Here is a 56,877-nt window from a genome sequence, read left to right on the forward strand (position 1 = left end):
CGCGGCTCCAGCCAGCCGCCGACATAGACAGGCGTGGTCGACAGCGTCACCGCTTCCTGGCCGACGAAGTCGCCGCCGTCCCGTTCGATCCTGGCGACCAGTTCGGCCCGTTCCTCGACCGACAGCGCTGACCCGAGCTTGGTCGAGCCGTCGTCCTCGAAGGCAAGCCGCGTCGACAGCGCCGGGCCGATCACCATGCTATCGATATTGGCGAGCACATGTTCACGCTCCGTCTCCTGCCCGCACCACCATGTCGCGACCGTCGGCAGCAGCAGTTCCTCGTTGCGCAGGGCGCGCGAAATCTTGGGCAGGAAGGCGAGCAGCGCGCGCGTCTCCATCAGGCCGGAGCCCAGTGCATTGACGGCCGAAACCGCCCCTTGCCGAACCGCCTCGACCAGCCCCGGCGTGCCGATCTGCGAGTCCGGCCGCAATTCAAGCGGATCGGCGAAGGCGGCGTCGAGCCGCCGCCACAAGACGCTCACCGGCATCAGCCCCGAAACCGTGCGCACCATCAGCCTGCCGCCGGAGACGGTCAGGTCCTCGCCCTCGAGCAGCATGATGCCGAGATAGCGGGCGATATAGGCATGTTCGTAATAGGTTTCGTTTAGCGGTCCCGGCGTCAGGATGGCGACACGGCCGCCGGCTTGCCTGGCCATGCCGATCAGCGCGTCGCGGAAGCGACGGAAGAAGCCGGCCAGGCGGTGCACATGCATTTCGCCGTAGATGTCGGACAGCGCCCTTGTGGTGGCGACGCGGTTTTCCAGCGCAAAGCCGGCGCCCGACGGCGCCTGTGTGCGGTCGCCAAGCACCCACCAGCGGCCGTCCGGGCCACGACCGAGCTCGAAGGCGCAGAAATGCAGGAAATGGCCGCTGGCCGGCCTGGTGCCGACGACCGGCCGCAAATATTCGGGGCTGGCCGCGATCAATCCGGCCGGCAGAATGCCTTTCTCGACCAGCCGGTTCGGACCGTAAATGTCGGCGATGGTCTCCTCGAACAGATCGGCGCGCTGGACCAGGCCGGCGCTGATACCAGCCCATTCCTGCTCCTCGATCAGCAGCGGCACATGCGCCAGCGGCCATTCGCGCTCGTTGGCGCCGGCCTTGTCGTAGACGCGGTAGTAGACGCCGGCGTCGCGCAGGTACTGGTCGGCGCGGGCGAAGCGCTGGGCAAGCTTTTCCGGCCCCAGGTCCTCCAGCGCCTCGATGAAGTGCCGCCAGGCCGGCCGCGGATTGCCCGACGCATCGACCATCTCGTCGACGACGCCGTCGATCGGCTGATAGTGCTCCAGCAGACTGTGGGTCTGCGGCTTGCTGCGCAGCCTTTTGTGATTCCCCTTCGCCATGGCTGATCAGAGTCTTTGCGGCCGCCGAAGGTCAAGGGTCATCGGGAAATCTTCAGAGGCTTCTTCGTTGCGCAGCACATAGCTGGACGGCGTATGGCCACGCGGCTCGAAGCGAGCGAGCCGCCGCGCCTCCGCTTCGTTGCCATTGACCGGGAAGGTGTCATAGCTGCGCCCGCCGGGATGTGCGACATGGTAGACGCAGCCGCCGATTGCGCGGCCCGACCAGCGGTCATAGATGTCGAAGACCAGCGGGGTGTTGACCGGCAGCGCCGGATGCAGGCCGGACGCCGGCTGCCAGGCCTTGAAGCGCACGCCGGCCACCGCGATCTCGCGGTTGTCAGTCACCTTCATCGGCACGACGCGGCCGTTGCAGACGACGGCGTGACGCTCCGGGTTGAGCCCCTCGGTCTTCACCTGCAGCCTTTCGACGGAGGAATCGACAAAGCGCACGGTGCCGCCGATCGCGCCTTGCTCGCCCATCACGTGCCACGGCTCGAGCGCCTGCCTGAGCTCCAGCTTGACGCCGGCATGCTGGACCTCGCCGCAGAACGGGAAGCGGAATTCGAGCTGGGCATCGAACCATTCCGGACGGAATGCAAAGCCGTTCAGCTTGAGGTCGTCCAGCACATCGAGAAAATCCGCCCAGACATAATGCGGCAGCATGAAACGGTCGTGCAGCGAAGTGCCCCAGCGCACGAAGCGGCCGTCGAGCGGGTTCTTCCAGGCCCGGGCGATGATGGCGCGCACCAGCAATTGCTGCGCCAGGCTCATGCGCGCGTTGGGCGGCATCTCGAAGCCGCGGAATTCGACCAGCCCGAGCCGGCCGGTCGGCCCGTCCGGCGAAAACAACTTGTCGATGCAGATTTCCGATCTATGCGTATTGCCGGTCACGTCGGTCAGAAGGTTGCGGAACAGCCGGTCGACCAGCCACGGCAGGGGTGCCGCGCCCTTGTCCGGATGCGGCACCTGCGCCATCGCGATTTCGAGTTCGTAGAGCGTATCGTGGCGCGCCTCATCGAAGCGCGGCGCCTGGCTGGTGGGGCCGATGAACAGGCCGGAGAAAAGGTAGGACAGCGACGGATGCCGCTGCCATTGCAGCACCAGGCTCTTCAACAGGTCGGGGCGGCGCAGGAACGGACTGTCATTGGGCGTTGCGCCGCCGACGACGACATGGTTGCCGCCGCCGGTGCCGGTGTGGCGGCCGTCGATCATGAACTTGTCGGCGCCAAGCCGCGTCTGCCGCGCCTCTTCGTAGATCGCCGTGGTCGTCGCCACGCAATCCTGCCAATTCGCGGCGGGGTGGATGTTGACCTCGATGACGCCGGGATCGGGTGCGACACGGATGACGTTGAGGCGCGGATCGTGCGGCGGGCCGTAGCCCTCGATATGCACAGGCAGTCCGATCGCCTTGGCAGCGTTCTCCGCCGCCGCGACCAGTTCGAGATAGTCCTCCAGCGCTTCAACCGGCGGCATGAAAACGCAAAGCCGTCCGTCGCGCGGCTCGACCGAAAGCGCCGTGCGCACGGCGCCGCCGATCTCGGTGATCTCCTGTTCGACACGGTCCTGCTGGCCGGTGGCGGCCGTGAAGGAAACGGCCTGCTGGCGTCGCGCCATTTCGTCGGCGCCTTCCAGTTCGGCCGCAGCCGGCGAAGAAACAGAACCGGGCAAGATCGCCTCACGCGCCGGCAACGATCCGCGCGGCAGCGATGGATCGACGGGCACGATGTAGGGAAACTGTGCCGGCGGCACATACGGCAGCGTACCAAGCGGCAGGCGGTAGCCGACCGGCGAATCGCCGGGCACCAGGAACAGCCGGCCGCGCCGCGTCTTCCACTTCTCTGAGCGCCAGCGCGGTCCGGACGCCTGGCTGTTCCAGCGCTGGACAGGCAGCACATAGCCCGACGGCTTGGTCAGCCCGCGTTCGAACACCCGCGCCATGCGGCTGCGCTCCTCGGGGTCCTCCAGCTTCGAATTGGAAGGATCGACGTTGTCCGGCAGCTTGCCTTCCTTGAGCAGCCATTCGGCGGGATCCTCATAGGCTTCGCTGACCATCGTCTTCTCGATGCCGAGTTCGTCGGCAATCGCCGTCAGCAGGCTTTCGGCCTGCTTCGGTCCGACATCCGCCTCGCTCTTTTCATGTGCGATCAGCGACGGGTCGCTCCACACCGGCTCGCCGTCGGTGCGCCAGTAGAGCGAGAAGGTCCAGCGCGGCAGGCTTTCGCCGGGATACCATTTGCCCTGTCCGTAATGCAGGAAGCCGCCCGGCGCGAAGCGCTCGCGCAACCGGCGGATCAGGGCATCGGCCTTTTCCCGCTTGGTCGGCCCGACGGCTGCCGTGTTCCACTCGGCCGCCTCGAAATCGTCGATCGAGACAAAGGTCGGCTCGCCGCCCATGGTCAGCCGCACGTCGCCGGCCTGGAGTGCTGCATCGACCTCGACGCCCAGCGCGTCGAGCGCCTGCCAGCTCTCGTCGGAGAACGGCTTGGTGATGCGCGGATGCTCGGCGATGCGGTCGACCCGCATGTCGAAACCGAACTCGACATTGGCGAAGCTCGCCATGCCGGAAATCGGCGCGGCATTGCGGAAATGCGGCGTTGCCGCGAGCGGCACATGGCTTTCGCCGGTGAGCAGGCCGGAGGTCGGGTCGAAGCCGATCCAGCCGGCGCCCGGCAGATACACCTCGCACCAGGCATGGAGGTCAGTGAAATCGGTCGCCGTGCCGGGCGGCCCGTCAAGAGCGACGAGGTCGGGCTTCAGCTGGATCAGATAGCCGGAGACGAAGCGCGCAGCGATGCCGAGGTTCCTCAGTATCTGCACCAGGAGCCAGCTCGAATCCCGGCACGACCCCTTGCCGGCGGCCAGCGTTTCCTCGGGCGAGAAGACGCCGGTTTCCATGCGCACGATATACGCGATCTCGCGCTGCAGCCGCGCATTGAGGTCGACGACAAAATTGACGGTGTTGGTCGGGTGGCGCGCGATGGTTTTCAGGAATGCCTCCAACAGCGGCCCCGCCGGTTCCGGCGTTCGGTAGATGGTCAGATCGTCCCGGATCTCTTCGGGGTATTCGAATGGAAACGTCTCGGCCAACGGTTCGACGAAGAAATCGAACGGATTGTAGACCGTCATGTCGGCAACGAGATCGACCTCGATCTTCAGTTCCGTCACCGGCTCGGGAAAGACGAAGCGGGCCAGGAAATTGCCGTAGGGGTCCTGCTGCAGATTGACGAAGTGATTTGCCGGCCCGACCTTCAGCGAATGGCTGAGCACCTTGGTGCGGGAATGCGGCGCAGGCTGCAACCTTATGACTTGCGGGCCCAAGACGACCGGCCGGTCGTATTTGTAGTGGGTCAGGTGATAGACGGCTGCCAGAATTGCCATGGTGCCCCTGAAGTCGGCGTTTCAAAAGGAGTTCGCTGAACCCTGACACGAATGCTGACCATTCTCCAAGCAGAGATGTTGCGCTGCACCTAAATCAAGCAGCTTTCATAGCTCACGAAACGGAGCGCCGACCCCGGGATTCCGCAGTGTGGCGGCAAGACGTTGCAACGCTGCAGAGCCGAAGTCCGGCGGGTCAGCACCGGGCGCTTCCCGCCGATATCGATGATCGGCAGCACACGCGATGCTTCGTCGAAAAGAGCGGAAAAGAAAAACCCGCCTCGGCGGGCGGGTCGTTGGAGCCAATTAGCACCATATCCGAATTACTAGCATAGCTGCCGGCACAAAGCAAGAACAAAATGTGGCATGGTCGACGAAAGTGCCGATCTCCCGCTTTGCGAGGGGAGATACCAGGCACGGAAATCCTGGAAGCGGAGCCTGAACCCTAAAAGAATGCCTGCAACCCGGTCTGCGCCCGTCCGAGGATCAGCGCATGCACGTCATGCGTGCCCTCATAGGTGTTGACGGTTTCCAGGTTCTGGGCGTGGCGCATGACGTGGTAGCCGATCTGGATGCCATTGCCGCCATGCATGTCGCGGGCCTGGCGGGCGATGTCGAGCGCCTTGCCGCAATTGTTGCGCTTGACGAGCGAGATCATCTCCGGCGCCATCTTGCCTTCATCCATCAGCCGCCCGACGCGCAGGCTGCCCTGCAGGCCGAGCGCGATCTCGGTCTGCATGTCGGCGAGCTTCTTCTGGAAAAGCTGCGTACCGGCCAGCGGCTTGCCGAACTGCTTGCGGTCGAGGCCATACTGGCGGGCGCGGTGCCAGCAATCCTCGGCCGCGCCCATGGCGCCCCAGGAAATTCCGTAGCGTGCCCGGTTGAGGCAGCCAAACGGCCCTTTGAGACCCGAGACGTTGGGCAGCAACGCGTCGTCGCCGACCTCGACGCCTTCCATCACCACTTCGCCGGTGATCGAGGCTCGCAGCGACAGCTTGCCACCGATCTTCGGCGCCGACAGCCCGTTCATGCCCTTTTCCAGGACAAAGCCGCGAATCTGGTTGTCATGCGCGCCCCCACTTTCGTCGGACAACTTTGCCCAGACGACGAACACGTCGGCGATCGGCGCGTTGGAAATCCACATCTTCGAGCCGGAGATCCTGTAGCCGCTCGCAGTCTTCTCGGCCCGCGTCTTCATGCCGCCCGGGTCGGAACCGGCATCAGGTTCGGTCAAGCCAAAGCAGCCGATCACTTCGCCCGACGCCAGCTTCGGCAGGTATTTCTTGCGCTGTTCTTCCGAGCCATAGGCATGGATCGGATACATTACCAGCGACGACTGCACGCTCATCATCGAGCGATAGCCCGAGTCGATCCGCTCCACTTCCCGCGCGACCAGCCCGTAGGTGACGTAGTTGGCGCCGAGCCCGCCATATTCCTCGGGGATGGTGATGCCGAGCAGTCCGGCCTCGCCCATCTCGCGAAAGATCCCGGCGTCGGTCTTCTCCTCGAGATAGGCTTCCTCGATCTTCGGAGCGAGCTTGTCGGCGGCAAACGCCGCGGCGCCATCGCGCACCATGCGCTCGTCCTCCGAAAGCTGGTCCTCGATCAGGAAAGGATCATCCCAGACGAATGCGTTCTTGTCGGCGGCCATGGCTCTCGGTCTCCCAAACTCATCCATGTCGCCCAAAGCTTGCCCGCGGGCCTGACCCGAGGGTGTTCGGCAGCTTGGGGATAACGACATGCATCGAAACAGAAATCTTGAAACGCGCGGCTTATCGGCTCCCGTCCTGAAAAAATCAAACGAAATAGCTTCGCCAATCCATGAGCATTGGTGATGGATCATCAATGTCGAGCGCCGTCGTCTGACCTGCCACAGCCGGCTCGCGAAAATTATTTCCGCTTCAACGCATCGGCCAACGCGGCGCCGAACGCGCCCTGCTGCGCCGGCGGCTCCGGCTGGCGTTGGGGCGTCGGCGCGCGCGGCACCGGCCTACCGCCATTGTCGCGCGGCTTCGGTACGCCACCGTCACCATCCTTGCGCATCGACAGGCCGATGCGCTTGCGCTTGATATCGACGTCGACGACACGCACCTTGACCACGTCGCCGGCCTTGACCACCTCATGCGCGTCCTTGATGAACCGATCAGCCAGTTGCGAGACGTGCACCAGTCCGTCCTGGTGCACGCCGATATCGACGAAGGCGCCGAAAGCCGCGACATTGGTGACAGTGCCTTCAAGCTGCATGCCGGGCTTCAGATCCTTGATGTCGTCGATGCCATCGGCAAAGGTCGCGGTCTTGAAGCCGGGGCGCGGATCGCGGCCGGGCTTTTCCAGCTCCGCCAGGATGTCGCGCACCGTCGGCAGGCCGAAGCGCTCATCGACGAAGACGCGCGGATCGAGCGCCTTGAGTGCGGCGCTGTCGCCCATCAGCGAGCGGACGTCGCGCCCGCAGGCCGCGACGATCTTCTTGGCAACGCCATAGGCTTCCGGATGCACGGCCGAGGCATCGAGGGGTTCGCTGCCGTTTGGAATGCGCAGGAAGCCGGCGCATTGCTCGAACGCGCGGGGTCCAAGGCGGGAGACCTTCAACAGTTCGCGGCGGCTGGCGAACGGGCCGGAGGCATCGCGATGCGCAACGATCGCCTCGGCCAGCGATGCGCCGAGACCCGAAACCCGCGCCAGAAGCGGTGCGGACGCCGTGTTGAGATCGACGCCGACGGCGTTGACCGCATCCTCGACCACCGCTTCCAGCGAGCGGCCGAGGCGGTACTGATCGACGTCGTGCTGGTACTGGCCGACGCCGATCGACTTGGGCTCTATCTTGACCAGTTCGGCGAGCGGATCCTGCAGGCGCCGCGCGATTGACACCGCCCCGCGCAGCGACACGTCGAGGCCGGGAAATTCCGCCGCCGCCGTTGCCGAGGCGGAATAGACCGAGGCGCCGGCCTCGCTGACGATCACCTTGAGCGGCTTCGGCCCGGACCCGGCGGGCATATCAGCCAGCATGTCGGCCACCAGCCTTTCGGTCTCGCGGCTGCCGGTGCCGTTGCCGATCGAGATCAGCTCGACCTTGTGCAGCCGGATGAGCTTGGCCAGTTCGGCCTGCGTGCCGCGCACGTCGTTCTTCGGCGGGAACGGATAGACCGTTGTCGTCGCCAGCAGCTTGCCGGTGCCGTCCACCACCGCCACCTTGACGCCGGTGCGAATGCCCGGATCGAGCCCCATCGTCGGCCGTGAGCCGGCAGGGGCGGCAAGCAGCAAATCCTTGAGATTGCGGGCGAAGACATGGATGGCTCCTTCTTCGGCCCGCTCGCGCAGATCGCGCATCAGATCGAGCGTCAGGTGCAGCGACAGCTTTATACGCCAGGTCCAGCCGGCGACCTCCATCAGCCAGCGGTCTCCCGGCAACTGGCGGCCGATGGCGTAGGCGTCGGCGATCATCCGCTCGACCGGTTTCACTGGAGAGGCGTCATCGGCATCGACTTCGATGTCGAGCGACAGAACCTCCTCGTTGCGGCCGCGCAACATGGCCAGCGCGCGATGGCTCGGCACGTTGGCCCAGCGCTCGACATGATCGAAATAGTCGGAAAATTTCGCGCCGGCCTCCTGCTTGCCGTCGACGACGCGCGAGCGCAGAAAGGCGCGTTCCTTCATGTAGGTCCGCAATCTGCCGACCAGGTCGGCATTCTCGGCGAACTGTTCGGACAGGATGTCGCGCGCACCCTCGAGCGCCGCCTTGGCGTCGGCGACGTCCTCGCTGATGTAGGCTAGCGCCAGCTCGGCGGGTACAGCCGTACGGTCGGCGAGAATAGCTTCCGCCAGAGGCGCGAGCCCGCGCTCGCGTGCGATCTCGGCCTTGGTCCGGCGCTTCGGCTTGTAAGGCAGGTAGATGTCTTCGAGTTCGGCCTTGGTGCCGGCCGCAGCGATCTTTGCCTCGAGCTCCTCGGTCAGCTTGCCCTGCTCGCGGATCGAACCAAGGATGGTGTCGCGGCGCGCGTCGAGTTCGCGCAGATAGGCGAGCCGCTCGGCGAGGTCGCGCAGCTGCGTGTCGTCGAGGCCGCCGGTGACCTCCTTGCGGTAGCGCGCCACGAACGGCACGGTCGCACCGTCATCGAGCAAGCCGATCGCCGCCGCGGCCTGCTCGGGCCGCGCGGCGATCTCGGCGGCTATGATGGTTGCGATGCGCTTGATGTCGGCTGCCATGTCGTACCTGTCGCTAGTCGAAACGAGCAGCGACCATAGGCGCAGAGCACTGCCGCGCCAACCGCGCCATTTTCAACCCGGCGAGAGGTCCACAGGAAAGGTCGGGCTGTCTGGATGGATCAGACCATCCGGCTCAGCGCCTCGAAGAAGGAAATCATATCCAGATCGAGCGGATCGTCGACCGGTACCGGCTGCGACGACATCTTTGCGATTACCATTTCGGCCTTCGGATTGACGTAAAGCCACTGGCCGTGGATGCCGATGCCGCAGAAGGCGCCGCTTGCCGCGCCCGTCTGGTACCATTTGTTGCGATAGCGGCCACGCTGAAACAGGAACGCCATCGTGCCGCGCCGCCAGGCCTCGGCGTCACCGCCAGTTTCGGTCGTGTCACGCATCCAGGCTTCCGGGACGACGCGGCGGCCATTGGCCACGCCGCCTTGCCGCATCATCTCGCCGACGCGTGCAAGGTCGCGCGGCGTCACCGAAATGCCGCCGGCAGTGCGCGCCGTGCCTTCCGTGTCGACTGTCACCGAGGCGTCGCTGACGGCGCCGAGCGGCTCCCATAATTTTTCGCGCATCAGATCGGCGAAGCGCCGGCCCGACGCACGTTCGAGCAGGATGCCGAGCAGGTCGGAATTGGGCGAGCGGTAGCGGAACGTCCGGCCATGCGGCTCGGCCAGGCCCTGCAGCGTCATGAGGAAAGTGGCCAGGCTCTCGATGCCCCCGCCCGGATTCCACAGCATGGCGCGGCGGTAGCGGGCGAAGGCGCTTTCCGGATCGAGATAGGCCTCTTCGAAATCGAGGCTGACACTCATGTCGAGCACGTGCCGCACACGCGCATCGCCATAGGCCGAGCCGGCGGCTTCGGGCAGATAGCGGCTTACCGGTGCCTGCGGATCGAAAATCCCCTCGCCTTCCAATATGCCGGCAACAATGGCGGTCAGCGACTTGCTGATCGAAAAGACGATGTGGCGCGCCCCAAACTCCATATGCGGCGCGAACCAGTCGCCGACGAATTTGCCGCGTTTCATGATCGTCAGCGCGTCGGTATCGGAGCGCCTGAGAAAAGCCGCGACCGTCTCCGCGCCGCCTGCAAGAGCGACCTTTTCGCCAAGTAGCCCGCCGAAATCCTGCGCCGGCGCCTCGCTGCCGCCCGGCTGTGCCGCCACGGCAGCGCTCGGCACCAGCTCGCCGACATTCTGGAACGACCACCGGTTGAACGGGCTTTCCCGCCAATTGCCGAGCAGCACCTCCTTGCGGGCAAAGCCATACCTGGTCTCGAACGCGGTCTTGCCGGCCATGGGCGCTTCCTTGCGGGTCTTTGGCGTTCTAGGCGAGCGCCGCGGCGATGGCGTGCACGGCTTTCAGTGTCGCCACCGATAGGCGACGTTAAAAAAATGCGGACAAAATGGACCCGGGGGGCGCCTGCCGCCGGGTCCATCACGATGCGGTCACTTCTGCAGTTCGGTCCAGATCTTGCTGTAGATTGCCTGCACGTCCTCGGAACACAATTTTTGCAGCTCGCCATGCGCCTTGACGTCTTCCGGGATGATGACTTCCGGCGCATCCTTCATATCGGCCGGCATGTACTTGTCGGAACCGGCAATGCCGTTGGCGTAGCGGTGGAAGGCGGATAGGCCGGCGGCGTTTTCCGGATCCATGATGAAGTTCTGGAACAGCTTGGCGTTCTCGACATTCTTGGCTTCCTTCAGGACCATGACGTTGTCGCTCCAGAGGCCAAAACCTTCCTTGGGATAGAAATAGTGGATCTTGGGGTTCGCCAGCCGCTGGCGCAGGGCTGAGCCGTTCCAGTCGCTGGTCGCCTTGAAATCGCCGGCGCCCATTTTCTCGATGGTATTGTATTCCATCGCGATCCAGTTCGGCTTGGCAGCAACCAGCGTGTCACGCACCTTCTTCAGCGTTTCCTTATCGCTGGCGCATTGCGCGGCGCCGACATATTTGGTCGCCGCGAACATGACGTCGTTCATTTCCGGCACGACGTTGACCTTGCCCTTCAGTTCGTCGGGTGTGTTGAAGATAATGCCCCAACTGTCCGACGGCCCCTTGTAGACATCGGTGTTCACCACGATGCCCACCGTGCCCCAGGCCCATGGCACGGAATATTTGCGGCCGGGATCGAAATCGGGATTGGCCCATTCCGGCGCCACGTTCTTGAAGTTCTCCATCTTGCCGGGATCGGTCTCCTGAACGAGGCCTTCCTTGATCCAGATCGGCACGAAGGTTTGCGAAGGCACCGCGATGTCGAAGCCGGTGCCGCCCTGGCGAACCTTGGCCAGCGCCGTATCGTTCGAATCGTAATCGGTGATGGTCACCTTGATGTTGTATTTCTGCTCGAACTTCTTGATTACGTCGGGGCTGGTGTAGTTGCCCCAATTGTAGATGTTCAAAACGCCGTCCGCGAAAGCGCCGCTTGTCGAGGCGAGCAGCGCCAACCCGACGGCGGTCGCTGATGTCTTCCAGTTCATGTTTTAGCTCCCATTTTCGATTTTCAGTCCCGTTTCCTGCTGATGAAGAAAAACAACGTCACGATGGCGACCGACAAGAGCAGGAACACGGTCGATATCGCGTTGATCTCCGGCGTTATCCCTCGACGTATCTGGCCAAGCATGTAGGTCGGCAGCGTGTCCTGGCCGCCCGATTTCACGAACTCGGTGATGACGACATCATCGAGCGAGATAACGAAGGCCAGCATCAATCCGGCCAGAATGCCGGGCCAAAGCAGCGGCAAGGTGATGCGGCGGAACGTCTTCCACGGCGTCGCATAGAGATCGGCGGCGGCCCGTTCCAGCGTCAGGTCCATGTTCTCCAGCCGCGCCCGGATCGGCAGGTAGGCGAACGGAATGCAAAAGGCCGTATGCGCCGCGATCAGGTAGCCGAGCCCGGAATAGCCGGTGAATATCTTGATGCGCGAGAAAAAGATCAGCAGCGCCACGCCGGTGACGATCTCCGGCACCATCAGAGGCTGGTTGATCGCGGCATATTTGAAGGTCAGGCCGGGATAGGGCGGCGTGCGCGTGGTGGCGAGCGCCGCCATGGTGGCGAAGATCGTGGCCAGGATCGCCGCGATGGCGCCGATCTGGAAGGAGCGCACGGTGGCGTCGATGACTTGCGTGTTCTGCCACGCCGACTGGAACCATTTGAGCGAGAAGCCGCCCCATTCCGACGTCGAGGTCGCGGCGTTGAAGGCATAGACGACCAGCACGACGATGGGCAGATAGAGCACGACGAAGCAGGTCGCGGCGATCGCGGTGAATCCCGGCTGATGCTTGATTGCGAAGCTGCTAGCCATGACGCATTTCCGACCGGCCGGTGTTACGCACATAGGCGAGCAGCGCCACCATGACGATGACCATGACGGCGATCGACAGCGCCGAGCCGAGCGGCCAGTTGCGGCCTTGCCCGAACTGCAGCTCGATCAGGTTGGAAAGCATCATGGTCTTACCGCCGCCCAATAGGACCGGTGTGACATAGGCGCCGAGCGCCGGAATGAACACCAGGATGGAGCCGGCGATGACGCCCGGCTTGACCAGCGGGAAAATGATACGCCTGAGCACCTGGAAGCGTGTCGCATAAAGATCGTAGCCGGCTTCGACCAGCCGGAAATCGAGTTTTTCCATGCTGGCGTAGATCGGCAGCACCATCAGCGGCAGATAGACATAGGCCATGCCGATCAGGATCGCCGTATCGGTGAACAATATCTGGATCGGCGCCGAGATGATGCCGAGCTTGAGCAGCACCGTGTTGATCAGACCTTCGTTGCGGATGATCTGCAGCACCGCGAAGGTGCGGATCAGCAAGTTGGTCCAGAACGGTATGGTGATCAGGAACAGCCAGAGATCGCGCGTCTTCTCGCTGCGCGTCGCCATGAAATAGGCAGTAGGAAAACCAAGCGCCAAAGTAGCGATCGTGGTCACGATGGCAAGCTTGATCGAGCGCCAGAAGATAGTGACATGGGCGGCAGCAATGGAAAGCGTGTCGTCGAAGATGTCGCGTTCCATGAACACCGATGTCCAGGCCTCGGGCGAGAATTGCCACTTCACGTCGCCATAAGGGCCGGGCGTCAAAAACGAATAAACCAGCACGATCAGCAAGGGACCGGTTGCTGCAAGGAAGATGATCAGCAGGGCCGGCGCCGACAGCAGCCAGCGGCCGCGGATGTCGCGCCGTTCGGCCGCCTTGGCGACTTCTTCCGCGCTCGCCATCAATCCCTCAGCACTTGCGCGGCGTCGTTGCCGATCGAGACGCCGACCTTGTCGCCCCGCTCGAAACCGCAGCCTGCGCTGCGCGTGTTCTGCTGGCGCACGGTGAAGGCTTCGCCGCTGTCCAGTTGGACATGAATATGCGTGTCGGTGCCGAAATAGACGATGTTTTCGACGGTTCCGGAAAGATCGCCCTTGCCGCCGGTCAGCTTGGCGTGTTCCGGCCTGACCACCAGCGTCGCATTCTCCTTCGGCTGGAAGCCCTCAGCCACCGTCGCGTCGATCGTCGCGCCGGATTTTAGTGTCGCGCGCGCCTTGCCGTTGCCGATGCCGGTGATGGCCGCGGTCAGGAAATTGGTTTCGCCGATGAAGTCGGCGACGAAGCGCTCGGCCGGCTTGTCATAGATGTCCCAGGGCGTGCCGACCTGCAGGATCTTGCCGGCCGACATCACGGCGATACGGTCGGACATGGTCAGCGCTTCTTCCTGGTCATGGGTGACGAAGATGAAGGTGATGCCGGTCTGGTGCTGCAGCCGTTTCAGTTCGATCTGCATTTCCTTGCGCAGCTTGTAGTCGAGTGCCGACAGCGGCTCGTCGAGCAACAGCACTTTCGGCTGCGGCGCCAGCGCGCGGGCCAGTGCGACGCGCTGCTGCTGGCCGCCGGAGATCTGGCTGGTGCGGCGGCCGCTCAGCGCCTCCATCTTGACCAGCTTCAGCATCTCGGCGACGCGTGCCTTGATTTCGGCTTTCGGCTTGCCCAGCATCTCCAGGCCGAAGCCGATATTCTCGGCCACTGTCATGTGCGGGAACAGCGCATAGGACTGGAAGACGGTGTTGACCGGCCGCTTGAACGGCGGCAGCGGCGCGATGTCGTGGCCGTGCAGCAGGATTTCGCCTTCGCTGGGAAAATCGAAGCCGGCGATCAGCCTGAGCAGCGTCGTCTTTCCGCAGCCCGACGGCCCCAGCAGCGTGAAGAACTCGTTCTCGCGGATCGACACCGAAACCGTGTCGAGAGCGGCGACTTGTGCGTCCCCGGTACCGAACACCTTGCGGACGCTGCGGACCTCGATTGCACTCTTACCCGGTTGATCCGGCACGCATTACCCCATTTTCATGTCCGCTCTTGATGGCGGATCCAGTTCCCATTCGATTGTCAGCATATGCCGGTCGGCTTGGCAACCATGCATCTGGATCTCGGTTCAGAACGCAAGCCCCATGCCATAGTCAGCGCCATCATCAACCCCGGTAAGTGATCTTGCCGCCGCAGATGGTGCTGACCGGACGCACCTTGTGCAAGGAAGCCGGTTCAGTTGCCTCGATATCGGCCGACAGCACCACCAGATCGGCCAGGTAGCCTGGTTTCAGCCGGCCCTTACGGTGTTCCATGAATTCGGCATAGGCGCCTTCGACCGTATAGCCCGCAAGCGCTTCCAGCAGCGAGAAGCTCTGGTCGGGATCGCCCTCTGCCCAAGGTTTGCGCAGCACCGCCGCCTGAATGCCCAGGATCGGGTCGACCCGCGACACCGGCCAGTCGGAAGCGAAAACGACATGCGCGCCCGCCTGCTTCAGCGTCCGCCAGGCATAGCTGAGCGGCCATCTTTCGCGGCCGATGCGCGAGAGCGTCGGCTCCAGCGGGAAGTCCATGGCGCCGGGCGGGTGCGGCGGCTGCATCGAGGCGATGACGCCGAGTTCGGCAAAGCGCGGCACGTCGGCGGCAGTGGTGACCTCGATGTGCTCGACCCGGTGCCGGCTGTCGCGCCTGCCGTTCTTCCGCCGCGCCGCCTCGTAACCGTCGAGGACCGCGCGCACAGCGCCGTCGCCTATCGAATGCACGGCGATCTGCAGGCCGCGCCGGTCGGCCTCCACTGCCACCTCGGCGAAATGCTCTGGCGTGAACAGCGGCTCACCGCGCCAGCCCGGCCGGTCGGCATAGTCGTCGACCATGACCGCGGTCCAGCCTTCCAGCACGCCGTCGTAAAACATCTTGACCATGCCGGACGACAGCCATTCCGATCGATAGGAGTTGGCCATGCTCGATGCCTTTTCCAGCTTGTCGAGCGTCATGAAGTTCTTGAAATGAAAAGGTATCTTGGTGCGGCAGAGCAGCCGCCCTTCCTGCTCCAAACCGGCAAGCAGTTCGAGCTGGTAGAGATTGCCGTCCATGTTCTGGATCGAGGTGATGCCGTGGCGGGCGCACCATTCCAGACCGCGATGCATCAGGTCGCGATCGGCCGCGACTTCGGCTGCGGAAGGGTACGGTTCGGGCTCGTCGCCTGTCGCAAGGCCGAGCCGCACGCGGTTCTGCCCGGAAAGCTCGAGGATCGGCCCAAACGCCTCGCCCTCACGCAATTCGCCGGCCGCAAGGCCGTCGGCACCCATGACGATCTCGTTGCCGGGGCCGAGTTGCTTGCCGTGCAGGATGCCAGCCAGCTTCAGCGCCTTGGTGTTGGCCCACATCGTGTGGTGATCGGAAGCCGACATGGCGAACGGCCGGTCGGCGATGATGCGGTCGAGATGATGGCGGGTGACCGGCTCTTCCTTGGAAAGGATGGTATAGTCGACGCCGGCCCCAAGCAGCAATTTGGCGTTCGGCCGTGCCGCAGCGTAGGCGCGGATCGCGTCGCTCAGCGCATCGAAGCCATGCACGCCCTGAAAGTGCAGATTGTCCAGTTCGGCGGCGCCGCCGAAAAGGTGCATATGTGCTTCGATGAAGCCCGGCACCACCGAACCGCCTTGCGCATCGATGATCTTCGTGGCCGGCCCTTTCAGCGCCTCGATCGTCCGGCGATCGCCAACCGCCAGGATGTTGCCGTCCTTTATCGCCACCGCTTCGGCTGTCGGATTGCCTTCGTCCATGGTCAGCACACGGGCATTGGTGACGATCAGGTCGGCATTTGAACTCATGATTACCCGCAGGTCGGTTGCGCTGCCGGCAGGCTAGACGACCGGCTGCCGGGCCAGCAAGCCATGGCTGGTTGGCCCAGCGCCTTGTGAAAGGCAGTGCAGGACGGTTAGGGTCGCCGCGTCTCACCACGGAACAATTTCATGAAGACTGTTTTTTCGCCTTTCCATGCCGGCCATTCCGGCAATGTCGAATTGATCGCCGGCGCCATCGTGCCGGCCTTTGAAAAGCCGTCGCGCGCCGAGTTCATCAGGGCGCGGGTGGAGAGCGAGAAGCTCGGTCCGATCCTGCCGCCGGAAAGCCACGACCTCGCCGCCGCCAGGAAGGTGCATGCCAGCGACTACATCGATTTCCTGCCGACCGTGTGGCCGCTCTGGGAAGCATCGGGCCGCAGCGGTTCGGCCATTCCCTTCACCTGGCCGACGCGCGGCCTGCGCGGCGACGTGCGCCCGAAAGGCATCGATGCGCTGCTCGGCTTCTACTCCTTCGACGGTGGCGCGACGTTCGTCAAAGGCACATGGGATGCGATCAAGTCGTCCTATGACGTCGCGTTGACCGCCGCCGCGCTGGTCAAGGCCGGTGAGCCTTCCGCCTTCGCGCTGTGTCGCCCGCCAGGGCACCATGCGGGGGCGGCCTTCATGGGCGGCTATTGCTTCATCAACAACGCCGCCGTCGCCGCGCAATGGTTCCGCGACCATGGCGCCGGGCGCGTTTCGATCCTCGACGTCGATTATCACCACGGCAACGGCACCCAGGAGATATTCTATCGCCGCGGTGACGTTCAGGTGCTGAACCTGCATGGCGATCCGATGACCGAATATCCCTTCTTCCTCGGCCATGCCGACGAGCGCGGCGAGGGCGACGGCGAAGGCTTCAACGACAATTACCCGATGCCCTTCGGCACCGGCTGGGAGGTGTGGAACGCCTCACTCGAGGACGCTTGCACGAGGCTTTCGGCTTATGCTCCTGATGTTGTCGTGGTTTCACTCGGTGTCGACACCTTCGAGAAGGACCCGATCAGCCAGTTCAAGCTGAAGACCCCCGACTATCCCAGGATCGGCCGCCGCATCGCCAGGCTCGGCCTGCCGACGCTGTTCGTCATGGAAGGCGGCTACGCCGTCGAGGAGATCGGCATCAACGCCGTCGGCGTGCTGACCGGCTTCGAGGACCGCTAGAAGTGCCGCCGGTGCCTGCCAATCACATGGCAGCGCTCGCGGTACCGCCTGCCTGACCGATCGTTCAGCCTGCGGCGGCACGCGCTGACCCGCCCGCTATCTTGTTGTTGGACCATGATGTTTTTCCAGAATGCGTTCGCCCTTTGCGAAATGATGTTCTATTTTTTGAACCCACGGCTTGCGGGGCCGATTGATCGGAAGAACAAACGCATTTGAGCCCGGGAAGGCATTTATGAACGACGACACACCGGAAAGCGAAAGCGCCTCGGCGCTGGCGCCGTTCCGGCACGGCATCTTCCGGGCGGTGTGGTCCGCCAGCCTCGTCTCCAATTTCGGCGGCCTCATCCAGGGCGTTGGCGCCGCCTGGATGATGACGACGATCGCCACCTCGTCCTATCAGGTGGCATTGGTCCAGGCCTCGACCACCTTGCCGATCATGCTCTTCGCGCTGCTGGCCGGCGCCATCGCCGACAGCTTCAACCGGCGCAAGATCATGCTGATCGCGCAGATCTTCATGCTCGTCGTCTCGGCTCTTCTGACCGTCTTCACCTATCTCGACCTGATAACGCCGTGGACGCTGCTCGCCTTCACCTTCCTGATCGACAGCGGCACCGCGCTCAACAGCCCGTCCTGGCAGGCTTCGGTCGGCGACATGGTGCCTCGCACCAAGGTGCCGGCGGCGATCGCGCTCAACTCGATGGGCTTCAACCTGACGCGCAGCGTCGGCCCGGCGATCGGCGGCATCATCGTTGCCGCGGCAGGTGCCGCCGCGGCCTTCGCCGCCAACACGCTGAGCTATGTCGGCCTCATCGTCGTGCTGGCCCGCTGGAAGCCGGAACTGCCGGCATCGACCTTGCCGCGCGAGACGCTGGGCGCCGCCATGGGTGCCGGCCTGCGCTATGTCGCCATGTCGCCCAATATCGGCAAGGTGCTGGTCAGGAGCTCGGCTTTCGGCTTCAGCGCCGGCGCCGTCCTGGCGCTGCTGCCGCTGGTCGCGCGCGACGTCGTCAAGGGCGATGCCTTGAGCTACGGCATCATGCTCGGCGCCTTCGGCATCGGCGCCGTCGGCGGCGCGCTGACCAGCGTCAGGCTGCGGCAGCTGCTGTCCAGCGAAACCATGGTGCGCATGGCATTCGCCGGTTTCGCCGTCTGCGCCTTCAACGCCGCCGTCAGCAATCATGCCTGGCAGACGTCGCTCGGCCTGCTGCTCGGCGGCGCCTGCTGGGTGACGGCGCTTTCGCATTTCAACGTCACCGTGCAGATGTCGACGCCGCGCTGGGTGGTCGGCCGCGTGCTTTCGGTCTACCAGACCGCGACCTTCGGCGGCATCGCGCTCGGCAGCTGGGTCTGGGGTGTCGTTGCCGACGCGCATGGCGCCGAAGCCGCCCTGATGGCGGCCAGCGTCGCCATGCTGGCGGGAGGCGCCGTCGGCCTGCTGCTGCCGCTGCCGCAGCAGGCTGTGCTCAACCTCGATCCGCTCAACCGTTTTCAGGAGCCGCATCTGGCGCTTGATCTCAAGCCGCGCAGCGGTCCCATCGCCATCATGATCGAATATGTCATCCGCAACGAGGACGTACCGGAATTCCTCGCCACCATGGCCGAGCGCGGCCGCATCCGCCGCCGTGACGGCGCCCGCAACTGGACCTTGGCGCGCGATCTCGAAAATCCGTCGATTTGGATCGAGCACTACCACACGCCGACCTGGGTCGAATATATCCGCCACAATCGGCGCGCCACCTACGCCGACGCCGTCATCGGCGAGCGCATAAGGGCGCTGCACAGCGGCAACGAGCCACCGCGCGTCCGCCGCATGATCGAGCGCCCGACGACAGCAGGCACGGCGCTGGTGATGCCGAAGGGTCCGATCGAGCATTAGCGGCTGGCGGTGCGTCCAGTTGGACGAGCAAAATGAAATTGCGGCGCCTGGCCCAATCCGCGAATGCACGAACAGGATGGCCATTGTGGAGAGACGGTTATATCAGTTGGTGTGACTATGACCACTAAGGGGAGACGATGCGTTACATACGTCCGCTTTCAATTGAAGACGCCGCCGGCCTGTTGGCCGGTTCAGCCGGCACGGCCGCCATCCTCGCCGGAGGCAGCGACCTCTTGGTGCGAATGAAAGGCGGCTTTATCGAACCCGACCTGATCGTCGACATCAAGGCGATCGACGGGCTTGGCGAGATCAGGGAAACAGCCGAGGGCTTCAGCATCGGCGCGGCGGTCCCCTGCGCCGTGCTGGGCGAGAACACGGCCCTGCAGAAGGCATGGCCCGGCGTCGTCGAAGCGGCCAAGCTGATCGGCTCGAAGCAGGTGCAGGGACGCTGCACCATCGTCGGCAATCTGTGCAACGCCTCGCCGGCCGCCGACAGCGTGCCGGCGCTGGTCGCCGCTGGCGCCAAGGCTGTGGTCGTCGGCCCGGGAACCAGGCGCACGATTGCCGTGCAAGCGGTGCCGACTGGGCCGGGCAAGACGTCGCTGGCCAAGGGCGAGATCATCGAGGCAATCCTGCTCGACAGCCGTCTGCCGCGTTCGGGCGATGCCTATCTGCGTTTCATTCCGCGCACGGAGATGGACATAGCGGTGGTAAGCGCCGGCGTGAACTTGACGCTCGATGAGCAAGGTCGCGTCAAATCCGCCCGTCTGGCGTTGGGCGCCGTGGCGCCGACGGTGATTCTGGTCGAGGAGGCCGCCGAGGTTCTCATCGGCTCCAAGCTGGACGAAGCCACGCTGGAGAGGCTCGCCAAGGTCTGCTCGGGCGCCTGCCGGCCGATCGACGACAAGCGCGGCACCATCGAATTCAGACGGAAAGTCGCGGGTGTGCTGGCCAAGCGGGCCGCCACGACCGCCTATGCACGCGCAGGAGGCAAATGATGGCTGGTGTGGCAGTATCAACGACAATCAACGGCGACAATGTCGAGTTCCTTTGCCAGCCGGACGAGACGCTGCTTGATGTCCTGCGCGATCGCCTGGGGCTGACGGGCGCCAAGGAAGGCTGCGGCACCGGCGACTGCGGGGCCTGCAGCATCATCCTCGACGATCGGCTGGTGTGCTCGTGCCTGGTGCTCGGCGCGGAGGCCGAGGGCCGGCACGTCGAGACCATCGAGGGCATGGCGCACGGCGACAGGCTGCATCCGCTGCAGCAGAAATTCCTGGAGCACGCCGCACTTCAATGCGGCGTCTGCACGCCGGGCTTTTTGATAGCGGCGAAGGACCTTTTGGCCAAGAACCCCGACCCGACCGAGGAGGAGATCCGCTTCGGCCTCGCCGGGAACCTCTGCCGCTGCACCGGCTATGACAAGATCGTGCGTGCCGTTCAGGACGCGGCCAGCGTGATGAAGGGAGCATGACGATGAATTTCGATCCGCGTTACTCCGGACGCAATTTCACCTCTGTCGGCACGCGTCCCATTCGTCCCGACGGCGTCGACAAGGTGACGGGCCGCGCACGCTATGGCGCCGACTTCAACATGGCCGGGCAACTGGTCGGGCGCGTTCTCAGAAGCCCCCATGCCCATGCCACGATCAGGAAGATCGACACGTCGAAGGCGGAGAAGCTCGCCGGCGTCAAGGCCGTGATCACCGCGGCCGACCTGCCCGACCTCACCGACGGCGATGCCGCCATGTACGACATCCTCGACAACTGCATGGCGCGCAAGAAAGCGCTCTATGACGGCCATGCCGTGGCCGCGGTGGCTGCGGTCGATGCCCGCACGGCGAGGCAGGCACTGAAGCTGATCGAGGTCGACTACGAGGTGCTGCCGCATGTCACCGACGTCGACGAGGCGATGAAGCACTCCGCACCTCTGGTCAACGACGCCATCTTCACCGAGGGCCTCGAGCAAAAGCCCCTCAAGCCTTCCAATGTCACCAAGCGCACCCAGTACGGCCATGGCGACATCCATGTAGGTTTCGGCCAGGCCGACTTCGTTGTCGAACGCTCCTTCAAGACCGAGCAGACGCACCAGGGTTATATCGAGCCGCATGCCTGCGTGGCCAATGTCAGCTCCGACGGCACCGCCGACCTGTGGGTCTGTACGCAAGGCCATTTTGTCTACCGCCAACACTGCGCCCAACTGCTTGGCATGGAAGCCTCGAAGCTGCGCGTCACCTCCTCGGAGATCGGCGGCGGTTTCGGCGGCAAGACCCATGTCTGGGCCGAGCCGGTGGCACTGGCGCTGTCACGCAAGGCCGGGCGGCCGGTCAAGCTGGTCATGACGCGCGACGAGGTGTTCCGCGCCTCCGGCCCGACCAGCGCCACCTCGATCGATGTTCGGATCGGCGCCCGCAAGGACGGCACGATCACGGCGGCCGAGGCGACGCTGCGCTATAGCTGCGGCCCCTATGCCGGCACGTGGGCCGAGATCGGCGCCATGACGGCCTTTGCCTGCTACAAGCTCGAGAACGTCAGGACGGTCGGCTACGAAGTGCTGGTCAACCGGCCCAAGACCGCGGCCTATCGCGCGCCGTCGGCTCCGATGGCGGCGTTTGCGGTGGAAAGTGCGGTCGACGAGCTGGCCAAGGAGATCGGCATGGACCCCGTCGAGTTCCGGATCAGGAACGCGGCGCAGGAAGGCACCAGATCGTCCTATGGACCGGTATACGGCCCGATCGGCATCGGGCCGACGCTGGAGGCGGTGAAGAACCATCCGCACATGAAGGCGCCGCTCGGCAAGAACCAGGGCCGCGGAATGGCCTGCGGCTTCTGGTTCAATTTCGGTGGCCAGACCTGCACCGACCTCAACATCGGCATGGACGGCTCGGTCTCGCTTGCCGTCGGCACGGTCGATGTGGGTGGTTCCCGCGCGTCGCTTTCGCTGGTCGCGGCGGAGGAGCTCGGCATCCCCTATGAGCAGGTCAAGGCGGTGGTCGCCGATACCTCCAGCCTCGGCTACAACGACATGACGGACGGCAGCCGCGGCACCTTCTCCTCCTCCATGGCGACGATCTCGGCCGCCCGCAACGCCATCAAGGTGTTGCGGGAACGCGCCGCACAGATGTGGGACATTCCCGTCGACGATGTGGTCTGGGAAAAAGGTCACGCGATTGCCAAGGGCGAGAAATACGGCAACCTTGCAGCATTGTCGCTGAAGGAGATCGCAGCCGCGTCAGGGAAGACGGGGGGACCGATTGCAGGCCATAGCGAGCTCGTCGCCGACGGCGCCGGCGTCTCCTTCGCCACCCATATCTGCGATATCGAGGTCGATCCCGAGACCGGCTCCACCAGGGTGCTGCGCTATACCGTCGTTCAGGACGCCGGCAAGGCGGTGCATCCGACCTATGTCGAGGGGCAATACCAGGGCGGTGCCGCACAAGGCATCGGCTGGGCGCTCAACGAGGAGTATATCTACGGCAAGGACGGGCGGCTGCAGAACCCTGGCTTCCTCGATTACCGCATCCCGGTCTGCTCGGACCTGCCGATGATCGACACGCAGATCCTCGAGATCCCCAATCCCAACCATCCCTACGGGGTACGCGGCGTCGGCGAGACCTCGATCGTGCCGCCGCTGGCGGCGATCGCCAATGCGGTGTCGAACGCCGCGGGCGTGCGCATGACCCATATCCCGATGTCGCCGCCGCGCATTCTGGCGGCGATCGAGGCGGAACGGGGAGGCTGATGGTCGAAGTAACGCTCTGGGGGTCGCTCGGCGCGATCGCCGGAGGCAAGAGCAAGGTCGAAATCGAGGCGAAGGATATTCGGGAGCTGTTCAGGAAACTGGCTGAACAGTATCCCGGCCTCGAGCCATACATCGATCGCGGCATCGCCGTCGCCATCGACGGGACGATCTATCGCGACACCTGGTCGAAGGAACTGCCGGAAGGGGCGGAGATTTTCCTGCTGCCGCGCCTTGCCGGGGGATGATTTGGGCTCGAGCTCAAGCCGCGCTCCGTGCGGCCAATGCTCGTTTATGAATTCGCGGCCCAGCAGGTCTATCGTAACCCGAACACTACAGTGGAATTGCGGTCACTTCTTTGGCCGTTCGGATCACGAACATCGTGTGGTATCGCGCGACGTTGCTTCGGTCTCGGAACAGTCGCTCGCACAGTGCATCGAACTCTTCCATATCCGTCAGGCGGAGCATGAGGACGGCGTCGGTTTCGCCGCTTACACTGTAGGCCTGAGTGACGGCCGGTTCCTGGGCGGCCAACTCGAGAAAGTCCCGCATATACTGCTCACCATGACGCTCCAGTTCGACGGTGACGATCGCCTTCAAGCCCCGGCCAGCCTTTGCCGGTGCGAGAAGCGCGACAACGCGGCTGATGACACCGCTTTTCTTCAGTCGTCGTATGCGGCGCAGGCAGCTCGAAGGGGAAAGCCCGATTAACCCCGCCAGTTTGGCGTTAGTTCGTGAGGCATCATCCTGGAGCAGGTTGAGAAGCCTTCTGTCGATCTTGTCCATGTCGGTCGCGCTCAGCGTCGGTGCGTTGCAATTTTATTGCACGGAATCGCAAACTTTGACCACAAATGCGAAGCGTCTCACGCTACTCAGACGGCTCCAGGGATGATGGAGCAGCATGATGGCAATTTGCGCCGCCTTCTATCGCAAGACATTGGAGACGCTTGGAATCTATTGGGAACTGGTTCGCGTGATCGTTCCGGTTGCGATTGCCACGCGGCTGCTGCAGGACCTTGGTGTCATCCAGGCGATTTCTCCGTTCTTCTCCCCGCTCATGTTGCAGGTGGGGTTGCCACCTGAACTCGCCTTTGCCTGGCTGACGGGATTGCTGGTCGGGATCTGGGGCGCGCTTGTGATCGTATTCACCTTGGTTCCGGTTTCGGCGCTCAGCACTGCCGACATGACGGTTCTTTCGGCTCTCTTGCTGTTTGCACATGCCATTCCGATCGAGCAACGGATCATTCAGAGGGCCGGACCGAGCTTCCTAGTCACCACGGCGCTTCGTATTGGCGGGGGTTTGGTCTTTGCTGTCCTTCTGCATCAGATATTCGCCGTGACCGGATGGCTGTCAGGACCGGTGAAGCCGGCGTGGATGCCGACGAATGAAAGCACCGACTGGGGCGGCTTTTTCCTGGGTACGCTCAAAACCCTGGGCATCATGCTCGTTGTTCTGCTTGCGCTGAGCTGGGTGATCGAGCTTCTAAAGATGTCGGGCATTTTGGATTGGATGAACAGAGGGCTTGCACCGCTCTTTCGGCTCGCCGGCATCGAAAAGCAGACGGTACCTTTCGCCGCTGTCGGCCTGTTTCTCGGGATTTCCTATGGCGCAGGACTGCTGATCCGCGAGGCGCGCACGCCTAGCGCGGAGCCGCGTCAGATATTCCTTGCCTGCGTGTTCATGGGTTTTGCCCATAGCCTCATTGAGGATACATTGGTCGTCGTCACGCTTGGCGCTGATGTTACGAGCGTGCTTCTCGGTCGCCTAGCGTTTGCCGTGCTCGCGACCGCCGTGATCGCAAAAGTAATCAAGGCGGTTCCCGACGCTTTTTTCTTCAAGACACTCTTCCACAAGGAAGAAGACAGTTCGCGCAATCGGATTTCGGAGCCGGCGATTAGCGGGCCGTTGACGTGAGCCCACCTTACGCAGCAGCCGACATGTGTGTCGCATCGCTATCGGGACAGGACGCGGCTACCCCTCGCCCGACAGATCCCGCCGCGCCTTGTCGAGTTCCTCGGCATAGCGCCGCATCAGGTGGCCTTCGGTCAGCAGCCCGACCACCTTGCGATCGGTGAAATCCTCGACCACCGCCAATTCCTCGGCGCCGGCGCGCTGGAAGGTCTCGGCCGCCGATTGCACGTTCATGCTCGGCACCAGCACCGCATCCTTTGGCGAAGGACAGCACCGGCAACCATGCCCGCGTGATGCTGCGGCGATAAAGCCCATCTTCACCTCGGGGAACTGCGTTGACGTAAACGTCAACCCGAAGCTATATGCGCCGGCGGCCGTGGCTGTAAAACCAGGCAAGCGGCTTCGGCCAGGTCGAAGCGCCGGCGCGCGACAAACGCAAGCAGACGAGGAGAACCGCCATGAGCGTTCAGGAGATTGCCGACAACATCAGGTCGCGCGTGGCGAGTGCCGGGTTCGATCGCTCGGTGAAATTCGACACCGGCAGCGACGGCGTCATCGTCATCGACGGCGCCGATGTCTCGACTACCGATGCGCCGGCTGATTGCACCATAAAGCTGTCGCTCGACGATCTGGACTCGCTGATATCAGGCGACCTCAACCCGACCATGGCCTTCATGTCCGGCAAGATAAAGGTCGAAGGCGACATGAGCGTCGCCATGGCGCTCAGCCAGCTGATCGGCTGATCGGCCAAGCAAAGCGCCAATGGTCGACCTCGGCGCCGCCCCTCATCGCCCTGCCGGGCACTTCTCCCCGTATAGTGACGGGGAGAAGGGGCTGGCCGCAACGTCGATGCCGGCAGGCAGGTGAGGGGCAGCGCCGGCGTCCGGAACGGGCAATGGAGGCGAAACCGCCCTCCCACTCCGGCTCGGTCCTCTGAGCATCACGCCCCCTCTAGGCAGCGAGCGGCAGCCGCTGTGCCTTCAGCTTGCGCACGGCCGCCTTCAGCGTGCCTTGCGCGCCGTCGAGCGCGCCGACAACCAGTTCCCGCGCCAGCAGGCGGTGCCGCTCGTAAGGCCCCGGCATGGCCAGCGAGCCGGTCTTTGCGGCCGAAAACCCGAAGCGCTTGTAATAGGGCGTGTCGCCGACCAGCAGGATCGCCGCATGGCCAAGCCGCTCGGCCTCAGTGACCGCATGGCGCATCAGCGCCGAGCCGATGCCGGCATTTTTCAGCGCCGGGTCGACGGCAAGCGGGCCGAGCAGCAGCGCTGCCTTGCCGCCCTCGCCCAGCACCACGTCCCACAGCCGCACCGTGCCGGCAACAGTGCCCGACGCGTCGCGCGCGACAAAGGCCAGGCCCTCCGAAGGCCGGCGGCCGCGCCGCAGCTTTTCCGACGACTTCTTCCGGCGCTTCGGCCCCATGGCGCGATCGAGCAAAGCCTCGCGAGCGCCAACGTCGGCGGTGGTTTCGGCGACGACCGCAATCTCCCCCCTCGAGAGGGAGATGTCGCCGAAGGCGACAGAGGGGGTTGTCGCGCGTGAAGCGCCGGCCTCCATCTGCGGCAGGAGGCCGAGTCCAGTCGAACCGACCCCCTCTGGCCGCTTCGCGGCCATCTCCCCCTCGAGGGGGGAGATTCCCACGCCTTCAACGATGAGATCTGCAACGTTCATTTCCGCGATCCTTCACAAGCGGATTGTTCCACAGGCGAGCCCGGGCGGGCGACAGGCGCCCATCTCCGGATGATCTGATCGGTTCTTTCGAACCGTCAGATCACGTAGGATCGGAGAGGCTCGAAGCCGTTGAAGGCGACCGATGCATAGGTCGTCGTATAGGCGCCGGTGCCCTCGATCAGCACCTCGTCGCCGATGGTCAGCGACAAGGGCAGCGGGTACGGCGTCTTTTCGTACATCACGTCGGCCGAATCGCAGGTCGGGCCGGCGAGCACGCAAGGCGCGGTCTCGCTGCCGTCATGCGCGGTGACGATCGGGTAGCGGATCGCCTCGTCCATCGTCTCGGCGAGACCGCCGAACTTGCCGATGTCGAGGAACACCCAGCGCACATTGTCGTTATCGGCTTTCTTCGAGATCAGCACGACTTCCGACTTGATGACGCCGGCATTGCCGACCATGCCGCGGCCCGGCTCGATGATCGTCTCGGGGATCGCGTTGCCGAAATGCTTCCTGAGCGCCGAGAAGATCGCCTGGCCGTAGGCCTGCGCCACCGGCACATCCCTGAGATAGCGGGTCGGGAAGCCGCCGCCCATATTGACCATCTTCAGCACGATGCCTTCGTCGGCCAGCGTCGCGAACACCTTCTTGGCGTCGCTGAGCGCACGGTCCCAGGCGGTCAGGTCGGTCTGCTGCGAGCCGACATGGAACGACACGCCATGGGCGTCGAGGCCGAGCGCCCTGGCATGGCGCAGCACGTCGACCGCCATCGCCGGCACACAGCCGAACTTGCGCGACAGCGGCCATTCGGCGCCCTCGCCGTCGGTCAGGACGCGGCAGAACACACGGGCGCCGGGAGCGACGCGGGCGATCTTCTCGACCTCTTCGACGCAGTCCACCGCAAACAGCTTGATGCCGAGCTGGTAGGCGCGCTGGATGTCGCGCTCCTTCTTGATGGTGTTGCCGAAGGAGATGCGGTCCGCCGGCGCACCGGCGTCCATCGCCATCTCGACTTCGGCAACGGAAGCGGTGTCGAAGGACGAGCCCATCGCAGCAAGCAGGCGCAGGATTTCCGGCGCCGGATTTGCTTTCACCGCATAGTAGATCTTGGAATCGGGAAGCGCCTTCTCGAAGGCGCGGAAATTGTCGCGCACGACATCGAGATCGACGACGAGGCACGGGCCGTTCGGACGTCGGGTGGCGAGAAAGTCAAGGATGCGCTGGGTAGCCATCGGGTCTCTCCATCAGCGCCTTGCGGCGCGCACAAGGGCTTGCGGACGCGGGCTCTCGGCCTCGCGAACACGCGGTGGACAAAGGCGGGACGGAAATCCATGGAACCAGCCGGTGGAGACCCCGGAACCATGAAGCGCCGTCTCGCGGCGGTGAACCTTGGCCTTGCCCGGCCTCGGTTCGCTTTGTCTGCCTTGGCTTGGATGGGAGACCCGTCCGCACTGCCGGCAATGAAGGTGTGCCTCTTCAGTAACCCCGGTCTTTGGACGACCGGCAGAACACCAGAAAGGCCCGCACCGTCGTTGCTTCAAGGTGTCCTCGGTTGGCGGTTGGCCGCTAAACCGACTGGAGGGGTTGGCTCCAGTTACCTTACCGATTGCCCTCACCATTCGAGGATCGACGGACACCCACAGGCACGTGCGACTTTGGGCAAGCGCGATATAAGATCGAAAGATTTCACAATCAATAAAAATCGTATGGCAGGTTGTAAAATTTGTGGCATCGAACAATGCTGCGGCAACCAGAACAACAATGCTGCGGCAAGCACATCCGGATATCGAACGCATGACAGGCACTCGCGGCCCGCTGAACGCTTTTCTCGACCTTGATCAAACCCCTGTAGCCAATGCGAAATCCGGCCCGCTTGCCGGCTTGCGGCTTGCCGTAAAGGACATCTTCGACGTCGCCGGCTACCGCACCGGCTGCGGCAATCCGCAGAAATACCGGGACGCTTCACCGGCCATGGCGACCGCGCCGGCCGTCCAGGCGCTGCTTGATTCGGGCGCCCGCTTCGTCGGCAAGACGCAGACCGACGAACTCGCATTTTCCCTGCTGGGGCTGAACGCGCATTTCCCGTCGCCCATCAACCCGGCAGCACCCGACCGCGTCACCGGCGGCTCGTCCTCCGGTTCTGCCGCGGCAGTCGCCGGCGGGCTGGCCGACATTGCAACCGGATCGGACACCGGCGGCTCGATCCGAGCGCCGGCAAGCTTCTGCGGCCTGATCGGCCTCAGGACGACGCATGGCCGTATCCCGCTCGACGGCGCCATGCCGCTGGCGCCTTCGCTGGACACATTCGGTTGGTTCGCAAGCGACATCGTCATCTACGAAAAGGTCGGCACGGTGCTGCTCGGCGACGATCCGCATTCCCATGAACTGAGACGCCCCGTCACTCTCGCTGAGCTGGACGGCCTCGTGCTCGGCCCGCACGAGGCCGACGAATATCTCGCCATGCTCCGCAGTGTCGCTTCGGTGCTGGGCGCACCGCGCAGCGTCGGCCCGCTGTCGCATTCGACCGACGATCTCTATTGGTGCTTCCGCAAGCTGCAAGGCTATGAAGCCTGGCAAAGTCACGGCGCCTGGATCGCCGGCGGCGACCGCATGCTGGGACCCGGTGTCAAGGAGCGTTTCGAGCACGGCGCGACAATCGACGCGGCAACCGCGCAATGTGAAACGGAACGTCGCGTTTCGTTTCGCCTCGAACTGGCCGGCCTGCTTGGCGACGACGGCGTTCTTGTGCTTCCGACCGCTCCTGGTGCCGCGCCGCTCAAGGCCGCGTCATTCGACGATTTGCAGACCTATCGCGAGCGGGCGCTGAGACTGCTCTGCCTTTCCGGCCTGTCCGGCTTTCCGCAAATCACGCTGCCGCTCGGCAAGACCGGCGGGGCGCCGTTCGGCCTTTCGCTGCTCGGTCCGAAGAACAGCGACCGGCAGTTGATTGCGCTGGCCGCCCGCATCCTTTCGGCCCACCAAGGAGGCGCATGACATGGATACGCTGACCCGCATGCGCGCCTTCATCGACGTGGTCGAGGCCGAAGGATTTTCGGCGGCGGCGCGCAAGATCGGCCGCTCGAAGGCGCTATTGTCGAAATATGTGCGCGAGCTGGAGGACGAGCTCGGCGCGCTGCTGCTCAACCGCACCACCAGGCAGTTTTCCCTGACCGAGGCCGGCCACACCTATTACCGGCGCGCCTCGGAGATCGTGCGCGAGGTCGACAGCCTTGCCGATGCGGTGCGCGAATCCTCCGGCGACGTGCGCGGCAGGATCAAGCTGTCGGCGCCGCGCACCTTTGCCGACGCGCCGATCGGCCAGTCGCTGATCGACTTCGCCAAGCAGCACCCCGACATCGTGCTCGACATCCATCTCGACGACCGTTTCGTCGATCTGGTCGAGGAGGGCTTCGATCTGGCGGTGCGCATTTCGCGGCTGGAAAATTCCTCGTTGATCGCCAGGCGCCTGGCGCCATTTTCGGTACGGCTTTGCGCGTCTCCTGAACTGATCGCCAGGCACGGCATGCCGGTCAGGCCGCAAGACCTTGCCCGCGTGCCTTGCATCATCGACACCAATGGGCGCTGGCTCACCAACTGGCCGTTCAAAGGCGACAGCGGCGATACGGTGAGCGTTTCGGTTTCCGGCCCGATCGAGGTCAACAGCCCGATGGCGGCAAGGGCCGCTGCCGTGGCTGGATTGGGATTTTCCGTCCTGCCGGATTTCATCGCCGCGCCCGACATCGAAAGCGGCAAGCTGCTGACTGCGCTGGATGACCGCATTCTGCCCGGCGGCGGCATTTTTGCCGTCTATCCGCACCGGCGCTATCTGCCTGCAAAAGTTCGCGTTTTCGTCGACTTCCTGGTGCAGTGGTTCAAGACGCTGGACAACGCATGAGCTTTCAGCCGCGTTGCGGTCCCATTTTCGCCCGCTTTCTGGTAACTGTCGGCAATTCACCGAAGCCGATTGAATCGCGACCGAGAATGCACCTGAAACGGCAAGCAATCATGCTGGCTTCGGCCTTGACCGCGACGTTTGCCGCCGTCGGACCGGCTGAGGTGCATCCCCACGTCTTCGCCGAAGCCCGCCTCGAAGTGGTCCTCGGCCCGGATCACCAAACTGTGAAGGCATTGCGTCATGTCTGGCGCTTCGACGATTTGTTTTCGAGCACGGTGATGATGGAGTTCGACAAGAATTCCGACCTGAAACTCGACGACAAGGAGCTGAAGGATGTCGCCGACACCGTCCATGCCTCGCTTGCCGAATTCAACTATTTCCAGCTCGTCACCGTCGACGGCAAGGACGTGGCAATGACCCCGCCGCCGCATTTGATGGCCAATTTCGACAATGACCAGTTGATCATCCTGTTTGAATCTGAACCGAAGGTACCGATCAAACTGAGCGGCAAGATAGATATCGGCGTCTACGACCCGACCTTCTACACCGCGATCGATTTCACCGAGGATGCCAATCTGCAGGTCGATGGGTTGCCGCCGACCTGCACCAGCAAGGTTGTCCGCCCGAACCCGGACGAGGCGATCGCCCAGAACCAGAAGACCCTGACCGAGGCCTTCTTCAACGATCCGACAGGCACCGACATGAGCAAGATCTTTGCCACCAAGCTTGAACTGACCTGTCAGCCGGAAGGATAGATCCAGTGACCAAACCGTCCCTGCGTTTGGCATTCGGTCTTCTGGCCGCCGCCTTTGTGATGACGCACTTTCTCGGCTCCGCCCACGCCCAGAGTTCACTCGGCATCGGCACCAATGACGGCATGGCTCCAACCGCCACCGGCCCGTTCGCCCACATCCTGATGTGGATCAATCTGCGCCAGCAGGAATTCTATCATGCGCTTGCCGGCGCGATGAAGGCGATGCGCCAGGACGGCAGCAAGTTGTGGCTGCTCATCGGCCTGTCCTTTGCCTATGGCATTTTCCACGCCGCCGGCCCCGGTCACGGCAAGGCGGTGATCTCTTCCTACATGGTGGCCAATGAAGTGGCGCTCCGGCGCGGCATCATGCTGTCCTTCGTCTCGGCCCTGCTGCAGGCGCTGACCGCGATCGTGGTGATGCTGGTCGCCTATTTCTTGCTGCGCGGCACTGCCGTCTCGATGACAGACGCCGCATGGTTCCTTGAAATCATGAGCTATGTCTTCGTCACTCTGTTCGGCGCCTGGCTGCTGTGGCGCAAGGCCGGCCCGGCCATCCTTCGCCTGTTCGGCGCAAATCCGGGCTACAGCCTCTCGGCTGCCCATGCCGGCCATTCACATGCCGGCCATTCACATTCCGCGCATGCCCATGCGGCACATTCCCACGCGCTTGATGCGCATGACCACCACGATCATGCGCATGACCACGGCGCCCACGACCACGCCCATGCTGCGCACGATCACCACAGCCATGCGGCGGGCGAGGTCTGCGAGACGTGCGGACACTCGCATGCCCCCGACCCGGCGCTGCTTTCCGGTGATCGCTTCGATTGGCGCACGGCCTGGTCGGCGGTCGCTGCCGTCGGTATCCGCCCCTGTTCCGGCGCGCTGATCGTGCTGAGCTTCGCCTTGCTGAACGGGCTATGGTTCGGCGGCATCCTTTCGGTGCTGGCCATGGCGCTCGGCACCGCAATCACCGTCTCGGCCCTGGCGACGCTTGCGGTGACCGCCAAGAACTGGGCGGTGTATTTCGCCGGCGACGGCCGCATGGGCAACCGCATCCATTCCTTCGTCGAGATCGGCGGCGCCGCCTTCGTCTTCCTGTTCGGCCTGCTGCTGCTTTCGGCCAGCCTGACTGGCGCCTGACCTCGTTGCGTCCGATCGGGGCGCTTTAACTAGGGATATTGCCCCCCAACTCGTCTTCGATATGGACGCGGATGATCTCGTCGAAGCTCGTTTCGGCGGCAAAGCCAAGCTCCCTCGAGCGCCGCGCCTCGAAGCGCGTCGGCCAGCCCTTGACGATCGCCCAGATCGTCTCGTCGGGCTCCTCGCGGATCAGTTTCACCGCCTTGGCGCCGGCGACACGTTCCAGCGCTTCGATCTGTTCGCCGACGCTGACGGCGACGCCCGGCATCGCCAGGTTGCGGCGCGGGCCGACGGCACTGCCGTCGATCTGAGCCGCATGGATCAGGAAATTCACCGCCGAACGCGGGCTGGCGTGTGTGTGGACGACTGAGCGCGGCACCGGCAGGATCGCTTCATGGCCGCTCAGCGGCTCGCGGATGATACCGGAGAAGAACCCTGAGGCCGCCTTGTTCGGCTTTCCCGGCCTGACGCAGATGGTCGGCAGCCTGATGCCGATGCCGTCGAAGAAACCGCGGCGCGTATAGTCGGCAAGCAGCGCCTCGCCGATCAGCTTCTGCGTGCCGTAGGAGGTCAGCGGCGTCGGGTGGAACTCGTCCGGAATGATGTCGGGAAACGGTGCGCCGAACACGGCGATCGACGAGGTGAAGACGACGCGTGGCGTATAGGCGGCCAAGCGGATGGCATCGAACAGCGCCCTGGTGCCGTCGAGATTGACGCGATAGCCGAGATCGAAATTGGCCTCCGCCTCACCCGACACCACGCCGGCGAGATGGAAGATCACGTCGGGGCGCGGCGCGACCAGATTTGCGGTCGCTCCCGGTGCGGCAAGGTCGCCGGTGTGGAGGGTAATGCTGACACCTTCGAGCACCGGCGCTTGCGGCGGCACGATATCGTGAAGGTCGAGCGCGGCGATCTTGCGGCCGCCGAGCGTCCCGTCCTTGGCCAACCTGGCGATGAGTTTGCGGCCGACCATGCCTGCCGCGCCGGTAATCAGAATGCGCATGTCACTTTCCCTTTTTGCGCTGGCTGCGGCTACGCAGCCAGAACACGACGAAGATTGCCACCATGAAGATCGCCGCGACGACACCGGCAAGCACCGTCGAGACCCTGCCGACCGCCAGCATCACTGTTGGAAGATAATAGGCTGCGATGCCGAACAGCAGCAAAACCCAAGCGGCGCCGATCGCCGCATTGCGGGTGTCGCGGTCCATCACGCGGCGCCAGGGTGGCGAGAGTTCATGTCGATCGTTGCCAATGCCCAGAACTCCCGAAGTCAGTGATAATGGCCGCGGTGCGGTGCCGCATCATGCGCGTGATCGTGCTCGTCATCATGCTCATGGCTGTCGGCACATCGGCCGAATTCCGGTTCGACCGTGGCATGGGCTATGCCATGTTCCGCCGCAAGCCGCTTCTTGATCGCGCTTACCGCCATATGCGCGTCGACGCCGTCATTGAGGCAGGCATGCAACGTCGCCATGTTGCTGAAGCCGTCGAGCGACCAGACATGCATGTGATGCACCTCGCGCACGCCCTTGATCGAGCCTTCGATGTCCCTGGCGATCAGGTCGCGGTCGAGGCTTGCCGGCACGCCTTCGAGCAGGACGTGGGCTGCCTCGCGCATCAGCGACCAGGCCGTGGACAGGATCAGCAGCGAGACCAGGATCGACAGGATCGGATCGATGGGCGTCCAGCCCGTCGCCAGGATCACCAGCGCCGCGACGATCGCCGCTGCCGAGCCGAGCAGGTCGCCGAGCACGTGCAGGATGGCGCCGCGCATATTCAGGCTGCCGTGGTCGCCGCCGTGCAGCACGTAGAACGAGCCGAGATTGACCAGCAGGCCGGCGATCGCGACGACCAGCATCGGCCCGCCGAGCACCGGAGCCGGCGCTTGCAAGCGGCCCCAAGCCTCGTAGACGATCCACAGCGCGATGGCGAAGATGGCGATGCCGTTGGTGTAGGCGACCAGCGTCTTGACCCGGCCGAAGCCGTAGGTGAGGCGCACGGTCGCCGGCCGGCTCGCAAGGTGAAAGGCATACCAGGCAAGGCCGAGCGCGACGCAATCGGCAAGCATATGGCCGGCATCCGCCAGCAGCGCCAGTGAACCGGTGAAGATGGCGCCCAGCGTCTCCGCGACCATGAAGCCGGCGGTCAGGCAGGCAGCGATCAGCACGCGCTTCTTGTCGGTCGAGCCGTGCACATGACCTGCGCCATGGCTGTGGTCGTGGCCCTGCGCAGCGTGGTCGTGGGTATGCGCCATCTATAGCCCCTGCTAGAGCCTGATCTATCCCGGCAGACTCGGGATGGAGGCTCTGTCTTCTCGTTTGACCATAATCCTATCCGAAAACCGGATACCACTTTTCGGGAGCATGGTCAGGCGCCGAACTCGGCGCGAAAATCCTCGAGCCGCCGCTTCTGCTGGCCATCGCTGTCGAAATTGGCCGGATCGAGCCACGCTTCATAGGCTCTGCGCAGATCAGGCCATTCCCTGTCGATGATCGAATACCACGCGGTATCGCGGTTTTCGCCCTTGACCACAAGATGCTGACGGAAAATGCCCTCGAACTTGAAGCCGAAACGTTCCGCCGCGCGCTTCGACGGCTCGTTGCGATTGTTGCATTTCCATTCGTAGCGGCGGTAGCCAAGCTCGTCGAAGACATACTTCATGAACAGGAACTGCGCTTCCGTCGCCGCCGGCTTTCGCGAGATCAACGGGCCCCAATAGATGTTGCCGATCTCGATGACGCCGTAGGCGGCGTCGATGCGCATCAGCGTCTGGCGCCCGGCGACCTTGCCGCTGGCCTTGTCGATGACTGTGAAGAACAGCGGGTCCTCGCTGGCTTCTGCCTTGTCCAGCCACGGCTGGAAGGCGGCACGGCTCTCCGGCGGGTAGTCTGGCAGCCAGGCGAAGCGGCCGCCGGCATCGGCCACCGACGAGGCCTCAAACAGGCCGTCACCGTGTTTTTCGGCGTTGAGCGGCTCCAGCCTGACAGTTCGCCCCTCCAGCACCTTGCGTTCGGGCCGCGGGCGCGGTTGCCAATTCTTGAGATTTTCCGACACCGAAAACTCCAATCCGTTTGACTTTTGCGGGCGGACGCTCACAAAAACGCACGCTCGCTGAAAGAACCACACGGACGGGAAAAATGCTCCACACGATTTCGGCCTTCGACCGCCTCGGCGAGGAAAATGCGTTCGCGGTGCTGGCGCGTGCCACGGCACTTGCCCACCAGGGCCGCGATATTGTCAATCTCGGCATCGGCCAGCCCGACTTCAAGACGCCGCAGCACATCGTCGAGGCCGCGATCAAGGCGCTGCGCGATGGCCATCACGGCTATACGCCGGCCAACGGCCTGCTGGCGACGCGCGAAGCGGTGGTACGCCGCACGCTGGCCACCACCGGCGTCGAAGTCTCGCCCGAAGCGGTGATGATCCTGCCCGGCGGCAAGCCGACCATGTTCGCGGCGATCCTGATGTTCGGCGAGCCGGGCGCCGAAATTCTCTATCCCGATCCCGGCTTTCCGATCTACCGCTCGATGATCGAGTTCACCGGTGCTGCCCCCATCCCGGTGCCGATGCGCGAGGAGAACGGCTTTGCCTTTTCGGCTGCGGAGACCTTGGCGCTGATCACCCCGAAGACCAGGCTGCTGATCCTCAACTCGCCCGCCAATCCGACCGGCGGCGTCACGCCTCGCGCCGAGATCGAAAAGCTGGTCAGGGGGCTGCAAGCGCACCCGGACGTCGCCATCCTCTCCGACGAGATCTACGACGTGATGACCTATGACGGCGAGACGCACTGCTCGCTGCTCGCCTTCCCCGAAATCCGCGACCGGCTGATCGTGCTCAACGGCTGGTCGAAGACCTGGGCGATGACCGGTTGGCGCATGGGCTGGTCGATCTGGCCGAATGGCGACAAGGGCGCGCATCTCTACGACAAGGTGCGCAAGCTGGCGGTCAATTGCTGGTCCTGCGTCAACGCGCCGAGCCAGTATGCCGGCATAGCCGCCATCGACGGCCCGCAGGACGACGTCGACAAGATGATGCGCGCCTTCGACCGCCGCAGGAAGGTCGTGGTCGAGGGGTTGAATGCCTTGCCCGGCGTTTCCTGCATTACGCCGAAAGGCGCCTTCTATGCCTTCCCCAATGTTTCCAAGACCGGCTGGAAGGCCAAGAAGCTCGCCTCGGCGCTGCTCGAGGATGCCGGCGTGGCGCTGATCGGCGGCCCCGATTTCGGCATTCTCGGCGAAGGCTATGTCAGGCTGTCCTACGCCAATTCCGAGGAGAACATCCTGCGCGCGCTGGAGCGGATCGAGGCGTTCCTGGCGAAGTGAGGACGACGATAGGAGAAGCCACATGTTCTATGCCATTCTTGCCTATCACGAGGAAGAAGCGATTACGGCACTGACGCCTGAGCAGGATGCGGCGCTGATGACCGATCTTCTCCAGATCAACGATCGGCTCTACCGCCAAGGCACCCTTGGGCCGGCGGCCCGGCTCGGCGCGACACAAGACGCCTGCACCTTGCGCGGGCCAGGCACCGGAATGGTTATCGACGGCCCCTTCGCCGAGACCAAGGAACAATTGCTGGGGCTCTATGTCGTCGACTGCGCCAACCGTGACGCCGCCATCGACATTGCGCGCGACCTTCGCCGTGTCAATCCGACCGCCGTCTACGAAATCCGCCCGATTTCGCTATATTTACCCGGCGTGCCGCTTCCGGTCACCCGGCCCTAGGACGTAGACTCATAGCTACGTGGCCAGATGCGGATTGCGACGAGTTTTAGGGCGGCAAGAAAGTTCTCAGCCAGCTTGTCGTAGCGCGTCGCGATGCGACGGAACTGTTTGGCTTTGTTGAAGAAGCGCTCGATCAGGTTACGGGCTTTGTATAGGAAGGGCTGAAGTAGATCGGGGCCTTGCGATAGGCTTTGGGGGATATTGGCCCAAGTGTTCTGGTCGGTGATGGCAGTGCGCAATGCGTTGGCATCGTAGCCCTTGTCGGCGAGCAGCATCGCACTTTCAGGCAAATCTTTGATCAAGTCCGCTGCGGAGGCAGACATTTGGCTATGAAAGTGACGTCCAGACCACACTGTCAAGATCGGGAGAGTAGCGGGCGATGATAGCCTCTTGATCATGTTCCTGCGTGAGAATTATCTGCTTCCCAGTAGCGTCACCGAGCAATCGCATAAAGCGGTCAAGCTTCTCAACCTCGGTTTTTCCGCTGACTTGCCTTGGATCGAAGTCGAACTCAATTTCGACAGCGCTGAAGAAGTGACATGCAAGCTGGATTGGCCCGACGTAGAAAGACAGTAAGCTGCCTGTTTCGCTTTCCAGGGCCGCTTCGACGCCCAATGGCATCGACTCGATCTTGCCGGAGACACTGAAACTAGCAGGCGGGGTCCATTCGAGGAGGATGTCCCAGACGACCTGCCAATCTGCCTCAGACGTGTTCAGAACGTAGATGTCTCGCCAGGAGCCGTCCCAAGCGAAATCCGATGCTATCTGTTCCCAATTCATGCATGAACCATTCTCTATGACTGCAATTCTAGCATGACATACGCCATGACCGCTTTCCACAAATCCCAAGCCCGCTTTCCACCTATCCCGGTCATTCCGCATTTATGAGTTTACGGCCTAGTCTAGTGCATGTCGCCCAAAGTGCGCAGCGGTTTTGGGACAACGACATGTATACAACCTGGACCGGTTGCCTACCCTCGCCCGACAAACGGCATCTTCGTCGCCATCACGGTCATGAACAGCACGTTGGCGTCGAGCGGCAGGCTGGCCATATGGAGGACGGCATCGGCGACGCGCTCGACATCCATCACCGCTTCGGCGGCAATGGTGCCGTTGGCTTGCGGCACGCCGACCGTCATCGCCTGCGCCATGTCGGTCAGCGCGTTGCCGATGTCGATCTGGCCGCAAGCAATGTCGAAGGGCCTGCCGTCCAGCGCCAGCGTCCTGGTCAGCCCGGTGATGGCGTGCTTGGTCGCCGTATAGGGCACCGAGCCCGGCCGTGGCGCATAGGCCGATACCGAGCCGTTGTTGATGATGCGGCCGCCCATCGGCTGCTGCCTGCGCATGGCGCCGAACGCGGCGCGAGCACACAGGAACGAGCCGGTGAGATTGACCCCGACGATGTCGTTCCACACGTCGACCGGGATGTCGTCGATCAATGTCGATTTGTAGCTCGTGCCGGCATTGTTGAAGAGCAGGTCGACGCGCCCGAAAGCCGCAGCCACCGTCTCGAACAGATCGTCGACCTGATCGGCCTTGCTGATGTCGCAGGCGAAGGCCAATGCCTTGGCCTGCGTCGGCCCGGCCGCGGCGATCGCATCCTCCAGCACCGGCTTGCGGCGACCGCAGAAGACCGTAGTCCAGCCGGCCTTGAGCAGCGCCGTGGCGACGCTTTTGCCGATGCCCGTGCCGGCGCCGGTGACGATGGCGGTTTTATAGTCGGTCATGGCTGTACTCCCTGAAAGGGATGAGGCATCGCAAATGACGGGAACCATGGCAAGCCGGCCCAAAGCCTGTGCTCACAAAAAGGGCGGCCGTTGGCGACCGCCCCTGATCCGAACCGGGCATGGGAGGAGGAAAACCGATCCGACTGACTGAAATCATGCGCTCACCGGATTAACGAGAAGCTAACGCCAACGGCGCCGAGCTCCGAGGCTTCCTCTTCGAGCTACCAGCGCGAGCCTGCGACCGGCTTGGCCGTGCTGCCCGCTGCCGGCACCTTCGCCGCCGTCACCGTCGCCTCGACATGGTCGACCAGCGCATCCGGCAGGCCGAGACGGCCGGCAAGCAGGTCGAGATAGCCGCGTTCGGCCCGCGTGTCCGGATCGATGGCAAGACGCGAGGCGGTGTAGAGTTCCAGCTTTTGCGCATCGGTCTTGGCCCCGGCGATCAGCACATCCAGATCGAGCGGCGCCTCCAGTTCCGACATCAGGAATTTCTCCGCTTCGGCGCCGACGCCGGCGAGGCTGAGCTTGCCGGCGATCTTCTGCCGCTCTTCGTCATCGACGTGACCGTCGGCCTTCGCCGCCGAGATCATCGCCCTGACCAGCGTCAGCGTGAATTCGTCTTCGCCCTGCGGCGCTTGCGACGGATGGAAGGCGGTATCGGCCGGCGGCGGCAGCAATTCCGGTTCGCCTGCAGCTTGCGTCTCGGCCGGCGCGTTGCCGTTCTTGTAGTTCTGGTAGGCCTTGTAGGCGAGGCCGCCGATCGCAGCCAACCCACCAAGCTTCACCGCCGCACCGGTGACCTGGCGGCCTGGGCCGGTTCCGAGCAGCACCGCGGCCAGCGCGCCGGCGGCAAGCGGATTGTCCTTGGCCATCTGCACCGCCTGCCCCGCCTTGTCGCGGACAGTCGATCCGGTGCCGGGAACTTGCGAGCCGAGCAGATCGTCGAGGAGCTTCTTGGGATCGAACATCAATGCCTCCAGAATTGGCCCGGCCGAAGGTGCGCGGGCAGGTTTGCACGTCGAAGACCTAGGTCCCGCAGTTTGACATTACAATGACGCGGCGCGTCCTTTTGCCCGCTGCCACGCATGACCTCGCACCGACATCTGCTTGGATTTCACGCGGAAATTACAGTGCTGCAGCCTCCTTCCGCGTCAAAAAACGCGCGACGCTGTGGACATCGGACGTGTCGAAACCAGCTTCGACTTCGGTAATGTCGCGGCATGTCGCTTGAGAGGAGCCTGGCATGACCGATGAGACAGACCGCCAGCCGGCACGCGACCCCCAGGAACTGGAGCGCCTGTTGATTTCACGGCAATGGGTCGGAGACATTGACGGCATGGCCGCGCTTTTCGAGCAGCATGCCGTCATCGACAGCGGTGGCGGACAGCTGACGTTCGGCCGCGAAGCCATCCGGGGGCTGTTCGCGGAGATCACCGCAACCGGCCGAAAATTTCAGTCCGGAGATCAGCGCCCGGCTGTCGTCAATGGCGACCTGGCGCTGACCTCGACCCGGCTTCCTGACGGCACCATCACCACCGAGGTCGCGCGCCGGCAGAACGACGGGACATGGCTGTGGGTCATCGATCGTTTCTCTGTTGCTTAACGTAAAGTTGCTTAACGTGAAGCTAACTTCCGATGTGACGATCGCCGCGCGCTTGCGCCAGTTCGACCTGGCGCTGGCGCTCGGAGTAGCGGGCGCGATCTTCGTCCGAGCGGGCATCGAAGCAATGCGGGCATGAAACGCCGGTGGCATATTCCGGCGACAGCCGGTCTTCTGCAGCCAGCGGATGCCGGCAGGCGCGGCAGAGTTCGGCCTCGCCTTCGACCAGCCCGTGCGATACCGAAACGCGCTCGTCGAAGACGAAGCATTCGCCTTGCCAGAGGCTCTGTTCGGCGGGCACATCCTCGAGATATTTCAGAATGCCGCCTTTGAGGTGGAACACAACCTCCAAACCGAGCGACTTCACATAGGCCGTCGCCTTCTCGCAGCGTATGCCGCCGGTGCAGAACATGGCGACCTTGCGCCCGTCGAGCTCGCGCCGATGCTGCTCGACCCAGGCCGGGAATTCGCGGAAGCTGTTGGTGGCGGGATCGACAGCGCCCTTGAAGGTGCCGAGCGACACCTCGTAGGCATTGCGCGTGTCGATGACGATGGTGCCCGTATCCGAGATCAGTGCATTCCAGTCGGCCGGCGCGACATAGGTGCCTGCACCTGCCGCCGGATCGATATTCTCCACGCCCATGGTGACGATCTCGCGCTTCAACCGCACCTTCATGCGGTGGAACGGCATCGTTGCGGCGCTGCTGTATTTGATCTCGAGGCCGGCGAGACCGTCGATGGATTCGAGATGATCGATGAGCGCCGCGATTGCCGTTTCACTGCCGGCGACCGTGGCGTTGATGCCCTCACGCGCCAACAGCAGCGTGCCTTTGATGCCGCGTGCGTAGCAGAAGGCGGCGAGCGGCGCGCGCAGCGCCTCGAAGGTGTCGAGCCGGGCGAAGCGGTAAAGCGCGGCAACGCGGAAGGCTTGGCTGGGAAGTGTCATCACCAAGCCACTAGACGCTCACGACAGCCGGATCAAGGCAGAGCCGGGAGCGGTCTGATCGCGGAAGGTTTCGAACACCACGCGTGACATCGCGACACGCCGCGTTTCGTGGACAGAAAAACCTCCTTCTGCTAACCGGTCGACTTGATCAACAGAGGAGAGACGACGAATGCCCAGCACGACCGAAAAGCTCCTGTCGCTCCTCAACGGCCAGCCGGTCATACCGGTGCTGAAGATCGCCAATCCCGCCGACGCGGTGCCGCTGGCCCGGGCGCTGGCCCGCGGCGGCCTGCCGGCGATCGAGATCACGCTGCGCACCGCCGACGCGCTGGAGGCGATCCGCCGGGTGGTGGGCGAGGTTGAAGACGCCGTCGTCGGCGCCGGCACCATCCTGGACGCCCGCCAGTTCGGCGAGGCGGCGGCCGCCGGTTCGAAGTTCATCGTCAGCCCCGGCATCACCCGCGAGCTTCTCGCGGCAGCCAAGGACAGCGACGTGCCGTTGCTGCCCGGCGCCATCACGCCGGGAGAGGTCATGGCCGCCCGCGAAGCCGGCCTGCGCTTTCTGAAATTCTTCCCGGCCGAACAGTCGGGCGGCATCGCTTCACTCAAGGCTTTCGCCTCGCCGCTTGCCGACGTGAAATTCTGCCCGACCGGCGGTATCACCGGCAAGAATGCCGCCGACTACCTCAGCCTGCCCAACGTCATCTGCGTCGGCGGTTCCTGGGTGGCGCCGGACGATCTGGTCAAGGCCGGCAAATGGGACGAGATCGAAGCCTTGGCGCGCGCGGCAAGCAAGCTCGGGCGCTAGCATCTTCTGCATCAAAAGCCGCCGCCGATCTGGTTCGCCGGGCTGGTTCCCGCTCATGGGCTCGAACCACGATTCACGCCTTCAAAGGGCGCTGTCCTACCATTAGACGAAGCGGGAGAATGCCGACCGCTGGTTAGCATCCCTGGATGAAGGAAGCCAGTGCCGGCGGTGGAGGCCGCGCGGGGGTGCCAGCGCAGCCTTTACGATATTTGCCCAGCGCGGCCTACTCGGTCTTGAAGCGGGCCACCGACATGAACTTGACGGCTTTGCCGGTGAACCGGTTTGCGTCGGCCATCTCGTTGCCCGGCTGGAAGCCTATCGTATAGACCTCTCTCGGTGCCGTACGGACGAAGTCGTAGGCGTAGCGCGGCGCCGTTGTCGCATCTGAAACGGTTGCGACATACTCACCGCTGTGCAGCGCCCACCGGGCGGCCTGCGGCGCGGCGGCGACCACCACCGGCTTGGGGCTGGGCTTCAGGTCGCGAGCGGTGGCCCTGGGTTCCTTGCGTGTGGTCTTCACGCCTGCACCGATGACGGCGGCCGGATCGGAGCCGGCCGGGCGGGCAACGATGGCCTCGCGCGGCGATGCCCCGTCGCTCGATGCCCCGTCGTCGCTCGCCGGTTCCTCGAACACCGATGCTTGCTCGGAAAGCGACGCGACCTTGTATTCGTCGGTCGCGCTGACCCTTTCCAGAACGGCCTTGACCTCGTCGGGCTGGGAACTGTCGGGCCGCGCCGACGGCAACACCGAGAATGCGTCGGTGGCGGTGTTGCTCCGCTCGGCCGCACTCGCCAGCGCCAGCAACACTTGCTTGTCCTGCGGCGCAAGACTAGCAGGCGAAAGATCGGCCGGCAGCGAATGATCGGGCCGCCAGCTCGGCACGGGAACGTTGTTTGCCGCGACCTGCACCGGGCCGGCCGCAGCAGACGGGTCTGCTATGCCGAACGGAACATTTGCCGGCGCCACGCTTGCCGGCGCTTGCGCGGTCGCCACCGCCTGTTCAGTCGATCCAGCCGCATCCGCCACGCCGAACGGAACGTTCTCAGGCGGCTGGGCGCCGACGTCCGTCTTCGGGCGCGGAGCAAAATCCGGCAGCGGAATGCTGCGCGCCGGCAATGCCGCGATGATCGTCTCCGGCGTGTCATCCTCCGGTTCAGGCGCAGGCGCCGGAGCATCGGCGACTTCCGGAATCTCGGCGCGCTTGGCATCCTGAGGCGCGACGATGGCAATGCCAGGCAGGTTGCTGCTCTTGGCGGACGGCGCCGGCTTCACGTTACGGGGCTTTGGCGCCGGCTCGGCCATCGCCACGTCGGCGCTGTCGTCCGCCTCGTCGTCGCCACCGCCGAACAAGGCTGCCAGGAACCCGCGGGATTTTTTGCCGCCGCCGCTTGCGCTGGCGAGCTCGATGGCCGGTGCGCCGGCGCCCTTGCGGGCCTTGTAGGAGGCGAGCGCCTGTTGATAACCAGGCAGCGGCTTGCCGTCGCTCGGCACATGCAGCGTCTTGCCGTTGGGGAACACGCGCGCCAGTTCCTGGCGGCTGATGCCGGGCCAGTGGCGCACATTGCCGACATCCATATGCACGAAGGGCGAGCCGGAGCTGGGGTAGTAGCCGACGCCGCCGCCCTGCATCCTGAGGCCGACGTCGCGCAGCTTCTTCAGCGGCACGCCGGGAATATAGAAATCCATCGCCCTGCCGAGCATGTGCTGGCTTTTTTCGGCGACGCCCCTGCTGCGGCTGCGCAGCATCGAATTCGTGGCCGGCGAACGATAGCCGCAGACGACCTGTATGTAGTCGGTGGCGCCGCTCTCCCGATAGGCCTCCCAGACCAGGTCCAGCAGGCGCGGATCCATCTTGGTCGGCTCGTTGCGACGCCAGTCGCGCAGGATGATGTTGATCTTTCGCAAGCCCGCCTGGTCGTAGCGGCCGTTGCGCTTGTAGACGATCTCCGCCTTTTCATGCGTGTGGAGATGATAGAGCTTCAGCGAACGTGTCTCGGCGCTGGCGCCGGTTGCCGCCGCTGCAAGGAACCCGACGGCAACAATCACCGCTGCCAGCCATCTCGGCCAGACGCTCATGTGATAATGCCGCCCGTTTTCGTGTCGTTCGATTCTGTTCAAATCAAAAGGCCTTGCAGGCTGCCGTTTTGTCCCCGGATTTGACCAAACGGATGCGTGGTGTGTGCATCCGAATATCGATCCTAATGGTTAATCATCGCTTATTGAAGCCGAAATGCGGTAACACGGTGGCGATATCCCGCCAAAAATATTGCGCAGGATATCTTGGTAAACCGCTGGTTTAGATCATGTTTTGGCGCCAGCTCGAAACACGATCTGTTACCGTCCGCCTTAATACGTGAACACTGTGGCGAACACATCATTTCGAGGCGCAGTTGCGTGGAATGATGTCCGGATGAGAACCGGCTTGGCCCTGTGACTCAGGAAGCGAGCCGTTCGACGCGGCCGGTTTCCGGGTCGATGCCGTATTCCTTGAGCTTGCGGTAGAGCGTCGACCGGCCGATGCCGAGGCGGCGGGCGACTTCGCTCATCTGGCCGTTATAGTGATCGATGGCGAGCTTGATCATTTCGAGTTCGACGTCGGCCAGCGCACGCACATTGCCGCGCTCGTCGAGCGCCCGCAGCGTGCCGAAACGAGGCCTGGCCGGTGCATCGGGCTCGGCCGCGGCGACGCCGACGGCGGCCGGGACGTTATCACGCGGCTGGCTGCCCGAACCCACTCCGGAAGCTGGCCACCCTGGAGTTGGCCCCCCTGAAGCTGGCCACCCTGGAGCTGGCAAGGCGATACCCGAATCGAGATTGACCGTGCCCTCGACTTGCGCCCGGATCTGCGGGAATTCTTCTTCGGTCAGCATGTCGCCGTCGGCGAGCACCGAGGCCCGGAAGACGGCGTTTTCGAGCTGCCTTATGTTGCCCGGCCAGTCATAGGCCTGCAGCATGGCAAGCGCCGCAGCCGAGATGCCCCGCAGGCGGTGGCGCGGATCGGCGGGCGCCACCTTCTCCATGAAGTGCTCGACCAGATAGGGGATGTCGCCGCGACGGTCGCGTAATGGCGGCACGAAGATCGGATAGACGTTCAGCCGGTAGAACAGGTCCTCGCGGAACTTGCCGTCCTTGACCTGCTGCAGCAGGTTGCGATGGGTTGCCGAGATCAGCCTGATGTCGACCCTGACGGTCAAGCGGCCGCCAACCGGATCGACCTCGCCGTCCTGTACGGCGCGCAACAGCTTGACCTGCACGTCGAGCGGCAGGTCGCCGATCTCGTCAAGGAACAGCGTGCCGGTGTGCGCTTCGACGAACTTGCCGGTATGTTTTTCGGTGGCGCCGGTGAACGAGCCCTTCTCGTGCCCGAACAGGATCGATTCGACCAGATTGTCGGGGATGGCGCCGCAATTGACGGTGACGAAGGGTTTCGAGCGGCGGTCGCCGCTGCCCTGGATGGCGCGCGCCACCAGTTCCTTGCCGACGCCGGATTCACCTTCGATCAGGATCGGAATGTTGGACGCCGCCGCCTTGCTGCCGAGCCGGATCACCCGATCCATCGCCGGACTGTGGGTGATCATGTCCTTGAACGTCAGATGGCCGCCGCGCTGCCGTGACGAGCGCTTCACTTCGCCTTCGAGCGCTTCGACCTTGAGGGCGTTGCCGATCGACGCCTGCAGCCTGTCGGGAGAGGCCGGCTTGACGACGAAGTCGAAGGCGCCGTGACGCATTGCCGAAACGACGGTTTCGATGCCGCCCTGCGCGGTCTGCACGATGACGGGAATATGGATGCCACGCTCGCGCATCGCCTTCAGCACGCCGATGCCATCGAGGCCCGGCATCATCAGGTCGAGGATGATCACCGACACGTCGCGCGCATTGGGTCCGTCGACGAGATCGAGACCGGCCTCGCCGCCATCGGCGACGATCGCGGTGTGGCCGAATTTCGTCACCGCCGCCTCGAGCAGCCTGCGCTGCACGGGATCGTCATCGACTATGAGTATGGAAGCTGCCATGACTGATCCGACCGTGCCCGCCCGAGAATGCGCCCTATGGATCATCTTGGCACAGGGTTCTAAATAAGCTTTCAAAAAACCCGGTGAATGAATTCCTTAGGATTTGACCGGCTTCTCGTTTCCTCGAATTTTTGTGTCTGGAAGGATCGGCAATGCGCATGGTTTTTGCTCGAAAGCTGGCGGCGGCGCCCGGTCAGGGCGTGGCGGAGCTTGGCGACCTGCCGGAATGGAATCTAGCCGATCTCTATTCGGGCATGCAGGCGCCCGAGTTGAAGCGCGACATCGCCAAGGCCGCCGCCGATGCCATCGCCTTCGAGAGCCGTTGGAAAGGCACGCTCGCCGCCGAGGCCGGGCGTGGCGGCGCCGGCAGGCTTGGCGAGGCGCTTCAGGCCTATGAAGCGCTGGAGGAGCTGATCGGCCGCATCGTCTCCTATGCCGGGCTTGTCTATGCCGGCAACACGTCGGATCCGCAGCGCGCCAAGCTCTATGGCGACATCCAGGAAAAGATGACCGATGCCAGCGCGCACCTGCTGTTTTTCGCGCTCGAGCTGAATCTCATCGACGATGGTGCGATCGAAACCGCACTCGCCGCCGATCCGGCCTTCGCCCATTACCGGCCCTGGGTGCTCGATCTGCGCAAGGATAAGCCCTATCAGCTCGAAGACCGCATAGAGCAGCTCTTCCATGAAAAATCGATCACCGGGCGCGGGGCCTGGAACCGCCTGTTCGACGAGACGATGACCGATTTGCGCTTCGACGTCGACGGCGAGGAGCTGACGCTGGAGCCGGCGCTCAATCGCCTCCAGGACGCAGACAGCGAGGTGCGCCGCCGGGCGTCCGAGGCGCTGGCCACGACCTTCCGCAAGAATTTGCGCGTCTTTACGCTGGTCACCAACACGCTGGCCAAGGACAAGGAGATCTCCGACCGCTGGCGCGGCTTCGAGGACATTGCCGATTCCCGCCATCTCGCCAATCGCGTCGAACGCAGCGTGGTGGATGCGCTCGCCGCCGCGGTTCGCGACGCCTATCCACGCCTGTCGCATCGCTATTACGCGATGAAGGCGCGCTGGCTCGGCATGGAGGTGATGAACCACTGGGACCGCAATGCGCCATTGCCCGAGACCCCACAGGCGGTCATCGGCTGGGACGAGGCCAAGAACACCGTGCTTTCCGCCTACCAGCGCTTTTCGCCCGACATGGCGGAGATCGCCAGAACTTTCTTCGACCGCAACTGGATCGATGCACCGGTGAGACCCGGCAAGTCGCCTGGCGCCTTCGCCCATCCGACCGTGCCTTCGGCGCATCCCTATGTGCTGCTCAACTACATGGGCAAGCCGCGCGACGTGATGACGCTGGCGCACGAGCTCGGCCACGGCGTGCACCAGGTGCTGGCCGGCGGCCAGGGCGCCCTGATGGCATCGACGCCGCTGACGCTGGCCGAAACCGCATCGGTGTTTGGCGAAATGCTGACCTTCCGCTCGCTGCTCGAGCAGACCACCGACAAGCGCGAACGCAAGGCCATGCTCGCCCAGAAGGTCGAGGACATGATCAACACGGTCGTGCGCCAGATCGCCTTCTACGAGTTCGAGCGCAAGGTGCATGCCGAGCGCAGGAGCGGCGAACTGACCTCCGACAAGCTCGGCCAGTTCTGGTTGGAAGTGCAGGCGGAAAGCCTCGGGCCGGCGATCAAGCTGCGCGAAGGGTACGAGGTTTTCTGGACCTATATCCCGCACTTCATCCACTCGCCTTTCTACGTCTATGCCTACGCATTCGGCGATTGCCTGGTGAACTCGCTCTACGCGGTCTACCAGAACGCCGAGCGCGGCTTTCAGGAGAAATATTTTGCCATGCTGCGCGCCGGCGGCACCAAGCATCATTCCGAGCTTCTAGCGCCGTTCGGCCTCGACGCGGCCGACCCTGCCTTCTGGCAGATCGGGCTTGGCGTGATCAGCGGACTGATCGACGAGCTGGAAACACTGGACAAGTGATGCGCAACACTGGACGATGCGCAACACCGGATGACCGGGTTTTCCAGAACAGTTTAGCAGCAACGCATATTGGCGATGGTCTATTCTTGTCTTGGTTATTTGTTCTTAAATAACTTTCCATGGAAGTTTTCCGTTAGATTCCCGTAAGCTGTATGATAGCGTCCGCCCTCAAGCTCAGCCGGGCACGAATGGATCCGGTCGGAAAATCCCGACCGGCCATGGCGTGTCGGCGGATGCGACAACGGTTGTTGGCCAGGGGCAAACCGGTCGCCGACAGCTCGATCGAAGCCGGCTGTTCTGCAAATTGCGGAACCACCATCGAATGGTCCTTCGCCGAGGTCATGGCTCTACAGGCCAGGGCGGACGGATCGGACTGGAGAGAGAAAGACAATGGGCACTTTTTTCTACATGCTCCTGGCGTTCCTGGTAGGTGTGTTGGTTGGCTGGTTCATTTGGGGACGCCTGCGTGGCGAACTCGACAGTTTGCGCGGCGATCTAGACCGCAGGCGCAGCGAACGCGACAGATTGCGGGCCGATAGCGACCGTCTGACCGGTGAGTTGGATGCATGCGGCCGCGCCCGCGCCGATCTCGAACGCCGGCTGGGCGAGGCGAAAACCACCCAGGCGCCAACCGCGAAGGCGGCAACAGCCAAGGCGCCAGCCGCCAATGCCGGTGCGACCAAGGCGGCGATGCAGGCGCCGTCAACCCTGATTTCGACATCCGCACCAGCCAAACCGGCGCCGAAGAAATCTGCAACGGCGAAGGCCGCGACCGCGCCACGCGCAAGTGCCGCGAAAACGGCAACGCCGAAACCGCCTGCATCGAAAGCGAGCGCCGCGCCGACGGCAAGCAAGGCTGCGCCGGCGGCAAGCAAGGCCGCGCCGGCGGCAAAGAAAGCCGCGACCGGCAAGGCAACAGCTATTGCCCCAGGCAAAGCCAACGACCTGCGTCGCCTGATCGGCATCGGCCCCACCAACGAGCGGCTGCTCAAAGGGCTTGGGGTCACGACCTATGCCCAGATCGCCGCCTGGACACCCGACGATGTCAAGCGGATCGAGGCGACGTTGAATTTCGACGGCCGCATCGAACGTGAACGCTGGATCGAGCAGGCGAAACTGCTTGCCGCCGGCGACGAAAAGGAATTTGCGCGCCGCTTCCCGACCGCGGGAGAAGCCAGCAACACCTGATCCATCGCAAGGCGGCATCGGGAACAGGCGGCGCTCTCGGGCGCCGCTTTTGTTTTTGCCCGCCGCGCCTTTGCGTCTTTGGACGCCGTTCCCTCGATTGCGCACGGTCGAGCCCCCATATAGATCGATCGCTGGTGACCGCAGCATCCGAGCCTTATGTCCCTGCCCCTGCCCTTTGCAATTTTCAGGAACGACGAGACCGCGCGGCAGCTCGTTTTCGACCGGCCGGCCGAGATAATCGCAGCGCATGGCGAGGCGGATTTTTTACCGGCGCTGGAAGCCGCGCAGGCTGCACATGACGGCGGCAAATGGCTGGCCGGTTATTTCTCCTACGAGGCCGGTTACCTGCTCGAACCCAAGCTCGTTCCGCTGCTGCCGGCCGGCCGCCGCGCCCCGCTTTTTTGCCTCGGCGTGTTCGATGCGCCGGTCGAGCAGACGGTCGCGCCAGGCGATCCGCCGGCCAGCAACGGCCCAATCTTCGACGCCAAGGCAGCCTGGTCTTCGGACGACTACGCCAAACGCTTTGCCAGGCTGCATGACCACATCCGCAAGGGCGACTGCTACCAGGGCAATCTGACCTTTCCGGTCCATGCGCAGTGGTCGGGCGACCCGCTGGTCGCCTTCAACGCGCTGACCGAACGCCAGCCGGTGAAGTATGGGGCGCTGGTCGCGCTCGGCGATCCGATCGTCTTGTCGCGTTCGCCCGAACTGTTCTTCGAGGTGGACGCGGAAGGCATGATCGAGACGCATCCGATGAAGGGCACCGCGCCGCGCGGCGCAACAAAAGCCGAGGACGATCGCCTGAAAGCGTTCTTGCGCAACGACGAGAAGAACCAGGCCGAGAACCGGATGATCGTCGATCTCCTGCGCAATGACATTTCACTGATCAGCGAGGTTGGCACGCTCGATGTGCCGGAGCTTTTCCGCATCGAGAGCTACCCGACCGTCCACCAGATGGTGAGCCGCGTGCGGGCGAAACTCTTGCCCGGCCTCGCCATCCATCAGATTTTCGCCGCGCTGTTCCCCTGCGGCTCGATTACCGGCGCACCGAAGATCCGCGCCATGGAGATCCTGCGCGAGCTGGAAAGTGGCCCGCGCGATGTCTATTGCGGCGCCATAGGCTGGATCGCGCCCGGGGGCCGGATGCGCTTTTCGGTGGCGATCCGCACCATCTCGCTCTTTGCCAATGGCGAGGCGGTCTACAATGTCGGCGGTGGCGTCGTCTTCGATTCGACAGCCGAAGAGGAGTACCAGGAGTGTCTGCTGAAAGCCCGTTTCGCGACAGGAACACTGCCGATTTCGAACTGATCGAAACAATGCGCTGGGAACCCGGCTCGGGTTTCCTCCGTTTCGACCGCCATCTCGCGCGGCTTTACGGCTCGGCAAGCGAACTCGGTTTCGCCTGCGATCCGACAAGGGTCGGCGAAGCGCTGATGAATGCGGTCGGCCACCAACAGATCGCGTTGCGCACCCGCCTCGTCCTGTCGCGCAAGGGCGAAATGGCGGTGTCGGTGCAGCCCTACGAGCCGCTCGCCGCAGACAAGGTCTGGACCCTGCAGCTGGCGCGCGTGCGGCTTGATTCGAGCGATATGCTGCTGCGCCACAAGACCAGCCGCCGACAAACCTATACGCGCGCGCGCGCCGAATATCTCGCCGGGCGCGCCGACGAGGTGCTGCTCGCCAATGAGCGCGGCGAAATCTGCGAGGGCACGATCACCAATGTCTTTGCCGATTTCGGCGACGGCGTGCTGGCCACGCCGCGGCTCGATTGCGGCCTGCTGCCTGGCGTCCTGCGCGGCGAACTGCTGGATCAAGGCCGCGCCGGTGAAGCGGTCTACACGTGGAACGAACTGAAATCGGCCAAGGCGCTGTTCGTCGGCAACTCGCTGCGCGGATTGATCCCGGCGCGGCTGGGCTGAAGCATCTGGAGACAACAATGTTCGTGGTTTCGCTGAACTACAAGGTGCCGCTGACCGAGATCGACCGCCTGCAGCAAGCGCATGTCGAGTGGCTGAAGGCCTGCTATGCGCAAGGTATCTTTGTCGCCTCCGGGCCAAAGCGGCCAAGGACCGGCGGCATCATCATCGCGCGTGGTCCACGCGAAGTGCTCGAAGCCAGACTGGCGGACGATCCCTTCGCCAAGGCAGGTGCCGCCGATTACGAAATCACCGAATTCACGGCGAGAATGGCCGCCGCCGCACTGGAAGCCTACAAAGAGGCATGAGCTTCCGCCCGCCGACCCACACACCCTATGACGGCTCGTCGAAACTGTTCACCATCGGGCTGAAGCCGCTCAATCTCGATAGCTGGATCGAGGTCGACGAATATCTGCTGCCCTATCTTGCCGAGAAACGCCGGCTTTATGCGGAAATTCCCGGCAAGGTTTTTGTCGAGGAGCAAACAACGCGCGACGCTCAGCGCGAAGTGCTCGATCTGCTCGGTGCGCATCTGGCGGCGAACTTTCCTGAGACCCACAGGCGTACCGACAATGCGATCGAGGTGATCGGCGGCATCGACAATCTCGAGGGCTCAGGCACCTCAGCTTCTTTCAGCGATGCGCCGCTTGTCGCGGCCTCGTTGCTCGTCCAGGAGGATTTGATCCTGATGCGTCGCGACGAGAGCGGCTGGCGTCTGGCGGCCGGCTCGCTCTGCTTCCCGTCGTCATGGTCGCTGATCGAAAAATTCGGCAAGCCGCTGCAGCAGATCCACGCGCCGGTACCGGGTTTCGGCCCGGGCACACGCCCGGCCGATCTCATCAACCGCATGTTCGACGGCCTCCAGGGCCAAGCCGTCGAGCGCTACAACTGGTCGATCCAGGCGGGCGACGCACTCTACCACCCGCTCTCCAACCTCGAACGCGTCGACCGCGCCAGCAATCGCCCGTCGAGATTCCCGGATGGCGACATCGACGCCCATGCCTTTATCCGCGTCGAGCGGCAGACGCTGAGAAAGCTCCCCGTTTCGGGCGACGTACTCTTCACCATCCGCATCCATCTCGACCCGCTCGCCGTGCTGGAACGCCACCCCGACCGCGCGGCGCTCGCGGCGTCCTTGGCCGAACAACTTCTGGCGCTGGACGAGGCACAACTCGACTACAAGGGGATGACCGCCGACCGTGACCGGCTGGTGGAAACACTGAAAATGATCGCTGGGGGGAACAATGATCCAGCATCTTAGCAGGCCGGTCACGTTCATGGCCGCGATCCTGGTGCTGTCGACAGCAGCCGAGGCGGAGCCGGTGACTTATGCCGGCAAGCTTGGAAAGGCCGATATCGTCGTCGAATTCACCGGCGACCCCGCGGCGCCCGGCGGCCCGCTGGCCGGCCGCTATTTCTACCGCTCGAAGGGCGTTGACATCCCGCTGCAGGCCCGGTCTCAAAGGGGCAGCAAGTTCGAACTGGCCGAGGAGGAGGCATGCGGCGCCGACAATTGCGATGACGGAAAGGCCGCGCCGATTGCCGCTGTGTGGCGCCTGGCCTCATCCAGTAACGGCAAGACCCTTGAAGGCAGCTGGAACGGAAAGAAGGCGCTGCCGCTCAGATTGGAACGGGTCGCAAGTCGGCAAGTGACCGGGAACGAGCCCGGCACCCCGCTCGATCTCTACGATTTCAGCTTCATGAAGTTCTTCGCCAATGACACGCCGCTCACTATGGAAACGTCCCCTTATGACTATCTGCGGATGGACACTCAGCTCGATAACGGCAAGACGACTGGTTGGCCGGACGCAACCTACCGCTATGTCGTCGACCCCCGCACCAGGTTTGCCACGCCGCGCATTGTCGAACTGTCCGGCGACGTTCCGATCGAGGCCGCGAATGCTCTGCTGCAAGAGAGGCACTGGCGCGCAAACATCGGCGCACTGGGCTGCGTGGCGGCGCAATATGCCGGTTTCAACGACGGCGGGCCAATTGACGGTATGAACGGCGGCACGCTCGGCGGCTATGAGGACAGCACATTCGAAGTGACGTCGCTGACTCCGCGGCTGATGAGCTGGCGGGAGTCCGGCAGCATCTTCTGCGGCGGAGCGCATCCGACCAACTATTCGGACGCCTACATCATGGATGTGCGGCGCGGCGTCCTGCTTGGCCTTCAGGACATTTTCTCGGATACGGTGGATGGCAAGCCCGGTCCTTCCCTGGCCTCCTTCGTCAAGCAGCGGCGCAAGAAACCGATCGATCAGACCGATATCGATCACGAAGCCGAATGCGGCATGGACGATCTCATCGGCGAATATCTAGCGGTCAGCCTCTGGCGTGAGGGCGACAAGCAGGTTCTGGTTTTCGGGCTCCAGACCCTGCCGCATGCCATCCAGGCCTGCGCCGACGATCTGCTGGAACTGCCGGTCTCCGAGGCACGTGACCTCTTCAAGCCTGCATTCGCGAGACTAGTCGAGCCGTAGCCGGGATGGCGCGGCGTGAGGCCGGCCGTCCGCTTTTCGCTTTATTGTGACAATGATCTATGGTTTGTCGCGCCGCGGCCAAGCCGCTGTTCCGAAGCGTTTTTTGAGGGAGTAATCGATAAATGGCGAATGAAAACTGGCCCGTTTACGGTGAGATCACCGGCCCTGTAGTGATGATCGGCTTCGGCTCGATCGGACGGGGAACGCTGCCGCTGATCGAGCGCCATTTCAAATTCGACAAGTCGCGCATGACGGTCATCGACCCGCGCGACACCGACCGCAAATTGCTCGACGAGCGCGGCATCACTTTCATGCAGGATGCGGTGACCAAAAAGAACTACAAGAAGCTGCTGACACCACTTTTGACCAATGGCGGCGGCCAGGGCTTTTGCGTCAACCTGTCGGTCGACACTTCCTCGCTTGAGCTGATGAAGCTCTGCCGCAAGCTTGGCGTCCTCTATATCGACACGGTGGTCGAACCCTGGCTCGGCTTTTATTTCGACGAGAAGGCCGACAACGCCTCACGCACCAACTATGCGCTGCGCGAGACCGTACGTACTGAAATCGCGAAGAACCCGGGCGGCACCACGGCGATCTCGTGCTGCGGCGCCAATCCGGGCATGGTCTCGTGGTTCGTCAAGCAGGCACTGGTCAATCTCGCCACAGATCTTGGCCTCGACTTCTCGGAACCCGCGCAGCACGATCGCGAAGGCTGGGCCAGGCTGATGAAGAAGGCCGGCGTCAAGGGCATCCATATCGCCGAGCGCGACACCCAGCGCACCAAGAAGCCCAAGCCGATGAACGTGTTCTGGAACACCTGGTCGGTCGAAGGCTTCATTTCGGAAGGGCTGCAGCCGGCCGAGCTCGGCTGGGGCACGCATGAGGCGTGGATGCCGAAGAACGCCAAAAGCCACAAGAACGGTTCGAAGGCCGCGATCTATCTGGAGCAGCCCGGCGCCAATACACGCGTGCGCACGTGGTGTCCGACGCCCGGCCCGCAATACGGTTTCCTGGTGACACACAACGAAGCGATCTCGATTGCCGATTTTTTCACGCTGCGCGGCAAGAAGGGCAAGGTGCAATACCGGCCGACCTGCCATTACGCCTATCATCCCTGCAACGACGCAGTGCTGTCGCTGCACGAGATGTTCGGTGTCGCCGGCAAGGCTCAGCCCGTGCATCACGTGCTCGACGAAAATGAACTGGTCGATGGCGTCGACGAACTCGGCGTGCTGCTCTACGGCCACGCCAAGAACGCCTACTGGTACGGCTCGCAGCTGTCGCTGGCCGAGGCGCGCAAGCTGGCGCCCTATCAGAACGCCACCGGCATGCAGGTCACGTCGGCGGTGCTGGCCGGCATGGTCTGGGCGCTGGAAAATCCCGAGGCCGGCATCGTCGAGGCCGACGAGATGGATTACAAGCGCTGCCTCGACGTGCAGGGCCCCTATCTCGGGCCGGTCAGGAGCTATTATACCGACTGGACACCGCTCGACAATCGGCCTGGTCTGTTTCCCGAGGATCTCGATACCAAAGACCCGTGGCAATTCCGCAACATCCTCGTTCGATAGCAGCGTTGCCTCGACACTCGGCCAGCTTGCAATCGCCCGGAAATCGGGCGATTGAAGAGGGGCGGCCTAGAGCCACGTGCGTCCATTTGGACGCACAAAGTACGCTCTAGCACTTTGAATGTGCGCATCGTGCTTTCCGAAAATCGGATCGATTTTCGGGCCGATGCGAGAGGAGAGGATCTTGAAGATGACGATTGCGCAAAGACTGCTTTCGGCTGGCATTGCCGCGGCCGCTACGGTCGCGTTGGCGGCCTGCACGACAACCGGCCCAGGCGAGCCGCCGGTGATCACGGCCAAGGGGGTTGAAGGCTCCTGGATCGACGCGCAGGGCACGGGCTTGTCCACCTTCAAGGGCGGCAGCTTCGCGACCGTCGCAACCGACACCGGCCAGAAGCTTGCCGATGGCAGCTACACCATGACCGGCGGCACCTCAGTCGAGATTCATGGCACTTCGCTGATCCGCCAGACGCCAATCAGCTTCAACTGCCTGATGGTCTCCACCAGCCAGCTCAATTGCACCAGCGCGAGCGGGCAGAATTTTGTGCTGACCAGGCGCACCTGAAATCCGATTCCGAATTGACTTTGCAAAAGACGGCGGCTTCAAGCCGCCGTCTTCTTTTTACGCCGGCAAAGCTGATGCCGATTTCCGCTTGCATCGACTGAAACGCGATGTGAACATAGCCCAAGAGGGCTGTTACATCCCAGTCAAACAAGAGCGTTAAACGCCTCTGCGCATGACCCCGAAAATCGGAGTCGATTTTCGGAAAGGATCATGCGCAAAATAAAAATTGGTACAGCGTCCTTTGCGCGTCCCAAATGACGCGCGGCGCTGTACTCAAGTTATCCGGGAGACGAGAATGAAGAAGATTGCTGCCATCGCCGCGCTGTCGGCATCGGCGCTTGGCCTGTCGGCAGGGGTATCCTTTGCCGACTACACGCTCAACATCCTGCACATCAACGACTGGCACAGCCGCATCGAGAGCAACAACAAGTACGAATCGACCTGCTCGGCCGAGGAGGAGACCAAGGGCGAATGCGTCGGCGGCGCCGCCCGCCTGGTCACCGCGATCGCGCAGGAGCGCAAGAAGCTGGAAGGCCAGAACGTGCTGCTGCTCAGCGCCGGCGACAATTTCCAGGGCTCGCTCTTCTACACGACCTACAAAGGCAAGACCGAAGGCGAATTCCTCAACCAGATGAAATTCGATGCCGAGGCTCTCGGCAACCATGAGTTCGACGATGGCGAGTCGGCGCTGGCGCCGTTTCTCGACATGATCCAGTTTCCGGTGCTCGGCGCCAATGTGAAGGCCAATGCGCAATCCAAGCTCGGCGACCGCGTCAAGCCGTCGATCGTGGTCGAGGTCGGCGGCCAGAAGATCGGGATCGTCGGCGCGGTCACCAACGACACGCCGGAGCTTGCCACCCCTGGCCCGAATATTGCCATCGAAGACGACGTCAAGTCGATCACCGCTGAGGTCGAGAAACTGAAGCGAGAGGGCGTCAACAAGATCATCGCGGTGACCCATATCGGCTACAAGCGCGAGCGCGACGTGATCGCCAAGATCCCGGGCGTCGACGTGGTGGTCGGCGGCCACAGCCATTCGCTGCTGTCCAACACCGACCCCAAGGCGGAAGGCCCTTATCCGACGATGGTCGACAATCCGGACGGCTACAAAGTGCCGGTCGTCCAGGCGGCGTCCTATTCGAAATATC

At 63.6% G+C, this 56,877-nt stretch carries 50 protein-coding genes, 1 tRNA gene and 1 pseudogene (2 of these 52 cut by a window edge); 26 read left to right on the plus strand and 26 right to left on the minus strand.

All coding sequences use genetic code 11. The features are described from left to right. The 10 genes from NKJ81_RS00820 to NKJ81_RS00865 form a co-directional block, all read right to left on the minus strand. A protein-coding gene (locus NKJ81_RS00820; RefSeq protein WP_352539323.1) for a circularly permuted type 2 ATP-grasp protein crosses the window boundary here: on the minus strand, positions 1-1,343 show its 5' portion. Its footprint begins 1,069 nt before the window's first position; the window shows 1,343 of its 2,412 coding nt (coding positions 1-1,343); it begins with the start codon at positions 1,341-1,343; the stop codon falls past the left edge of the window. A gap of 6 nt (positions 1,344-1,349) precedes the next feature. Then, on the minus strand, positions 1,350-4,721 hold the full coding sequence (locus NKJ81_RS00825) for a transglutaminase family protein (RefSeq protein ID WP_352539324.1): 3,372 nt from the start codon (positions 4,719-4,721) through the stop codon (positions 1,350-1,352). Between the two features lie 442 nt (positions 4,722-5,163). Then, a complete protein-coding gene (locus tag NKJ81_RS00830) occupies positions 5,164-6,369 on the minus strand; it encodes an acyl-CoA dehydrogenase (protein ID WP_352539325.1) in 1,206 nt (401 codons plus the stop codon). Positions 6,370-6,608: 239 nt separating this feature from the next. Further along, a complete protein-coding gene (locus NKJ81_RS00835) occupies positions 6,609-8,921 on the minus strand; it encodes a Tex family protein (protein ID WP_352539326.1) in 2,313 nt (770 codons plus the stop codon). Between the two features lie 119 nt (positions 8,922-9,040). Continuing rightward, positions 9,041-10,222: a serine hydrolase domain-containing protein gene (locus tag NKJ81_RS00840; protein WP_352539327.1), complete on the minus strand. Its 1,182-nt coding sequence runs from the start codon at positions 10,220-10,222 to the stop codon at positions 9,041-9,043. A gap of 150 nt (positions 10,223-10,372) precedes the next feature. Next, on the minus strand, positions 10,373-11,407 hold the full coding sequence (locus NKJ81_RS00845) for an ABC transporter substrate-binding protein (RefSeq protein ID WP_352539328.1): 1,035 nt from the start codon (positions 11,405-11,407) through the stop codon (positions 10,373-10,375). Positions 11,408-11,430: 23 nt separating this feature from the next. Beyond that, positions 11,431-12,231 (minus strand): ABC transporter permease, encoded by an 801-nt coding sequence (locus NKJ81_RS00850; RefSeq protein ID WP_352469567.1) that lies wholly within the window; start codon positions 12,229-12,231, stop codon positions 11,431-11,433. Beyond that, complete coding sequence (locus NKJ81_RS00855) at positions 12,224-13,144, minus strand: ABC transporter permease (protein ID WP_352539329.1); 921 nt, start codon at positions 13,142-13,144, stop codon at positions 12,224-12,226. The genes NKJ81_RS00850 and NKJ81_RS00855 overlap by 8 nt, the downstream gene beginning before the upstream one ends. Next, positions 13,144-14,238 carry an ABC transporter ATP-binding protein gene (locus tag NKJ81_RS00860; RefSeq protein ID WP_352469565.1) on the minus strand — a complete coding sequence of 365 codons (1,095 nt, stop codon included), beginning with the start codon at positions 14,236-14,238 and terminating at the stop codon, positions 13,144-13,146. Before NKJ81_RS00860 ends, NKJ81_RS00855 begins: the two co-directional genes overlap by 1 nt. Before the next feature lie 139 nt (positions 14,239-14,377). Continuing rightward, the gene (locus NKJ81_RS00865; RefSeq protein ID WP_352539330.1) at positions 14,378-16,045 is read right to left on the minus strand and encodes an amidohydrolase; all 1,668 of its coding nucleotides are present in this window, start codon (positions 16,043-16,045) and stop codon (positions 14,378-14,380) included. A gap of 141 nt (positions 16,046-16,186) precedes the next feature. On the opposite strand from NKJ81_RS00865, the gene NKJ81_RS00870 reads away from it, so the two are divergent. From NKJ81_RS00870 to NKJ81_RS00895, 6 genes are all read left to right on the plus strand, one after another. Next, positions 16,187-17,218, plus strand: coding sequence for a histone deacetylase family protein (locus NKJ81_RS00870; RefSeq protein ID WP_352539331.1), 1,032 nt, complete (start codon positions 16,187-16,189; stop codon positions 17,216-17,218). 232 nt (positions 17,219-17,450) lie between these two features. Further along, positions 17,451-19,094: an MFS transporter gene (locus NKJ81_RS00875; protein ID WP_352539332.1), complete on the plus strand. Its 1,644-nt coding sequence runs from the start codon at positions 17,451-17,453 to the stop codon at positions 19,092-19,094. 137 nt (positions 19,095-19,231) lie between these two features. Next, positions 19,232-20,092, plus strand: coding sequence for an FAD binding domain-containing protein (locus tag NKJ81_RS00880; protein WP_352539333.1), 861 nt, complete (start codon positions 19,232-19,234; stop codon positions 20,090-20,092). Then, positions 20,092-20,568, plus strand: coding sequence for a (2Fe-2S)-binding protein (locus tag NKJ81_RS00885; RefSeq protein WP_352539334.1), 477 nt, complete (start codon positions 20,092-20,094; stop codon positions 20,566-20,568). The genes NKJ81_RS00880 and NKJ81_RS00885 overlap by 1 nt, the downstream gene beginning before the upstream one ends. A gap of 2 nt (positions 20,569-20,570) precedes the next feature. Then, entirely contained in the window at positions 20,571-22,835 is a 2,265-nt protein-coding gene (locus NKJ81_RS00890; RefSeq protein ID WP_352539485.1) for a xanthine dehydrogenase family protein molybdopterin-binding subunit, read from the plus strand. Beyond that, positions 22,835-23,080: a MoaD/ThiS family protein gene (locus NKJ81_RS00895; RefSeq protein ID WP_023675441.1), complete on the plus strand. Its 246-nt coding sequence runs from the start codon at positions 22,835-22,837 to the stop codon at positions 23,078-23,080. The genes NKJ81_RS00890 and NKJ81_RS00895 overlap by 1 nt, the downstream gene beginning before the upstream one ends. An 85-nt stretch (positions 23,081-23,165) precedes the next feature. Here NKJ81_RS00895 and NKJ81_RS00900 read toward each other — a convergent pair whose 3' ends face one another. Next, complete coding sequence (locus NKJ81_RS00900) at positions 23,166-23,618, minus strand: Lrp/AsnC family transcriptional regulator (protein ID WP_352469560.1); 453 nt, start codon at positions 23,616-23,618, stop codon at positions 23,166-23,168. 118 nt (positions 23,619-23,736) lie between these two features. Between NKJ81_RS00900 and NKJ81_RS00905 the strand changes: the two genes are divergently transcribed. Next, positions 23,737-24,747 carry a nucleoside recognition domain-containing protein gene (locus tag NKJ81_RS00905; protein WP_352539335.1) on the plus strand — a complete coding sequence of 337 codons (1,011 nt, stop codon included), beginning with the start codon at positions 23,737-23,739 and terminating at the stop codon, positions 24,745-24,747. A 57-nt stretch (positions 24,748-24,804) separates the two neighbouring features. On the opposite strand, the pseudogene NKJ81_RS00910 reads toward NKJ81_RS00905, so the two are convergent. After that, a pseudogene (locus tag NKJ81_RS00910) lies at positions 24,805-25,002 on the minus strand (chloride channel protein); the annotation flags it as partial. Between the two features lie 200 nt (positions 25,003-25,202). On the opposite strand from NKJ81_RS00910, the gene NKJ81_RS00915 reads away from it, so the two are divergent. Beyond that, positions 25,203-25,487, plus strand: coding sequence for an SCP2 sterol-binding domain-containing protein (locus NKJ81_RS00915; RefSeq protein ID WP_352448193.1), 285 nt, complete (start codon positions 25,203-25,205; stop codon positions 25,485-25,487). A gap of 208 nt (positions 25,488-25,695) precedes the next feature. On the opposite strand, the gene NKJ81_RS00920 is transcribed toward NKJ81_RS00915, so the two are convergent. Both NKJ81_RS00920 and odc2 read right to left on the minus strand, forming a co-directional pair. Then, positions 25,696-26,298 (minus strand): GNAT family N-acetyltransferase, encoded by a 603-nt coding sequence (locus NKJ81_RS00920; protein ID WP_352539486.1) that lies wholly within the window; start codon positions 26,296-26,298, stop codon positions 25,696-25,698. 209 nt (positions 26,299-26,507) lie between these two features. Next, on the minus strand, positions 26,508-27,641 hold the full coding sequence (gene odc2, locus NKJ81_RS00925; protein ID WP_352469558.1) for an ornithine/lysine decarboxylase: 1,134 nt from the start codon (positions 27,639-27,641) through the stop codon (positions 26,508-26,510). Between the two features lie 562 nt (positions 27,642-28,203). Here odc2 and NKJ81_RS00930 point away from each other — a divergent pair. The 4 genes from NKJ81_RS00930 (at position 28,204) to NKJ81_RS00945 (ending at position 32,201) form a co-directional block, all read left to right on the plus strand. Next, the gene (locus NKJ81_RS00930; RefSeq protein WP_352539336.1) at positions 28,204-29,403 is read left to right on the plus strand and encodes an amidase; all 1,200 of its coding nucleotides are present in this window, start codon (positions 28,204-28,206) and stop codon (positions 29,401-29,403) included. A gap of 1 nt (position 29,404) precedes the next feature. After that, positions 29,405-30,304, plus strand: coding sequence for a LysR family transcriptional regulator (locus NKJ81_RS00935; protein ID WP_352469556.1), 900 nt, complete (start codon positions 29,405-29,407; stop codon positions 30,302-30,304). An 86-nt stretch (positions 30,305-30,390) separates the two neighbouring features. Then, complete coding sequence (locus tag NKJ81_RS00940; protein WP_352469555.1) at positions 30,391-31,059, plus strand: DUF1007 family protein; 669 nt, start codon at positions 30,391-30,393, stop codon at positions 31,057-31,059. Continuing rightward, the gene (locus NKJ81_RS00945; RefSeq protein WP_352539487.1) at positions 31,056-32,201 is read left to right on the plus strand and encodes a nickel/cobalt transporter; all 1,146 of its coding nucleotides are present in this window, start codon (positions 31,056-31,058) and stop codon (positions 32,199-32,201) included. Before NKJ81_RS00940 ends, NKJ81_RS00945 begins: the two co-directional genes overlap by 4 nt. 25 nt (positions 32,202-32,226) lie before the next feature. Here the strand turns inward: NKJ81_RS00945 and denD are convergent, their stop codons facing one another. From denD to NKJ81_RS00965, 4 genes are all read right to left on the minus strand, one after another. Then, positions 32,227-33,204 carry a D-erythronate dehydrogenase gene (gene denD, locus NKJ81_RS00950; protein ID WP_352539337.1) on the minus strand — a complete coding sequence of 326 codons (978 nt, stop codon included), beginning with the start codon at positions 33,202-33,204 and terminating at the stop codon, positions 32,227-32,229. Position 33,205: 1 nt separating this feature from the next. Then, positions 33,206-33,412 carry a hypothetical protein gene (locus NKJ81_RS00955; RefSeq protein WP_352539338.1) on the minus strand — a complete coding sequence of 69 codons (207 nt, stop codon included), beginning with the start codon at positions 33,410-33,412 and terminating at the stop codon, positions 33,206-33,208. 62 nt (positions 33,413-33,474) lie between these two features. Beyond that, positions 33,475-34,458, minus strand: coding sequence for a cation diffusion facilitator family transporter (locus NKJ81_RS00960; RefSeq protein ID WP_352539339.1), 984 nt, complete (start codon positions 34,456-34,458; stop codon positions 33,475-33,477). A gap of 113 nt (positions 34,459-34,571) precedes the next feature. After that, positions 34,572-35,258 (minus strand): GNAT family N-acetyltransferase, encoded by a 687-nt coding sequence (locus NKJ81_RS00965; RefSeq protein WP_352539340.1) that lies wholly within the window; start codon positions 35,256-35,258, stop codon positions 34,572-34,574. 83 nt (positions 35,259-35,341) lie between these two features. Between NKJ81_RS00965 and NKJ81_RS00970 the strand changes: the two genes are divergently transcribed. Both NKJ81_RS00970 and NKJ81_RS00975 read left to right on the plus strand, forming a co-directional pair. After that, positions 35,342-36,526 (plus strand): pyridoxal phosphate-dependent aminotransferase, encoded by a 1,185-nt coding sequence (locus NKJ81_RS00970; protein WP_352488769.1) that lies wholly within the window; start codon positions 35,342-35,344, stop codon positions 36,524-36,526. Positions 36,527-36,548: 22 nt separating this feature from the next. Further along, positions 36,549-36,929, plus strand: coding sequence for a YciI family protein (locus NKJ81_RS00975; protein WP_254816974.1), 381 nt, complete (start codon positions 36,549-36,551; stop codon positions 36,927-36,929). On the opposite strand, the gene NKJ81_RS00980 is transcribed toward NKJ81_RS00975, so the two are convergent. The 4 genes from NKJ81_RS00980 to NKJ81_RS00995 all read right to left on the minus strand — a co-directional run bounded on the left by NKJ81_RS00980 (position 36,926) and on the right by NKJ81_RS00995 (position 39,624). Next, positions 36,926-37,231, minus strand: a complete 306-nt coding sequence (locus tag NKJ81_RS00980; protein ID WP_352539341.1) for a transposase — start codon at positions 37,229-37,231, stop codon at positions 36,926-36,928. The two genes, NKJ81_RS00975 and NKJ81_RS00980, sit on opposite strands and share 4 nt — an antisense overlap. 25 nt (positions 37,232-37,256) lie before the next feature. After that, positions 37,257-37,709: a hypothetical protein gene (locus NKJ81_RS00985; RefSeq protein WP_352539342.1), complete on the minus strand. Its 453-nt coding sequence runs from the start codon at positions 37,707-37,709 to the stop codon at positions 37,257-37,259. Between the two features lie 191 nt (positions 37,710-37,900). After that, entirely contained in the window at positions 37,901-38,656 is a 756-nt protein-coding gene (locus NKJ81_RS00990) for an SDR family oxidoreductase (protein ID WP_352539343.1), read from the minus strand. A 221-nt stretch (positions 38,657-38,877) separates the two neighbouring features. Next, positions 38,878-39,624 carry a tellurite resistance TerB family protein gene (locus NKJ81_RS00995; protein ID WP_352488764.1) on the minus strand — a complete coding sequence of 249 codons (747 nt, stop codon included), beginning with the start codon at positions 39,622-39,624 and terminating at the stop codon, positions 38,878-38,880. Positions 39,625-39,899: 275 nt separating this feature from the next. Here NKJ81_RS00995 and NKJ81_RS01000 point away from each other — a divergent pair, with 275 nt between their 5' ends. Further along, positions 39,900-40,259: a YybH family protein gene (locus tag NKJ81_RS01000; RefSeq protein WP_352539344.1), complete on the plus strand. Its 360-nt coding sequence runs from the start codon at positions 39,900-39,902 to the stop codon at positions 40,257-40,259. A gap of 22 nt (positions 40,260-40,281) precedes the next feature. Here the strand turns inward: NKJ81_RS01000 and trhO are convergent, their stop codons facing one another. Continuing rightward, positions 40,282-41,202, minus strand: coding sequence for an oxygen-dependent tRNA uridine(34) hydroxylase TrhO (gene trhO, locus NKJ81_RS01005; RefSeq protein WP_502904264.1), 921 nt, complete (start codon positions 41,200-41,202; stop codon positions 40,282-40,284). A 169-nt stretch (positions 41,203-41,371) separates the two neighbouring features. Here trhO and NKJ81_RS01010 point away from each other — a divergent pair, with 169 nt between their 5' ends. Further along, entirely contained in the window at positions 41,372-42,010 is a 639-nt protein-coding gene (locus tag NKJ81_RS01010; protein ID WP_352539346.1) for a 2-dehydro-3-deoxy-phosphogluconate aldolase, read from the plus strand. A gap of 43 nt (positions 42,011-42,053) precedes the next feature. Here NKJ81_RS01010 and NKJ81_RS01015 read toward each other — a convergent pair. From NKJ81_RS01015 to NKJ81_RS01025, 3 genes are all read right to left on the minus strand, one after another. After that, positions 42,054-42,127, minus strand: a tRNA-Gln gene (locus tag NKJ81_RS01015). A 106-nt stretch (positions 42,128-42,233) separates the two neighbouring features. After that, positions 42,234-44,087: a peptidoglycan L,D-endopeptidase MepK gene (mepK, locus tag NKJ81_RS01020; protein ID WP_352539347.1), complete on the minus strand. Its 1,854-nt coding sequence runs from the start codon at positions 44,085-44,087 to the stop codon at positions 42,234-42,236. Between the two features lie 359 nt (positions 44,088-44,446). Continuing rightward, positions 44,447-46,024 (minus strand): sigma-54-dependent transcriptional regulator, encoded by a 1,578-nt coding sequence (locus tag NKJ81_RS01025; protein ID WP_352539348.1) that lies wholly within the window; start codon positions 46,022-46,024, stop codon positions 44,447-44,449. Positions 46,025-46,176: 152 nt separating this feature from the next. Here NKJ81_RS01025 and NKJ81_RS01030 point away from each other — a divergent pair, with 152 nt between their 5' ends. The 10 genes from NKJ81_RS01030 to NKJ81_RS01075 form a co-directional block, all read left to right on the plus strand. Beyond that, positions 46,177-48,012, plus strand: coding sequence for a M3 family oligoendopeptidase (locus NKJ81_RS01030; protein WP_352539349.1), 1,836 nt, complete (start codon positions 46,177-46,179; stop codon positions 48,010-48,012). Positions 48,013-48,402: 390 nt separating this feature from the next. Then, a complete protein-coding gene (locus NKJ81_RS01035; protein WP_352539350.1) occupies positions 48,403-49,200 on the plus strand; it encodes a helix-hairpin-helix domain-containing protein in 798 nt (265 codons plus the stop codon). A gap of 156 nt (positions 49,201-49,356) precedes the next feature. Then, on the plus strand, positions 49,357-50,508 hold the full coding sequence (locus tag NKJ81_RS01040) for an aminodeoxychorismate synthase component I (protein ID WP_352539351.1): 1,152 nt from the start codon (positions 49,357-49,359) through the stop codon (positions 50,506-50,508). Continuing rightward, positions 50,457-51,119: an aminotransferase class IV family protein gene (locus NKJ81_RS01045; RefSeq protein ID WP_352539352.1), complete on the plus strand. Its 663-nt coding sequence runs from the start codon at positions 50,457-50,459 to the stop codon at positions 51,117-51,119. The genes NKJ81_RS01040 and NKJ81_RS01045 overlap by 52 nt, the downstream gene beginning before the upstream one ends. A 17-nt stretch (positions 51,120-51,136) precedes the next feature. After that, positions 51,137-51,424 carry a YciI family protein gene (locus NKJ81_RS01050; protein WP_352469536.1) on the plus strand — a complete coding sequence of 96 codons (288 nt, stop codon included), beginning with the start codon at positions 51,137-51,139 and terminating at the stop codon, positions 51,422-51,424. Continuing rightward, positions 51,421-52,377: a heme-dependent oxidative N-demethylase family protein gene (locus NKJ81_RS01055; protein ID WP_352539353.1), complete on the plus strand. Its 957-nt coding sequence runs from the start codon at positions 51,421-51,423 to the stop codon at positions 52,375-52,377. The genes NKJ81_RS01050 and NKJ81_RS01055 overlap by 4 nt, the downstream gene beginning before the upstream one ends. After that, positions 52,361-53,599, plus strand: coding sequence for a hypothetical protein (locus NKJ81_RS01060; protein WP_352539354.1), 1,239 nt, complete (start codon positions 52,361-52,363; stop codon positions 53,597-53,599). The genes NKJ81_RS01055 and NKJ81_RS01060 overlap by 17 nt, the downstream gene beginning before the upstream one ends. 122 nt (positions 53,600-53,721) lie before the next feature. Then, a complete protein-coding gene (locus NKJ81_RS01065; RefSeq protein ID WP_352448220.1) occupies positions 53,722-55,167 on the plus strand; it encodes a homospermidine synthase in 1,446 nt (481 codons plus the stop codon). Positions 55,168-55,354: 187 nt separating this feature from the next. Continuing rightward, positions 55,355-55,729: an outer membrane lipoprotein Omp10 gene (gene omp10 / locus NKJ81_RS01070; RefSeq protein ID WP_023720183.1), complete on the plus strand. Its 375-nt coding sequence runs from the start codon at positions 55,355-55,357 to the stop codon at positions 55,727-55,729. Between the two features lie 295 nt (positions 55,730-56,024). Beyond that, positions 56,025-56,877, plus strand: the beginning of a protein-coding gene (locus tag NKJ81_RS01075) for a 5'-nucleotidase C-terminal domain-containing protein (RefSeq protein ID WP_352539355.1). 1,175 nt of this gene lie beyond the right edge of the window; only the first 853 of its 2,028 coding nucleotides appear in the window; the start codon lies at positions 56,025-56,027; its stop codon lies off the right edge, out of view.

Origin of the sequence: Mesorhizobium sp. M0018 (genome assembly GCF_040323955.1) — a bacterium.
Taxonomy (GTDB): domain Bacteria; phylum Pseudomonadota; class Alphaproteobacteria; order Rhizobiales; family Rhizobiaceae; genus Mesorhizobium.

What these genes read in the sequence shown, in the direction of transcription:
- NKJ81_RS01035 (WP_352539350.1), top strand. Translation starts at nt 48,403, where the DNA reads ATGGGCACTTTTTTCTACATGCTCCTGGCGTTCCTGGTAGGTGTGTTG.
- NKJ81_RS00895 (WP_023675441.1), top strand. Translation starts at nt 22,835, where the DNA reads ATGGTCGAAGTAACGCTCTGGGGGTCGCTCGGCGCGATCGCCGGAGGC.
- NKJ81_RS01060 (WP_352539354.1), top strand. Translation starts at nt 52,361, where the DNA reads ATGATCCAGCATCTTAGCAGGCCGGTCACGTTCATGGCCGCGATCCTG.
- NKJ81_RS01050 (WP_352469536.1), top strand. Translation starts at nt 51,137, where the DNA reads ATGTTCGTGGTTTCGCTGAACTACAAGGTGCCGCTGACCGAGATCGAC.
- denD (WP_352539337.1), bottom strand. Translation starts at nt 33,204, where the DNA reads ATGCGCATTCTGATTACCGGCGCGGCAGGCATGGTCGGCCGCAAACTC.
- NKJ81_RS01000 (WP_352539344.1), top strand. Translation starts at nt 39,900, where the DNA reads ATGACCGATGAGACAGACCGCCAGCCGGCACGCGACCCCCAGGAACTG.
- NKJ81_RS00830 (WP_352539325.1), bottom strand. Translation starts at nt 6,369, where the DNA reads ATGGCCGCCGACAAGAACGCATTCGTCTGGGATGATCCTTTCCTGATC.
- NKJ81_RS00875 (WP_352539332.1), top strand. Translation starts at nt 17,451, where the DNA reads ATGAACGACGACACACCGGAAAGCGAAAGCGCCTCGGCGCTGGCGCCG.
- odc2 (WP_352469558.1), bottom strand. Translation starts at nt 27,641, where the DNA reads ATGGCTACCCAGCGCATCCTTGACTTTCTCGCCACCCGACGTCCGAAC.
- mepK (WP_352539347.1), bottom strand. Translation starts at nt 44,087, where the DNA reads ATGAGCGTCTGGCCGAGATGGCTGGCAGCGGTGATTGTTGCCGTCGGG.
- omp10 (WP_023720183.1), top strand. Translation starts at nt 55,355, where the DNA reads ATGACGATTGCGCAAAGACTGCTTTCGGCTGGCATTGCCGCGGCCGCT.
- NKJ81_RS00930 (WP_352539336.1), top strand. Translation starts at nt 28,204, where the DNA reads ATGACAGGCACTCGCGGCCCGCTGAACGCTTTTCTCGACCTTGATCAA.
- NKJ81_RS00915 (WP_352448193.1), top strand. Translation starts at nt 25,203, where the DNA reads ATGAGCGTTCAGGAGATTGCCGACAACATCAGGTCGCGCGTGGCGAGT.
- NKJ81_RS00975 (WP_254816974.1), top strand. Translation starts at nt 36,549, where the DNA reads ATGTTCTATGCCATTCTTGCCTATCACGAGGAAGAAGCGATTACGGCA.
- NKJ81_RS00985 (WP_352539342.1), bottom strand. Translation starts at nt 37,709, where the DNA reads ATGAATTGGGAACAGATAGCATCGGATTTCGCTTGGGACGGCTCCTGG.
- NKJ81_RS00955 (WP_352539338.1), bottom strand. Translation starts at nt 33,412, where the DNA reads ATGGACCGCGACACCCGCAATGCGGCGATCGGCGCCGCTTGGGTTTTG.
- NKJ81_RS01010 (WP_352539346.1), top strand. Translation starts at nt 41,372, where the DNA reads ATGCCCAGCACGACCGAAAAGCTCCTGTCGCTCCTCAACGGCCAGCCG.
- NKJ81_RS00880 (WP_352539333.1), top strand. Translation starts at nt 19,232, where the DNA reads ATGCGTTACATACGTCCGCTTTCAATTGAAGACGCCGCCGGCCTGTTG.
- NKJ81_RS00970 (WP_352488769.1), top strand. Translation starts at nt 35,342, where the DNA reads ATGCTCCACACGATTTCGGCCTTCGACCGCCTCGGCGAGGAAAATGCG.
- NKJ81_RS01040 (WP_352539351.1), top strand. Translation starts at nt 49,357, where the DNA reads ATGTCCCTGCCCCTGCCCTTTGCAATTTTCAGGAACGACGAGACCGCG.
- NKJ81_RS00900 (WP_352469560.1), bottom strand. Translation starts at nt 23,618, where the DNA reads ATGGACAAGATCGACAGAAGGCTTCTCAACCTGCTCCAGGATGATGCC.
- NKJ81_RS01030 (WP_352539349.1), top strand. Translation starts at nt 46,177, where the DNA reads ATGCGCATGGTTTTTGCTCGAAAGCTGGCGGCGGCGCCCGGTCAGGGC.
- trhO (WP_502904264.1), bottom strand. Translation starts at nt 41,202, where the DNA reads ATGACACTTCCCAGCCAAGCCTTCCGCGTTGCCGCGCTTTACCGCTTC.
- NKJ81_RS00855 (WP_352539329.1), bottom strand. Translation starts at nt 13,144, where the DNA reads ATGGCGAGCGCGGAAGAAGTCGCCAAGGCGGCCGAACGGCGCGACATC.
- NKJ81_RS01055 (WP_352539353.1), top strand. Translation starts at nt 51,421, where the DNA reads ATGAGCTTCCGCCCGCCGACCCACACACCCTATGACGGCTCGTCGAAA.
- NKJ81_RS00835 (WP_352539326.1), bottom strand. Translation starts at nt 8,921, where the DNA reads ATGGCAGCCGACATCAAGCGCATCGCAACCATCATAGCCGCCGAGATC.
- NKJ81_RS00990 (WP_352539343.1), bottom strand. Translation starts at nt 38,656, where the DNA reads ATGACCGACTATAAAACCGCCATCGTCACCGGCGCCGGCACGGGCATC.
- NKJ81_RS00905 (WP_352539335.1), top strand. Translation starts at nt 23,737, where the DNA reads ATGGCAATTTGCGCCGCCTTCTATCGCAAGACATTGGAGACGCTTGGA.
- NKJ81_RS00840 (WP_352539327.1), bottom strand. Translation starts at nt 10,222, where the DNA reads ATGGCCGGCAAGACCGCGTTCGAGACCAGGTATGGCTTTGCCCGCAAG.
- NKJ81_RS00960 (WP_352539339.1), bottom strand. Translation starts at nt 34,458, where the DNA reads ATGGCGCATACCCACGACCACGCTGCGCAGGGCCACGACCACAGCCAT.
- NKJ81_RS00885 (WP_352539334.1), top strand. Translation starts at nt 20,092, where the DNA reads ATGGCTGGTGTGGCAGTATCAACGACAATCAACGGCGACAATGTCGAG.
- NKJ81_RS00845 (WP_352539328.1), bottom strand. Translation starts at nt 11,407, where the DNA reads ATGAACTGGAAGACATCAGCGACCGCCGTCGGGTTGGCGCTGCTCGCC.
- NKJ81_RS00850 (WP_352469567.1), bottom strand. Translation starts at nt 12,231, where the DNA reads ATGGCTAGCAGCTTCGCAATCAAGCATCAGCCGGGATTCACCGCGATC.
- NKJ81_RS00920 (WP_352539486.1), bottom strand. Translation starts at nt 26,298, where the DNA reads ATGGAGGCCGGCGCTTCACGCGCGACAACCCCCTCTGTCGCCTTCGGC.
- NKJ81_RS00940 (WP_352469555.1), top strand. Translation starts at nt 30,391, where the DNA reads ATGCACCTGAAACGGCAAGCAATCATGCTGGCTTCGGCCTTGACCGCG.
- NKJ81_RS00870 (WP_352539331.1), top strand. Translation starts at nt 16,187, where the DNA reads ATGAAGACTGTTTTTTCGCCTTTCCATGCCGGCCATTCCGGCAATGTC.
- NKJ81_RS00825 (WP_352539324.1), bottom strand. Translation starts at nt 4,721, where the DNA reads ATGGCAATTCTGGCAGCCGTCTATCACCTGACCCACTACAAATACGAC.
- NKJ81_RS01025 (WP_352539348.1), bottom strand. Translation starts at nt 46,024, where the DNA reads ATGGCAGCTTCCATACTCATAGTCGATGACGATCCCGTGCAGCGCAGG.
- NKJ81_RS00935 (WP_352469556.1), top strand. Translation starts at nt 29,405, where the DNA reads ATGGATACGCTGACCCGCATGCGCGCCTTCATCGACGTGGTCGAGGCC.
- NKJ81_RS01065 (WP_352448220.1), top strand. Translation starts at nt 53,722, where the DNA reads ATGGCGAATGAAAACTGGCCCGTTTACGGTGAGATCACCGGCCCTGTA.
- NKJ81_RS00890 (WP_352539485.1), top strand. Translation starts at nt 20,571, where the DNA reads ATGAATTTCGATCCGCGTTACTCCGGACGCAATTTCACCTCTGTCGGC.
- NKJ81_RS00995 (WP_352488764.1), bottom strand. Translation starts at nt 39,624, where the DNA reads ATGTTCGATCCCAAGAAGCTCCTCGACGATCTGCTCGGCTCGCAAGTT.
- NKJ81_RS00865 (WP_352539330.1), bottom strand. Translation starts at nt 16,045, where the DNA reads ATGAGTTCAAATGCCGACCTGATCGTCACCAATGCCCGTGTGCTGACC.